50 protein-coding genes (1 of these 50 running past the window's edge) are annotated in these 57671 nt (G+C 33.0%); 21 read left to right on the forward strand and 29 right to left on the reverse strand.

Annotation, left to right across the window (positions count from 1 at the left end):
* The 4 genes in view from ACFS5M_RS02040 to ACFS5M_RS02055 are tightly spaced (at most 44 nt apart) and all read right to left on the reverse strand, a layout consistent with a single transcriptional unit that may run on beyond the window.
* Positions 1-589, reverse strand: partial view of a sensor histidine kinase gene (locus tag ACFS5M_RS02040; RefSeq protein ID WP_183485075.1) — the start only. The gene continues 863 nt to the left of window position 1, outside the view; the window shows 589 of its 1452 coding nt (coding positions 1-589); it begins with the start codon at positions 587-589; its stop codon lies off the left edge, out of view.
* 44 nt (positions 590-633) lie between these two features.
* Entirely contained in the window at positions 634-1182 is a 549-nt protein-coding gene (locus ACFS5M_RS02045) for a CopD family protein (RefSeq protein ID WP_183485078.1), read from the reverse strand.
* 4 nt (positions 1183-1186) lie between these two features.
* Complete coding sequence (gene hemH / locus ACFS5M_RS02050; protein ID WP_183485081.1) at positions 1187-2218, reverse strand: ferrochelatase; 1032 nt, start codon at positions 2216-2218, stop codon at positions 1187-1189.
* Positions 2219-2227: 9 nt separating this feature from the next.
* Positions 2228-3124 carry a helix-turn-helix transcriptional regulator gene (locus ACFS5M_RS02055; RefSeq protein WP_183485083.1) on the reverse strand — a complete coding sequence of 299 codons (897 nt, stop codon included), beginning with the start codon at positions 3122-3124 and terminating at the stop codon, positions 2228-2230.
* Between the two features lie 194 nt (positions 3125-3318).
* Here ACFS5M_RS02055 and hemA point away from each other — a divergent pair, with 194 nt between their 5' ends.
* The 12 genes from hemA to ACFS5M_RS02115 all read left to right on the forward strand — a co-directional run bounded on the left by hemA (position 3319) and on the right by ACFS5M_RS02115 (position 16863).
* On the forward strand, positions 3319-4578 hold the full coding sequence (gene hemA, locus ACFS5M_RS02060; protein WP_183485086.1) for a glutamyl-tRNA reductase: 1260 nt from the start codon (positions 3319-3321) through the stop codon (positions 4576-4578).
* Entirely contained in the window at positions 4571-6148 is a 1578-nt protein-coding gene (gene hemC, locus ACFS5M_RS02065) for a hydroxymethylbilane synthase (RefSeq protein ID WP_183485089.1), read from the forward strand. The genes hemA and hemC overlap by 8 nt, the downstream gene beginning before the upstream one ends.
* Before the next feature lie 86 nt (positions 6149-6234).
* Positions 6235-7260: a uroporphyrinogen decarboxylase gene (gene hemE, locus ACFS5M_RS02070; protein WP_183485091.1), complete on the forward strand. Its 1026-nt coding sequence runs from the start codon at positions 6235-6237 to the stop codon at positions 7258-7260.
* A 3-nt stretch (positions 7261-7263) separates the two neighbouring features.
* On the forward strand, positions 7264-7803 hold the full coding sequence (locus tag ACFS5M_RS02075) for a GNAT family N-acetyltransferase (protein WP_183485094.1): 540 nt from the start codon (positions 7264-7266) through the stop codon (positions 7801-7803).
* The gene (gene hemF, locus ACFS5M_RS02080) at positions 7793-8695 is read left to right on the forward strand and encodes an oxygen-dependent coproporphyrinogen oxidase (RefSeq protein WP_183485097.1); all 903 of its coding nucleotides are present in this window, start codon (positions 7793-7795) and stop codon (positions 8693-8695) included. The genes ACFS5M_RS02075 and hemF overlap by 11 nt, the downstream gene beginning before the upstream one ends.
* Positions 8686-9699: a DUF4421 domain-containing protein gene (locus ACFS5M_RS02085; RefSeq protein ID WP_183485100.1), complete on the forward strand. Its 1014-nt coding sequence runs from the start codon at positions 8686-8688 to the stop codon at positions 9697-9699. The genes hemF and ACFS5M_RS02085 overlap by 10 nt, the downstream gene beginning before the upstream one ends.
* Position 9700: 1 nt before the next feature.
* Entirely contained in the window at positions 9701-10690 is a 990-nt protein-coding gene (gene hemB / locus ACFS5M_RS02090) for a porphobilinogen synthase (protein ID WP_183485103.1), read from the forward strand.
* A gap of 91 nt (positions 10691-10781) precedes the next feature.
* The gene (locus tag ACFS5M_RS02095; protein ID WP_183485106.1) at positions 10782-13304 is read left to right on the forward strand and encodes a T9SS type B sorting domain-containing protein; all 2523 of its coding nucleotides are present in this window, start codon (positions 10782-10784) and stop codon (positions 13302-13304) included.
* Positions 13305-13384: 80 nt separating this feature from the next.
* On the forward strand, positions 13385-14470 hold the full coding sequence (locus ACFS5M_RS02100) for a CNNM domain-containing protein (protein ID WP_183485109.1): 1086 nt from the start codon (positions 13385-13387) through the stop codon (positions 14468-14470).
* Between the two features lies 1 nt (position 14471).
* The gene (locus ACFS5M_RS02105; RefSeq protein ID WP_183485112.1) at positions 14472-14945 is read left to right on the forward strand and encodes a methylated-DNA--[protein]-cysteine S-methyltransferase; all 474 of its coding nucleotides are present in this window, start codon (positions 14472-14474) and stop codon (positions 14943-14945) included.
* 63 nt (positions 14946-15008) lie between these two features.
* Positions 15009-16160: a serine hydrolase domain-containing protein gene (locus tag ACFS5M_RS02110; protein WP_183485115.1), complete on the forward strand. Its 1152-nt coding sequence runs from the start codon at positions 15009-15011 to the stop codon at positions 16158-16160.
* Positions 16150-16863 (forward strand): 3'-5' exonuclease, encoded by a 714-nt coding sequence (locus ACFS5M_RS02115; protein ID WP_183485118.1) that lies wholly within the window; start codon positions 16150-16152, stop codon positions 16861-16863. Before ACFS5M_RS02110 ends, ACFS5M_RS02115 begins: the two co-directional genes overlap by 11 nt.
* 195 nt (positions 16864-17058) lie before the next feature.
* On the opposite strand, the gene ACFS5M_RS02120 is transcribed toward ACFS5M_RS02115, so the two are convergent.
* Positions 17059-23205: an immunoglobulin-like domain-containing protein gene (locus tag ACFS5M_RS02120; protein ID WP_183485121.1), complete on the reverse strand. Its 6147-nt coding sequence runs from the start codon at positions 23203-23205 to the stop codon at positions 17059-17061.
* 497 nt (positions 23206-23702) lie between these two features.
* Here ACFS5M_RS02120 and ACFS5M_RS02125 point away from each other — a divergent pair, with 497 nt between their 5' ends.
* Positions 23703-25394 (forward strand): ABC transporter ATP-binding protein, encoded by a 1692-nt coding sequence (locus ACFS5M_RS02125; RefSeq protein ID WP_183485125.1) that lies wholly within the window; start codon positions 23703-23705, stop codon positions 25392-25394.
* A gap of 355 nt (positions 25395-25749) precedes the next feature.
* Here the strand turns inward: ACFS5M_RS02125 and ACFS5M_RS02130 are convergent, their stop codons facing one another.
* The 5 genes from ACFS5M_RS02130 to ACFS5M_RS02150 all read right to left on the reverse strand — a co-directional run bounded on the left by ACFS5M_RS02130 (position 25750) and on the right by ACFS5M_RS02150 (position 31313).
* Entirely contained in the window at positions 25750-26403 is a 654-nt protein-coding gene (locus ACFS5M_RS02130) for a CoA transferase subunit B (protein ID WP_183485128.1), read from the reverse strand.
* Position 26404: 1 nt separating this feature from the next.
* Positions 26405-27106, reverse strand: a complete 702-nt coding sequence (locus ACFS5M_RS02135; RefSeq protein WP_183485131.1) for a CoA transferase subunit A — start codon at positions 27104-27106, stop codon at positions 26405-26407.
* Positions 27107-27240: 134 nt separating this feature from the next.
* Positions 27241-29589, reverse strand: coding sequence for a penicillin-binding protein 1A (locus ACFS5M_RS02140; RefSeq protein ID WP_183485133.1), 2349 nt, complete (start codon positions 29587-29589; stop codon positions 27241-27243).
* A 67-nt stretch (positions 29590-29656) separates the two neighbouring features.
* On the reverse strand, positions 29657-30151 hold the full coding sequence (locus tag ACFS5M_RS02145; RefSeq protein WP_183485136.1) for a gliding motility lipoprotein GldH: 495 nt from the start codon (positions 30149-30151) through the stop codon (positions 29657-29659).
* A complete protein-coding gene (locus ACFS5M_RS02150) occupies positions 30141-31313 on the reverse strand; it encodes a PSP1 domain-containing protein (protein ID WP_183485139.1) in 1173 nt (390 codons plus the stop codon). Before ACFS5M_RS02150 ends, ACFS5M_RS02145 begins: the two co-directional genes overlap by 11 nt.
* A gap of 275 nt (positions 31314-31588) precedes the next feature.
* Between ACFS5M_RS02150 and ACFS5M_RS02155 the strand changes: the two genes are divergently transcribed.
* On the forward strand, positions 31589-32989 hold the full coding sequence (locus ACFS5M_RS02155; protein WP_183485142.1) for a peptidoglycan DD-metalloendopeptidase family protein: 1401 nt from the start codon (positions 31589-31591) through the stop codon (positions 32987-32989).
* A gap of 5 nt (positions 32990-32994) precedes the next feature.
* Here the strand turns inward: ACFS5M_RS02155 and ACFS5M_RS02160 are convergent, their stop codons facing one another.
* Entirely contained in the window at positions 32995-33999 is a 1005-nt protein-coding gene (locus ACFS5M_RS02160; RefSeq protein WP_183485145.1) for a radical SAM protein, read from the reverse strand.
* Positions 34000-35070, reverse strand: coding sequence for an oxygen-dependent tRNA uridine(34) hydroxylase TrhO (gene trhO, locus ACFS5M_RS02165; protein ID WP_183485148.1), 1071 nt, complete (start codon positions 35068-35070; stop codon positions 34000-34002).
* A 440-nt stretch (positions 35071-35510) separates the two neighbouring features.
* Between trhO and recA the strand changes: the two genes are divergently transcribed.
* The 4 genes from recA (at position 35511) to ACFS5M_RS02185 (ending at position 39486) form a co-directional block, all read left to right on the forward strand.
* Positions 35511-36518 carry a recombinase RecA gene (gene recA, locus ACFS5M_RS02170; protein WP_183485151.1) on the forward strand — a complete coding sequence of 336 codons (1008 nt, stop codon included), beginning with the start codon at positions 35511-35513 and terminating at the stop codon, positions 36516-36518.
* A 101-nt stretch (positions 36519-36619) separates the two neighbouring features.
* Positions 36620-37027 carry a hypothetical protein gene (locus ACFS5M_RS02175; protein WP_183485154.1) on the forward strand — a complete coding sequence of 136 codons (408 nt, stop codon included), beginning with the start codon at positions 36620-36622 and terminating at the stop codon, positions 37025-37027.
* A 23-nt stretch (positions 37028-37050) separates the two neighbouring features.
* Positions 37051-37593, forward strand: a complete 543-nt coding sequence (locus tag ACFS5M_RS02180; RefSeq protein WP_183487201.1) for an RNA polymerase sigma factor — start codon at positions 37051-37053, stop codon at positions 37591-37593.
* Positions 37594-39486 carry a hypothetical protein gene (locus ACFS5M_RS02185; protein ID WP_183485157.1) on the forward strand — a complete coding sequence of 631 codons (1893 nt, stop codon included), beginning with the start codon at positions 37594-37596 and terminating at the stop codon, positions 39484-39486.
* Between the two features lie 92 nt (positions 39487-39578).
* On the opposite strand, the gene ACFS5M_RS02190 is transcribed toward ACFS5M_RS02185, so the two are convergent.
* Positions 39579-40316: a lysophospholipid acyltransferase family protein gene (locus ACFS5M_RS02190; protein ID WP_183485160.1), complete on the reverse strand. Its 738-nt coding sequence runs from the start codon at positions 40314-40316 to the stop codon at positions 39579-39581.
* Between the two features lie 103 nt (positions 40317-40419).
* Here ACFS5M_RS02190 and trpS point away from each other — a divergent pair, with 103 nt between their 5' ends.
* A complete protein-coding gene (gene trpS / locus ACFS5M_RS02195; protein WP_183485163.1) occupies positions 40420-41388 on the forward strand; it encodes a tryptophan--tRNA ligase in 969 nt (322 codons plus the stop codon).
* Here the strand turns inward: trpS and dprA are convergent.
* Positions 41385-42488, reverse strand: a complete 1104-nt coding sequence (gene dprA, locus ACFS5M_RS02200; protein WP_183485167.1) for a DNA-processing protein DprA — start codon at positions 42486-42488, stop codon at positions 41385-41387. The two genes, trpS and dprA, sit on opposite strands and share 4 nt — an antisense overlap.
* A gap of 103 nt (positions 42489-42591) precedes the next feature.
* Here dprA and ACFS5M_RS02205 point away from each other — a divergent pair, with 103 nt between their 5' ends.
* Positions 42592-43539, forward strand: coding sequence for an HU-CCDC81 and SPOR domain-containing protein (locus ACFS5M_RS02205; RefSeq protein ID WP_183485170.1), 948 nt, complete (start codon positions 42592-42594; stop codon positions 43537-43539).
* Positions 43540-43640: 101 nt separating this feature from the next.
* Positions 43641-44156, forward strand: coding sequence for an acyl-CoA thioesterase (locus tag ACFS5M_RS02210; protein WP_183485173.1), 516 nt, complete (start codon positions 43641-43643; stop codon positions 44154-44156).
* Between the two features lie 33 nt (positions 44157-44189).
* Here ACFS5M_RS02210 and ACFS5M_RS02215 read toward each other — a convergent pair whose 3' ends face one another.
* The 15 genes from ACFS5M_RS02215 to ACFS5M_RS02285 all read right to left on the reverse strand — a co-directional run bounded on the left by ACFS5M_RS02215 (position 44190) and on the right by ACFS5M_RS02285 (position 57668).
* A complete protein-coding gene (locus tag ACFS5M_RS02215) occupies positions 44190-45416 on the reverse strand; it encodes a murein hydrolase activator EnvC family protein (RefSeq protein WP_183485176.1) in 1227 nt (408 codons plus the stop codon).
* Positions 45416-46144, reverse strand: coding sequence for a DUF4292 domain-containing protein (locus ACFS5M_RS02220; RefSeq protein WP_379897738.1), 729 nt, complete (start codon positions 46142-46144; stop codon positions 45416-45418). Before ACFS5M_RS02220 ends, ACFS5M_RS02215 begins: the two co-directional genes overlap by 1 nt.
* A gap of 42 nt (positions 46145-46186) precedes the next feature.
* Positions 46187-47548, reverse strand: a complete 1362-nt coding sequence (locus ACFS5M_RS02225) for a tetratricopeptide repeat protein (protein WP_183485182.1) — start codon at positions 47546-47548, stop codon at positions 46187-46189.
* Positions 47549-47566: 18 nt separating this feature from the next.
* Positions 47567-48586 (reverse strand): sugar phosphate nucleotidyltransferase, encoded by a 1020-nt coding sequence (locus tag ACFS5M_RS02230; RefSeq protein WP_183485185.1) that lies wholly within the window; start codon positions 48584-48586, stop codon positions 47567-47569.
* 75 nt (positions 48587-48661) lie between these two features.
* The gene (gene dut, locus ACFS5M_RS02235; RefSeq protein WP_183485188.1) at positions 48662-49096 is read right to left on the reverse strand and encodes a dUTP diphosphatase; all 435 of its coding nucleotides are present in this window, start codon (positions 49094-49096) and stop codon (positions 48662-48664) included.
* A gap of 7 nt (positions 49097-49103) precedes the next feature.
* On the reverse strand, positions 49104-49859 hold the full coding sequence (locus tag ACFS5M_RS02240; RefSeq protein WP_183485191.1) for a DUF6090 family protein: 756 nt from the start codon (positions 49857-49859) through the stop codon (positions 49104-49106).
* Between the two features lie 117 nt (positions 49860-49976).
* Positions 49977-51443, reverse strand: a complete 1467-nt coding sequence (locus tag ACFS5M_RS02245) for an oligosaccharide flippase family protein (RefSeq protein ID WP_183485194.1) — start codon at positions 51441-51443, stop codon at positions 49977-49979.
* A gap of 112 nt (positions 51444-51555) precedes the next feature.
* Positions 51556-52416 carry an ATP synthase F1 subunit gamma gene (atpG, locus tag ACFS5M_RS02250; RefSeq protein ID WP_183485197.1) on the reverse strand — a complete coding sequence of 287 codons (861 nt, stop codon included), beginning with the start codon at positions 52414-52416 and terminating at the stop codon, positions 51556-51558.
* Between the two features lie 49 nt (positions 52417-52465).
* Entirely contained in the window at positions 52466-54046 is a 1581-nt protein-coding gene (gene atpA, locus ACFS5M_RS02255) for a F0F1 ATP synthase subunit alpha (protein ID WP_183485200.1), read from the reverse strand.
* Positions 54047-54084: 38 nt separating this feature from the next.
* On the reverse strand, positions 54085-54621 hold the full coding sequence (atpH, locus tag ACFS5M_RS02260) for an ATP synthase F1 subunit delta (protein WP_183485203.1): 537 nt from the start codon (positions 54619-54621) through the stop codon (positions 54085-54087).
* Between the two features lie 6 nt (positions 54622-54627).
* Positions 54628-55122, reverse strand: a complete 495-nt coding sequence (locus ACFS5M_RS02265; protein ID WP_183485206.1) for a F0F1 ATP synthase subunit B — start codon at positions 55120-55122, stop codon at positions 54628-54630.
* An 80-nt stretch (positions 55123-55202) separates the two neighbouring features.
* Positions 55203-55412, reverse strand: a complete 210-nt coding sequence (gene atpE / locus ACFS5M_RS02270) for an ATP synthase F0 subunit C (protein WP_183485209.1) — start codon at positions 55410-55412, stop codon at positions 55203-55205.
* A 20-nt stretch (positions 55413-55432) separates the two neighbouring features.
* Positions 55433-56518: a F0F1 ATP synthase subunit A gene (atpB, locus tag ACFS5M_RS02275; RefSeq protein ID WP_183485212.1), complete on the reverse strand. Its 1086-nt coding sequence runs from the start codon at positions 56516-56518 to the stop codon at positions 55433-55435.
* A gap of 528 nt (positions 56519-57046) precedes the next feature.
* The gene (locus ACFS5M_RS02280) at positions 57047-57289 is read right to left on the reverse strand and encodes an AtpZ/AtpI family protein (protein WP_379897745.1); all 243 of its coding nucleotides are present in this window, start codon (positions 57287-57289) and stop codon (positions 57047-57049) included.
* Positions 57240-57668 carry a bactofilin family protein gene (locus tag ACFS5M_RS02285; protein ID WP_183485221.1) on the reverse strand — a complete coding sequence of 143 codons (429 nt, stop codon included), beginning with the start codon at positions 57666-57668 and terminating at the stop codon, positions 57240-57242. Before ACFS5M_RS02285 ends, ACFS5M_RS02280 begins: the two co-directional genes overlap by 50 nt.
* Positions 57669-57671: the final 3 nt, after the last annotated feature.

A 57671-nucleotide genomic window follows, 5' to 3' on the forward strand; every position in this document is an offset into this window, starting at 1 on the left:
CCATAAGTAACATGAACAAATAGGCAAAGGCAATACGTTCTAGAAACTCATTAAGTTCTTTCGCCAAAAAATCATCATTCTCAAGTAAGGGTAAATTTAAAATGGCAATAGGTTTCGATTTTGAATCTTTTATATATGTATATGAAGATTGATACGTTTCTTCATTTTCCATACGCTTTTCAACATGCCTATGCGCTGCAGTATTTGCTAATGTATTTAAAACTTGAGCAGTTAAACAAGTCTCTAAAGATTCTTGAGTTAAACTTGCGATAGACGTTTTTAAAATCTGCCCTTCTAAGTCATATATATTTATTGGCAAATTATGAGTGGTCGCAATTTTGTAGATTTCATCTTTAAAAATAAAAGGAATTTTATCTGTTTTTACTTCAAAAGTGGTCTCCTGAATCACAAAATTAATATGTCTCTGTATGGCCGCCTCTTTACGCTCTAATCGTTGTTTATGGTAATCTTCCGTTTCCTCTTTATATTGATAAACCGCAACTCCAGTAATTAAGATAGACGCTACAAGCACCAAGAAGATCATGGCAATAAAAATACGAACACGTAAAGACAGCTTTTTTAATTTCATCTGCTCATTTAATGCTTAAATATAACAATAATCACACCAAAAACTTAAGCTTCAGGATTCTTGTTACGAATGTTTTTATATAATTTAAAACCGAGCATTAAAAGAACACCTAAAACAAGAATTCCGATGACGCCAAAAACCCAGTTTAATGCATTTTTTAAAATCACTAAGAATACAACTGCAAATAAAATAAATGTCGCACCTTCGTTCCATATCCTCATAAAGTTAGAGCTTCTTTTTACAATATCGTTTTGCAATTGTTTGTAAAATTGATGTGATTTTAAATGATACAATATTAGTAAGAAAACGAAAACTAGTTTTACATGCATCCAGGGTTCTTCGAGATAAAAGGGTCTGTATATAAGTAAGCCAATTCCAAAACCTATAGCTAAAATTGCAGAAGGCCAAGTAATAATCGTCCATAAACGCTTAGCCATAAGCTTTAATTGTTTCCCTAAGATTTCCTTATCTGGAGAAGGTTTGTGAAAAGCTTCTATTTGGTACACAAATAGTCTTGGAATATAAAACAAACCTGCAAACCATGTTATTACAAAAATGAGGTGTAGCGATTTTATGTAGTCGTAATAATTCATAAATCTATGAAGATAATACGTTTGTTTTCGACCATTTATTTATCCACTTTGACAATAATAAAACCCATTCTTCATCATCATTTAGACACGGAATAGTTGTAAATTGCTTCCCTCCCATTTCGTGAAAAATCTCTTGTCCTTCCATCGCAATTTCTTCAAGCGTTTCTAAACAATCACTTACAAAAGCAGGTGTTACAATTGCCATGTTTTTAATGCCTTTTTTTCCAAGTCTCTCAATGGTTCTGTCTGTGTAGGGCTGTAACCAAGGATCAAACCCTAAACGCGATTGAAAAGATGTAGAATAACTTCCTGATTTTAGTTGTAATTTTTCAGCAACAAGACGTGTGACTTCAAGACATTGATGACGATAACAGAACTCATGAGCTTTACTTGGCGTAGAACAACATTTTCCATCAATTTTGCAATGCGATTTGGTAATATCTCGTTTTCGTATATGTCGCTCAGGAACACCATGATATGAAAACAGAAGGTGCTCAAATTGTACACCTTCTAAATGCTTAGTAATGCTTTGTGATAATACATCAATATAATCGGGTTTATTATAAAATGCAGGAACAGATTCTAAAGTTATGTTAGGAAAATGTTCTTTTTGAATGGCTTCAGCTAATACTAAAATTGTTTCGGTAGTTGCCATGGCAAACTGTGGATACAGCGGAAATAACAAAACTTCGTCAACTCCTTTATCTACTAATTCTTGAAGGCCCTTTTTTATGGTCATGCTACCATAACGCATTGCTAAAGCAACAGGCGATTCGGTTTGCTTTTGAACTTTAGTTTTTAGGCGTTCTGATAAAACGATTAAAGGCGAACCTTCCTTCCACCATATTTTTTTATATGCTGCTGCAGATGCTTTAGGTCTAGTGTTTAAAATGATGCCTTTAACTAATAAATTTCTAGCCCAAAGTGGAACATCAATAACACGTTCATCCATTAAAAATTCACCTAAATACTTTTTTACATCTTGAGGCTCTGGACTTTCAGGAGACCCTAAATTTACAAGTAAAATACCTTTCATATTTCTTTTTTAACTCAACGACATTAAATATTTTTTTGGTGTCGTTCCATACTTCTTTTTAAAAGCTGCAATAAAATGACTAGATGTGCTATAGCCTACTTTTAGTCCAACTTCATTAACATTGTGAGTGCCTGATTCTAATAATTTTCTAGCGACTTCCATTTTATAATCAAATAAAAAACTAAAAACGGAATCGCCATAGATTTGCTTAAACCCTTCTTTTAACTTTTTTAAACTTAAATCGATTTCTTCTGCCAATTCTTGTAAACTTGGTGGTTCAGCCATTCTCGAAATAATTATATCCTTCGCTTTTCTAATTTTAATCACATTTGTTTCATCTACCAAAAATGGGCATTGCTCAATATTAGCATCTTCATTTTTATTAAAATACAAGCTCAAAAGCTCATAGGCTTTTCCTTTAAAGTATAGGTTTTTAATAGATGAATTTAAATTGTAATTAATGAGTTGATTTAACACTATAGACATTGAAGGCGTTATTGTTCCATCTTTATAGTACTTTTTATCCTTATTGTCATCACTTAAAAATGTAATATAATCCGCTTCCTGCGAAAACAAACCATGAAACTTCTTAATAGAAATAAGAATGGAAACTAACCAAGATTTAGAATTTACATCTAAATGAATAGGTAAATCGCGTTGTGGGTTATAAAGCAATAAAGAGGTTTCTTCTTGAATATTTAAAGTATAGCTTCCGTTATTAAACTGAAACATACAAGATCCTTTTAAACAAAAATGAAACTGAATAAATTGACTATCTATCTCACGTTCAAGAGTTACGCTTTTGTCTTTTTCATTTTGAAATGTTAAAACAAAAAACCCATCATCAACCTTTGTTTCATTAAAAGTTCTTCTAGCGACATTTTTTGGAATCGAATTAGATTTCATTTATTGGTATTTATTTAGAATTGTTCTAAACAACAATGCGAAAAAGCATTGATATGACTACAAAAGTATGATAATTATCATATTAATTTTAAAAATAACCTTAAAAAACCACAAACGATACTAAAAGTTCTTTTAGCGTTACTTTTTTAAACATAAGCCATCTATTTTTGTTTGGCAATATCCTAAATCGGTTTATGGAGCAATACAATATTTCTAAAGGCAATTCTTTTTATGCTATTGGTTTAAGCTATAAAAAAGCAGATGCTGAAATTCGTGGACATTTTAGTTTAGACACACAAGCTAAATTAGCAATATTACAGCAGGCTAAACAAGAAGGTATTGAAAGCCTAATTATAACTTCCACTTGTAATAGGACAGAAATTTACGGTTTTGCACAACACCCATTTCAGCTTATTAAATTGCTTTGCGAAAACACAAAAGGCACGATTGAAGAGTTTCAAAAAGTTGCCTTTGTTTATAAAAACAGTGAAGCTATTTCGCATATGTTTCGTGTAGGTTCTGGATTAGACAGTCAGATTTTAGGTGATTTTGAGATTATCGGTCAGCTTAAAAATGCTGCCATGACTTCAAAAAAACACAAGCTCTTAAATCACTTTTTAGAGCGCTTAACTAACCATGTAATCCAAGCTAGTAAACGTATTAAAACTGAAACCGAAATTTCTTCAGGTGCGACTTCTGTGTCTTTTGCTTCAGTACAATATATTTTAAATGAAGTTGAAAAGGTGTCTGAAAAAAATATTCTGCTTTTTGGGACTGGGAAAATTGGTAGAAATACTTGTGAAAATTTAGTCAAGCATACTAAGAATGAACATATCACTTTAATTAATAGAACAAAAAGCACAGCAGAAGAAGTTGCAGGAAAGTTCAATTTAATTGTTAAAGATTACGCGAACTTACAAGAAGAAATTAATACTTCAGATATTTTAATTGTAGCAACAGGAGCACAATTGCCAACGGTTGATAAGCATATCATACAAAGCAAAAAACCTTTGTTAATATTAGATTTATCTATTCCGAAAAATGTAGATGAAAATGTTTCAGAATTAAACCATGTAACGCTGGTTCATTTAGACCATTTGTCACAGATTACTGATGAAACTCTTGAAAATAGAAAATTACATATTCCACTTGCTGAAAAAATTATAGAAGATGTAAAAGCCGAATTTAATGCTTGGTTAGAAACCAGAAAATTTGCGCCAACCATTAAAGCGTTAAAACACAAATTAAATGATTTTAAAGTGGCTGAATTAGACACTCAACGCAAAAAAATTAGTAACTTTAACGAAGAACAAGCAGAAATAATTAGCAACAATATTATTCAAAAAATAACCAATCATTTTGCACATCACTTAAAAGATGATACGATGTCTACAAATGAAAGCCTTGAACTGATAAAAAAGGTTTTTCAACTTGAAACTACAAAACATGTCTAAAACAATTAGAATTGGTACTCGTGATAGCGAACTGGCCTTATATCAAGCAAATATTGTTAAGCAACAACTTGAACATTTAGGACACAAAACCGAGTTGGTTCCAGTAAAATCTACAGGTGATTTACAATTAAATAAACCCATTTACGAACTCGGAATGACTGGTGTTTTTACACGAACTTTAGATATAGCGATGCTAAATCATGATATTGATATTGCTGTTCATAGCTTAAAAGATGTACCAACCTTATTACCAAAAGGCATCATACAAGCAGCAGTTTTAAAACGTGGTAATGTAAGAGACACTTTAGTTTTTAAACAAAATGAAGAGTTTTTAAGTCAAAAAAATGCTGTAATTGCAACTGGGAGTTTACGACGTCGTGCACAATGGTTAAACAGATATCCTACTCATAGTATTGAAAATTTACGTGGAAATGTAAATTCTCGTTTACAAAAACTAGATGATAATGAGCATTGGAATGGTGCTATTTTTGCCGCAGCTGGATTGGGCAGAATTGGTTTACGACCAGAAAATGCCATCAATTTAAACTGGATGATTCCTGCTCCTGCACAAGGTGCTATTATGATAACAGCTTTAGATGAAGATGAAGATATAAAAACCATTTGTGCTGCACTTAATCATGAAGAGACTTCAATTTGCACCACAATTGAACGTGATTTTTTAAATAAATTAGAAGGTGGTTGCACTGCTCCTATTGGTGCTTTAGCTTTTATTAAAGACGAAGAAGTTACTTTTGAAGGTGTCCTTTTAAGTCCTGATGGAAGTAAAAAAATAGAAGTGAAACGTGTTGAAAAATTAGGCAATCATCAGGATATTGCACAATTCTGTGCTGACTATATTATTGAGCGTGGTGGAAAACGCTTAATGGATACTATTAAACAAGGTCATAAAAAGGCAAAAGTCTATTCAACTAAGTCACTAACCGAAGATCAACGCTTATTAATGAACGACAACTTAGGTGTTCAAAGTTCAGATTTTATTCAGATTAGCATCAATAGAATTAAACCTCAGGTAGTTAGGCAACCTATTCAAAATGTCATAATTACTAGTAAGAATTCGGTGGAGGCTTTATTGCAAAACTTTTCAGCGGTAGAATTACAGTTTAAAAATATTTATTGTGTTGGTCGAAGAACAAAGCGATTGGTTGAAAAACGCATAGGAGAAGTTAAACATACCGAACCTAATGCTAAAAAATTAGCAGAATATTTAGTAGAATACATTGAAGGTACTGAGGTGACTTATTTTTGTAGCGATTTACACCTTGATATCTTACCAACTATTTTAACCGAAAACAATATTGCGGTTCATAAAGTTGAGGCTTATCAAACCAAATATGCTGCTGTAAAAATTGATGATTCTGTTGAAGCTGTTATGTTTTATAGTCCATCTACAGTACAAAGTTATAAACAAGAAAATGATGCTGAGGTCATTGCTTTCTGTATTGGTGAAACGACTGCACAAGAAGCGAAAAAACATTTTAAAGATATTCGTGTTGCTAAAGTTCCAACGGTTGAAAGTGTTATTGAATTAGTTAACGAACACTATGTTTAAATTTCGCAATACTGAATTGCTTTAGTAACACATCAAGTATAGTGTACAATATAAAAGATTTCTGCCAACACAGGAATAACAAAATTATGATTAAAAACGACTTATTTTTAAAAGCTTTAAAAGGGGAAACTGTTGAGCGTCCACCTGTATGGATGATGCGTCAAGCTGGACGTTACTTGCCTGAATTTATGGCCATAAAAGAAAAATACGATTTCTTCACACGATGTCAAACACCAGAATTAGCGAGTGAAATTACAGTGCAACCTATCAGAAGATTTGGTATGGATGCTGCTATTTTATTTAGCGACATTTTAGTCATTCCTCAAGCAATGAATATTGAAGTGCAAATGAAACCCAATTTTGGGCCTTATTTACCACATCCTATTCGATCGCAAAAGGAGGTTAATAATGTTATTGTTCCCGATGTTAAAGTAGAACTCGATTATGTCTATCAAGCAATTAAAGCCACTAAAGAAAAACTGAATAATGAAATTCCTTTAATTGGTTTTGCGGGTTCACCTTGGACTATTTTATGTTATTGTGTGCAAGGTCAAGGCAGTAAGAATTTTGACAAAGCCAAAGAATTTTGTTTTACAAACCCTATAGCGGCTCATGAGTTGCTTCAAAAAATAACAGATACAACTATTGCTTATCTTAAAGAAAAAGTTAGTGCTGGAGTTAATGCTGTACAAGTCTTTGATTCTTGGGGAGGCATGTTATCGCCTGTCGATTATCAAGAATTTTCCTGGCAATACATTCAACAAATTATTAATGCATTAAAAGATGAAACTCCTGTAATTGCATTTGGAAAAGGGTGTTGGTTTGCACTTAATGAAATGTCTAAATCTGGTGCTTCTGCTTTAGGTATAGATTGGACTTGCTCTGCCAGAAATGCACGTTATTTAACTGGAGGAAACATTACGCTTCAGGGTAATTTTGATCCCACACGATTATTTTCACCGCCTTCAGAAATAAAGAAGATGGTACAGCACATGATAAATGAGTTTGGGAAAGATAAATACATCGTAAACCTAGGTCATGGCATTTTACCAAATATCCCAATAGATCATGCAAAAGCCTTTATTGACGCAGTAAAAGAATATAAATATTAGATTTTGATTGTACAATTTGACACATATTATATTGATAGAATTCAAGAAAAAGATGCTTGGAAAATTTGTGATTTTATAGTCGCTAATGAAGACCGTTTGAGGCGCTTCTTTCCCAAAACTTTAGAGCAAGGCCTTACTCCTTCTTTAGCTGAGCGTTTTTGTAAAAAGAAAGTGAAACAGTTTGAGCACAAAGAAGAATTTCTATTTACAGTAAAAGCAAAAGAGTCTAATGCTTTGGTTGGACTTATTTATATTAAAGATCTTGATTGGACAAAAAAACTGGGGGAATTCGCCTATTGTATAGGCTATCCTTTTGAAGGAAAAGGCATTACCTCGAAAGCAGTAAACTATTTATCTGAATATGCTTTTAACAATTTAGGTTTTGAAGTCCTTCAAATCATTGCATATAAAGCCAATATTGGTAGTGTGAAAATAGCTAAACATAACGGTTTTAAATGGATTAAAACTTTAGAAAAGGAATTTACTCCAATTGGAGAAAAACCCTTAGACATGGAATTATACATACTCTACAATGAAAAATAAATTTTATCAATATATACAAGATTTACAAGATCACATCACATCTAAATTAGAAATTGTAGATGGGAAAGCGACTTTTCAAGAAGATATTTGGAAACGTCCAGAAGGTGGTGGTGGACGAACACGTGTTATTGAAAATGGTAAAGTATTTGAAAAGGGAGGTGTGAATATTTCTGCTGTGCATGGAAAATTACCCGAATCAATGCAGCAGTATTTTGGTGTAAATGATGCCAACTTTTTTGCTTGTGGTTTGAGTCTGGTTCTGCATCCTAAAAACCCAATGACGCCTACTGTTCACGCAAATTGGCGCTATTTTGAAATGTATAATCAAGATGGAGATATTGTTGATCAATGGTTTGGTGGAGGACAAGATTTAACCCCTTATTATTTGTTTGAAGAAGATGCTATTCATTTCCACCACACTTGCAAAACAGCATGTGATAAACACAACAAAACATTTTACCCTAAGTATAAAAAACGTTGTGATGAATACTTTTACAACTCACACAGAAATGAAGGTCGTGGTATTGGAGGTCTATTCTTTGATTACTGTAAAGCTTCAGAAGACATGAGTATGGAACAATGGTATGGTTTTGTGACAGAAGTTGGAAATAGTTTTCTTGAAGCCTATGTCCCAATCGTTGAAAAACGAAAGAATTTACCCTATTCTAAATCACAAAGAGATTGGCAAGAAATTCGTCGAGGACGCTATGTTGAATTTAATCTTGTTCATGATAAAGGCACACTTTTCGGATTAAAAACCAATGGGAGAATTGAAAGTATTCTCATGAGTTTACCTCCTCATGTACAATGGGTTTATGATCATCATCCGGAACCTGGAAGCGAAGAAGAAAAATTAATAAACACTCTGAAAAAACCTAAAAATTGGGTCTAAAGTTTTTTAAATATCTAACATTTTTCCTTTTAATTGGAAGCGCTTCTTTGGCACAAGATAGTATTCCTGAAGTTGTTTATGACGAAGAAACCGAATTTATTCATAAATTCCCTAATAGAATAACAACTCGCTTGTTTTATGTGAATACATCAAATTCTCTAACCATTAATGGCAGGAACTCGAATTTAACTTTTAAATTAAACCCTAATAAAGAAGATAGGTTTGGTGCGTCTGTATCATTTCGCTCAATTACCATTTCATATTCTTTTGCTCCTGATTTTTTATCTGAAAACAAAGACAATGCCAATTCAAAATTATTCCATTTAGAATTTAGAACCTATTTTGGTAATCATTGGATGCAAACCTTAGAGCTTTTTAACCAAAAAGGATTTTATCTTAAAGATGATGACTCTCAAGCTGAATTTTACTTACCTCAAACAAAATCTTTTAAAATTGGAGGTGGAACTTCTTACATTTTTAACGAAAATTTCTCATTTAGAGCAATAGTGAGTCAAGATGAAAAGCAGGTAAAAAGCACAGGGAGCTTTATTTCACGAATTATTTATTATTATAGCTATCTAAATTTAAGAAGTGACGAAAGTAGTGTTGATAGTGAGCTTCGTTCCTTTGACATTGCTCTTGCACCTTCATATTACTACAATTTCGTGCCTACAAAAAACCTGTTCATCTCTGCTGGTGTATCAGCAGGTATTGGGTTAAATCATTCTAAAAGTGTAGACAATAATAATCTTGAAAAGGATGAAAGTCTAACATCATTACTAACAGAGCTAAATTTTAGAGGATCTATAAATTATGACATTTTAGATTTTTATATTGGATTACATTATAATCATCTTATCTTAAATCATAATACCGATAGATCTTCTTATGTGAATGATGATATTCCTTATTTTCAATTATTTGCAGGCTATCGCTTTAAAACACCTAAAAAATTAGTAAAAAAAGCTGATAACATTAATAAAAAAATAAAACTCAAAAATTGATATGTTCCCTTTAAAACGTAACAGACGATTAAGAACCAATGAGACCATTAGAAGTTTAGTCCGTGAAACTATCATTTCTCCAAATGATTTTTTAGTGCCTCTTTTTGTTGTTGAAGGTCAAGGTATTAAAGAAGAAATCGCTTCTATGCCAAATTATTTTCGTTATAGTCTTGATTTATTAGAACTAGAGGTTAAAGCCCTTTGGGAATTAGGCTTAAAATCGGTTTTGCTTTTTGTAAAAGTTCCAAACCATTTAAAAGACAATAAAGGTACAGAAGCTATAAACCCAGATGGTTTAATGCAACGCGCAATAAAAAAAATAAAGGACGTTTGTCCTGAAATGTTAATCATGACCGATGTTGCACTAGACCCTTACTCCTCTTATGGCCATGATGGCATCGTAGAAAACGGTAAAATAGATAATGATTTTACGGTTGAAATACTTTCTGAAATGAGCGTTTCTCATGCTCAAGCTGGTGCTGATTTTGTCGCGCCAAGTGATATGATGGATGGTCGAATTTTAAGTATTAGAGAAGCTTTAGAAGACGTAGGGTTCACAGATACTGGAATCATGAGTTATTCCGCTAAATACGCTTCAGCTTTTTACGGTCCTTTTCGGGATGCATTAGACTCTGCTCCTGTTGATGCTCAAGACATTCCTAAGGATAAAAAAACTTATCAAATGGATTATGCCAATCGTTTCGAAGCTCTTCGTGAAACCGAAATGGATATTGACGAAGGCGCTGACATCGTCATGGTAAAACCAGGCTTATGCTATTTGGATATTGTTCGGGATTTAAAAAATGAAGTCGATGTTCCTATTGCTGTTTATCAAGTTTCTGGCGAATATGCGATGTTAAAAGCTGCTGCAGAAAAAGGCTGGTTAGATCATGATGCCGTAATGATAGAACAAATAACCGCAATTAAACGTGCTGGCGCTGATATCATTGCAAGTTATTTTGCAAAAGATGTTGTAAAGCTGATTTCTTAGTATTTTAGCGGTTAGTTTCTGCTTTTAGACTGAAATCCCTTACGTTTTTTAAAATAAATTCTTATTATTGTTATACTAACGTTTGAACTAGATGACTAAGATTATTAAACCTTGTATATATTTATTTTTCATTTTATTTTCTATTCAAGAAATGAATGCACAGCTTGAAACACATTTAATTGCTGGTGAAGCTTGGGCTAAAGGGGATTTCGTTGAAATAGGTATTAATGCTAAAGGTGTTTATGGTGCAGAAACTAGTAACAAGCCTGCTAGCTTTCATGATAATAGAGAATCTGATGGTAATGGGATTTTTGGATTCATTGCAAATCCGTTAGCCGATGGTTGGGTAGATTATGATGGTGATTATTTTACCCCTGGATCTCCAGAAGAAGGGTTTTCAATTGAAATTGATGGTGTAAATTATAACAATAATAATTCTGGTGGTTTATTTCAAATTCCAGGGCAAATCATGGATGTTAATGTGATATCTTCTGATTGCTTTGAAGATACAGCACAAATATTTTGGGAAGGAAATATTGAAGGAGTAAATATAAAAAGGTATTACAGTATTACTAAAGAAGGTTTGTTTATTCAAATGACTACTGTAATTAAAAATTTATCTAGTGAAGCGAAATCTAATGTATATTGGATGCATAATGTTGACCCAGATAATAATGTTTCTCTAAGCGGAAATTACTCTACTAATATGGAACTTATTTCTCAAGCAAGCTCTGCTGCTGACGATGTCTGTTTGGTGAAAGCAACCCAAGCTCCTTTACTAACACCACAAGATATGGACGGCTCACATGTGAGTTTGTATGCTAAAGATGAAAACGCTCGTGTCTCTTATGGTGGGTTTGACAACAGAAATGCAAGTGCTGTTTGGAATGGCATTGGATTAAATAGTACTGAAGGTTCTACCACTTTTAATGTTGATGAAGCTATTTCTTATGCCTATTTTATTGGAAATCTAGATATAGACGAAACTGTACAATTCACCTATTATTATATCCTTGAAGATGTTGACGAAAGCTTTATCCCTTTTATTGTAAGTGCTTTTCAAGAAAACCCAACGACATACGAAGGTACTGATGGAATGATTATTTTTACTGGTTTAACTGAAGGCGAATCATACACGATAAGTTATTTTGATGATGGCGTATTAGTCCCAGACACCGTTTATGTAGCAGATGAAAATGGAGAAATCGTTATTACTGGTTTGAACTCAGGAACATACTCAGGTATTACTGTAAGCTTTAGTGGCTGTGTAACTACAGTAGATACAGTATTTGTATTAACCGATCCTCCGCTTCCTGTCTATACCGTTAGCACAGAAGATTTTACTAATTGTGATACCGTAGATGGTGAACTTATCTTTTCTGGTTTAACACCTAGTACTATTTATACTGTAACTTATACTTATGAAGGTACCGTATTTGGTCCTGAAGAATTAGAAGCTGATATTAATGGTGAAATTATTTTTACTGAATTACCTGGTGGTGCTTACACCGATTTTGCTGTTGAGCAATATGAAGGTGTAACGACGAGTGATGAAGTCGTTGAAATTTTTGGACCTTTAACTCCAACTTCGTACCCAATCCCTAATCAATTTTATTGTGATGATGACTTTGATTATATAACGACAATTGATTTAACTTTACTTAATGATTTTATTATTGGCCCTGATGACGCAGCAACGTATCAAATTACTTATCATGCTACTGAAGAAGATGCTAATAATAATGTAGACCTTTCTGCGAGTAATTATGAAACTACTGGAGAAAGCACTTATATGCTTTATGCAAAAAAGACTCATACAGGAAGTGATTGTTATTCGTATGTTCCATTTAACATAACTATAAATCTTCCTTCAGATTTTGATATTTTTGACGACTTTATCTGCTTAAATAGTGATGACACTGTGAATACAGAATATGAATTACCTATTTTAGATACAGGACTTTCAGAAACCACACACAGTTTCGAGTGGTTTTTAGAAGGTGTGCTCATCCCAGGAGAAAATTCAAGTCAACTAACAGCTAATGCGCACGGAAACTATAGTGTGACTGCAACTATAATTGCAACTGGTTGCGATTATACACAAGATGCTATAATCTTTCCTTCTGGTCCTCCACAAGTTTTGGATGTTATTGTAACTACTCCTCCTTTCTCAGAGAATCACACTGTAGAAATTACAGCTTCTGGTCATGGTAATTATGTTTATGCTGTAAATAATGGCCCTTGGCAAGACTCTCCTGTTTTTACAAATCTTCCTTATGGAGTTAATGTGTTTCAAATTATTGATACTAATGGTTGTGGCATTGTTAAAGTTGAAAAACTACTCATAGATTTTATGAAATTCTTTACGCCAAATAACGATGGCGTTAAAGATTATTGGCAAATTGTTGGTATTCATGATTTATTAGAACCAGAAATTCATATTTTCGATAGGCATGGTAAATTATTAAAACAACTAAGCCCAACAAGTACAGGCTGGGATGGCACTTATAATAATAATCCTCTACCTACTTCAGATTATTGGTTTAGACTCACCTTTAAAGATATCGATAATAATGAACATGAATTTGTCGAGCATTTTTCTTTAATTCGTTAGTAAATAAGTCCATCGTTAAGTTTTAGATTTCATTTATTGTTAATTTGATTTTGTAAATTAGCCCTAAATTATATTTCTATATGACCGCACTAATTTTTTGGGCAACAATCTCTATTTTCTTTTCCTTTTTATGTTCTATACTAGAAGCAGTGCTTTTAAGTGTTACGCCAACATTTATTAATGTAAAAAAACAGGAAGGCAAAGAATATGCAACGACTTTAGAAGAACTAAAAAAAGATGTTGATAAGCCGCTAATTGCTATTTTAACACTAAACACTATTGCTCATACTTTAGGCGCAATGATGGTTGGTATCGAAGCTGAAAAACTACCTTTTAAAATAGAATTTTTTGGTATAAATACTGTTGGTATTGTTTCAGCAATAATGACCTTACTTATATTAATTGCTTCAGAGATTATTCCAAAAACAATTGGTGCTACGTACTGGAAAAATTTAGCGAATTTTACTTCAAAAGCATTAACTGTTTTAATATTCCCGCTTAAATGGACAGGGATTCTATGGCTTTTACAATTAACAACAAAACTTATTGGAGGCACTGGTCACGGAAGCGTTTTAAGTCGTGAAGGGTTTTTAGTTATGGCTGACATGGCTCATGAAGAAGGTGTCTTTCAAGAAAACGAAAGTACAATTATTAAAAACTTACTAACCTTTAAAGAAATCCTAGCAAAAGATGTGATGACACCTCGAACAGTTATGAAGGCTGAAGAAGAAAACACCACAGTTGAAGACTTCTTTAATAAAAACCTCAATCTTCGTTTCTCTAGGGTACCAATATATTCTAACGATCCTGATAATATTAAAGGACTTGTTTTAAAAGGTGAAATATTTAAAGAAATGGCTTTAGATAATGGTTCAAAAAAATTAGCCGAACTTAAAAGAAACATTATCATTGTAAATCGTGATATGCCAATTCCTGAACTTTTTGAAAAACTGGTTGAAAGTAGAAATCATATGGCTTTAGTAGTCGATGAATATGGCTCGGTTAGTGGTTTAGTAACTATGGAAGATGTAATTGAAACCTTATTGGGCCTTGAAATTATGGATGAAAGCGATAGCGTTTCCGACCTTCAACTTATGGCTAGAAAAAGTTGGGAAACTAGAGCTAAAAAGTTAGGGATTTTTGATGACGAAAAGAACGTAGAATAAAATGGACGAGTGCATCATTAATTCTCCTTTAGGTTACACTAAAATAGTAGGCGATTTAAATGGTATTACTCGTATTTCTGTTTTAAATACTGAAGAAAAAATAACAGACATCATCCCAGAAGCCTTAGAAGACTGTGTCCAACAACTCAATGAATATTTTGAAGGTGTTCGGCAACAATTCAATTTTAAAATAAATCCAAAAGGCACCGATTTTCAAAAGCGCGTTTGGCAAGAACTACTCCACATACCGTTTGGTAAAACCACGACATACCTTGATTTATCTAAACAACTAGGCGATGTCAAAGCGATTCGTGCAGTTGCCAATGCTAATGGAAAAAACCCCATTTGGATTGTTGTGCCATGTCATCGTGTTATTGGTAGTGATGGTTCACTTACAGGTTATGCAGGAGGATTACACCGAAAACAATGGCTGCTTGAGCATGAAAGTCCGTATAAACAACAAACCTTATTTTAAAAAAACATCTCTAAATTTTTAGATTTAGAGAATATATTCTATATTTAATACTTATTAATTACTATGAAAATTCTGAAAAAGCTTCTAAAATGGATTGTATATATAATTGGCTCAATTATTATTTTACTGTATATTTTTGATTACGACTATATATTAAAAGGAATTAGAGTGGTTTATTTTACTGGCCACACAACTGCATTTATAGATGATTATCCTTATTTTGAGAATGATATTATCGAAAAAGGGAATACTCCTAGTCCTTGGCCAAATCATAAAGATTATAATACCAGTAACGAAACTGATAAACTCGCTTCAACAAACAAAGATCTTGGCACTATAGCTTATGTTATTATAAAAAATGACAGTATTTGGTTTGAAAAATACTATGATGGCTTTAATGCGACATCAAAAACTAATTCATTTTCTATGGCAAAAAGCATAACGTCTGCATTGTTAGGAAAGGCAATAATGGAAGGCCATATTAAGAGTTTAGACCAACCTGTTAGTGATTTTTATCCTGAATATAGTTATGCAAAAACGACGGTTGGCGATTTATCCTCAATGGCTTCTGGATTGGATTGGGTTGAACATTACACAAGTCCATTTTCTGTAACAGCGCGAGCGAATTATGATGATGATTTAGCTGAAACTATTTTAAATCAAAAAGTAGTAAAAACCCCTGGAAAAGAATTTGAATATTTAAGTGGTAGTACAGCTTTGCTAGGAATGGTTATTCAAAAAGCAACAAAGAAACCATTAGCTCAATACCTTTCTGAAAGTTTCTGGAAACCATTAGGCGCTACTGAAGATGCTTTATGGCAATTAGACGATGCTGAAAATAGATTAGCAAAAGCGTTTACTAGTATCTCAAGTAATGCAAAAGATTTTGCGCGTTTTGGAAAACTATACAAAGACCATGGAAAATGGAATGGGAAACAACTTTTAGATTCTGCTTTTGTTGCCAAGTCTATAACACCACGGTTTTCAGAAAACCCAATATATGGCTATGGTTTCTGGTTGAAAACCATTAATGATAAACGTTTTTTTATGATGCGTGGTCATCTCGGACAATATGTAATCGTTGAACCTGAAGATAATGTCATAATTGTTAGACTTGGTCATTCTAAAGGCCCAGGAAACCCTATTGCTACTTTTACTTCTGATATCTCTACATATATTGAAGAAGCTTATAACATGTTAAACTATGATCTCTAAACTACATCTAGAAAACATCTTATTTTTAGATATTGAAACGGTTCCTGAAACACAGTATTTTTCTGATTTAGATGAAACCAAGCAAAATTTATGGGAACTTAAATCACAATATCAGCGTAAAGACGATTACACTGCTGAAGCATTTTATGATCGTGCTGGTATTTGGGCAGAATTTGGGAAAATTATCTGTATTTCTGTTGGTTATTTTAAAAATCAAGGTGATGTAAGAACATTTCGAGTCACTTCTTTTTATGGTGAAGAAATTAAAATTCTAAAAGACTTTAAAAATTTATTGATTACTCATTTTAGTCAGACGAAACATTTGCTTTGTGCTCATAATGGAAAAGAATTTGATTTTCCGTATATCGCTAGACGCATGATTATTCACAACATTGAATTGCCTTATAAACTAAACCTCTTTGGAAAAAAGCCTTGGGAAGTTCCTCATTTAGATACTTTAGAGTTATGGAAATTTGGCGACTATAAAACATTTACATCTTTAAAATTACTCACAAATGTTTTAGGCATTCCTTCGCCAAAAGATGATATAGATGGTAGTGAAGTTTATCGTGTGTATTATGAAGACAATGATATTGATCGTATTATTACCTACTGTGAAAAAGACGCTATTGCTGTGGCTCAAATATTTTTAAGACTTCGAGGCGACGAACTCCTTCATGATAATGAGATTATTCACATATAAGTTTGCAAAAAAGATTGAACGACCTGTTTGAGCTCTTTTTATTATGGCTTCCTGCAAAAGCAGGAAAGACAGAATCAAAAAGCGAGTAGTGAAAGCTTGGTACAACGTAACATTGGTGACGTTGTATTTGCCCAAATAAAAAAAGTCCAGAGCTTTCACTCTGGACTTTATCATTAAAAATAGTTGGTTAGTTGGCTATTGTTTAATGAATTTTTTAGTCATTATCTCTTCACCATCATTGATTTCGATAAAGTACATTCCAGCTTCAAGTTGACTAACATTCACTTGACCTTCAGAATTTCCACTACGCACGGTTTGACCAATCATGTTTATGATTTTGTATGAGAATTCATCACCTTCAAGTAATTCAACATTAAGAATGTTTCCTTTTACTGGATTAGGATAGAATTTAAAATCCCCTTCAAAAGCAACCTCAGAATTTAATGTTCCTACTTCAATAAGGTTATTAATGTCTCCTCTACCTGTTGTGGTTCCAGTAATAATTACCTGATCTATATAAATGAAATCTGAGTTATTACTCGCATCACATCTAAATCTGAAGCCAGAATTAGCTGCAAAATTGTATTGAGCAGGTGTTAAAGTTACCGTCGCATTATAGAACGAGTTGTTATTAATGTCTGTACCAGCGACCCAAGATTGAGCAGTGACATAACTAGAACCATTATAGAATTGCAGCCAGAAATCTTCACCGTTTTCCATACTAGATACATAGAAATAAAAATCTACTATAACTTGAGAATAAGGTGTGACATCAACATTTGACAAGGTCATTGTAGATGAGTTTGAGTTATCTCTAAGTCTTATTGAATAACTTCCTTCGTAAGAATTAGCTCCAGAATATCTAGCAGCATCACTTCCTCCATCAATCCAGCCATCCCAGCCAGTTTCAAAATAACCTTCATGTAAAGTTACATTAGAGGTTGAACATGGTGCACAAGAACCTCCGCAATCAACACCTGTTTCGTTTCCGTTTTGAATACCATCATTACATGTTGGAGCTACAGGTTCAGATAAATTAATATTATCAATAGCAATATCTGCTTGCCAAGTGCTTCCTACGAATCTATTAAATCTTAATTGCACAGATCCTCCTGCATAAGCACTTAAGTCGACACTTGCACTTAACCACGTATTACCTTTGTTCCCTGATTCATTCCAGATGCTTGTCCAATTTGCACCATCATCTGTACTCACTTCTAAGTCAATAGTTCCCATATCTGCTGCACCATACATATGGTAATCAAAACTAAATTCAGGAGTAGACATACCGCTTAAATCAAAACAAGGTGAGTTTAATATTGCACGTCTGCTTGGGTAATTAGGGCTAGACGCCTCAACGAATACATAATAAGTCCCTTGAGATGCACTTGATGGTCCCGTGTTGCTTGAAGGTGTTCCGTTAGCATCTACAGTCCAATCGATATCATCACTTGTAGATTGTGTCCATGCCCCTAAGGTGTTTTCAAATCCTTCGCTATAAGGGAAAGACGAAATTCCTCCTGAACATCCAGTTGAAGGCTCATTAACATTCACTGTTCTCGTTACTTCAACAGCATTATTTCCTGCGGCATCACTTACATTATATGTTATTACATAAGCGCCTACAGTATTCGCATCAACAGTATCGCCACCTATAACGATATCACCAGAAATATCACCATCTAAATTATCGATAGCCGTTGCGCCTAATTCTGTATAAGTGTCGCCAACAATAAGATTAATTGTTGATGCACCATTTAAAGTAATCACTGGTGGTGTAGTGTCTGGATTAACATTCACTGTTCTTGTCACCTCAGCGGCAGCATTTCCAGCGGCATCACTTACATTATAAGTCACAACGTAAGTACCTACTGAGTTTGTGTCAACTGTATCACCTCCAATAACAATAGCGCTAGAAATATCACCATCAACATTATCTGTAGCATTTGCACCAAGTTCTGTATAGCTGTCTCCAACGTTTAAGTTAAGTGTTGATGCGCCATTTAAAGTAATTACTGGTGCCGTAGTATCTGGCCCAGCACCTTCAATAATCACTGTGTAATCTTCAACTTCTCCATATTGGAAAGTTTCACAAGATGTTGGTATTCCATTATACTTCATTGATACACGCATTCTTGTAGAATTTTCAACAGCTGAGCTTGGAATAGTAAAGCTTCCACTTACTGGTGTACTTTGAGTTGCTGACTGAGTCCATACTTGCTCGCCTGCATCTCCAAAATCACCATCTCTATTATAATCAATCCATACTGAATATCCTTCACTATAAACTGTGCCTGTCCATGTTGGTGTTACTGTAATTGTATATTGAGTATCTTTGGTTAATGTGGTAGATATACTTGTAAAATCAGTATAGAACTGTCCGCCAGAAGCATTATCAATTGTATTTAATTGTACTCTTCCTATAAACTCATCATTTATATTTGTACTCGCAGAATCACAATAATTTAACTGTACAGTTGTAACGTTTACTGTTCTTACCACTTCTGTAGCTGCATTTCCAGCAGCATCAGAAACGTTATAAGTAACACTATAAGATCCAGCAATAGCAGTATTAACTGTTCCAGCAATAACAATACTAGATGTTAGATCGCCATCAATATTATCTGTAGCAGTTGCGCCTTGTTCTGTATAAGTATCACCAACATTTAAATTAATTGTTGATGCTCCATTCAAAGTAATCACAGGAGCAATTGTGTCTGCACTAACGATAACTGTTCTTGTGACTTGATTAGCAGCATTACCTGAAAAATCACTAACATTATAATTTACAAAATAAGTTCCTGCAGAAGCAGTATTTACAGTTCCTGAAATTACAATATTAGATGTTAAATCTCCATCCACATTATCTGTAGCTGTTGCACCTTGTTCTGTATAAGTGTCTCCAATATTTAAGTTTATTGTAGACGCTCCATTTAATACAATCACTGGAGCTGTTGTATCTGCACTAACAATTATTGTTCTTGTAACTTGATTGGCAGCATTACCTGAGGAATCACTTACATTGTAATTTACAAAATAGGTTCCTGCTGAAGCAGTATTTACTGTTCCTGAGATTACAATACTAGACGTAAGGTTTCCATCTACATTATCTGTAGCGGTTGCGCCTTGTTCTGTATAAGTATCTCCAATATTTAAGTTTATCGTAGACGCTCCATTTAATACAATCACTGGAGCAATTGTATCAGGATTAACAGTAACCGTTCTTGTAACCTCTGCAGCTTGATTTCCAGCAGCATCACTTACGTTATAAGTTATTACATAAACTCCTACTGCACTTGTATTTACAATATCACCACCAACAACAATGCTAGATGTTAAATCTCCATCTATATTATCTGTAGCCGTTGCGCCTTGGTCTGAATAAGAATCTCCTAATTGTAAACTAATATTCGAAGAACCTATAAGGCTAATAACAGGTGCGGTTGTATCAGGAATTACATTTACAGTTCGAATCACTTCAGCGGCAGCATTTCCAGCGGCATCACTTACATTATAAGTTACAACGTATGTGCCACCTAAACTTGTATTAACGGTATCACCACCAACAACAATGCTAGATGTTAGATTTCCATCAATATTATCTGTAGCAGTTGCGCCAAGTTCTGTATAAGTTTCTCCAACATTTAAATTTAGTGTAGAAGCACCATTTAGTGTAATAACAGGAGCTTCAATATCAGGTCCAGAACCTTCAATAATCACTGTATAATCTTCAACTTCTCCATATTGGAAAGTTTCACAAGATGTTGGTATTCCATTATACTTCATTGATACACGCATTCTTGTCGCATTTTCAACAGCTGAACTTGGAATAGTAAAGCTTCCACTTACTGGTGTACTTTGAGTTGCTGACTGAGTCCATACTTGCTCGCCTGCATCTCCAAAATCACCATCTCTATTATAATCAATCCATACTGAATATCCTTCACTATAAACTGTGCCTGTCCATGTTGGTGTTACTGTAATTGTATATTGAGTATCTTTGGTTAATGTGGTAGATATACTTGTAAAATCAGTATAGAACTGTCCGCCAGAAGCATTATCAATTGTATTTAATTGCACTCTTCCTATAAACTCATCATTTATATTTGTACTTGCTGAAGCGCAATAATTTAACTGCACATCAGTTGTGGTAAAATTAATAGTACTGCTATATGCAGATGTCGAATTATCAGGACACGCACTTCTTACTTGAGCTTCATATTGAGTTAAAGTACTCAATCCTGACAATGCTGTTGACACACCATTAACTTGTATAGTAACCCAAGATCCAGCTCCTACTTCCCTATATTGTAAGTCGTAAGATGCTCCAGCTACTGCATTCCATCCTAAAGTAGCGGTATTTGCACCTACGCCAGAAGCAGACAATCCAGAAGGTGTTGTAGCATTACATACAACAGTTCCTGCGATTTCAAAATTTGAATTTGAAATATCAAAGAATATATGATTAGACCCTCTAACCATTATACGACATTGAGTTCCTTGATTATTAGGCACAATAATATCGTGAGAACCATCATTTGCAACATTTGAAGCTAAGGCTATTGGATAAGTATCACCTCCATCGGTTGAAAGAAAAATATCAACATTAGCTGCATTTACTCCATTAGAAGTTGTACCAGCGACATCCCATGTTACGGTCTGTGTTGTACCAGCATTCCATGTTACATTTGTATTTGGTGAATTAACGACAAAAGGTCCAGCTGTACCATTAACCGTTACAACCATATCGTCGCTACTATTTGTAGCACCACCAGCTCTATTGTCTCTAGCAGTTAATCTAAAATTCAAACTACGTGCTACATTAGGAACAGCTTCCCATTGCCAAGAGGTTGCACCAGTTTTAATAGTTTCTAGCCTAGGGAAATAGCGGTAATTATCTGTCGTCGGCTCATAAGCTCTAAATGCAACACCTGTTGTGGCTGTAGTGCTTGGGTAAGTTGTAGATGCATTATTCTCATCCATTTGTTCCCAACTATAAGTTAATACATCATCTGGATTTGCATCAGTAGCAGAACCTTCTAAAATAAAGGCTGTTCCTTTTGGGATAGTATAATTAGGTCCAGCATTAACTACAGGTACTGCATTCCCTAAATTAGTATTGGTTTGACAACTTGTACTTTTAACATAATCCGTTACTTGCTCAATAGAAACGGCGTGAAAATTAGGATGAACATTGGCTTGAACATCAGTTGCACCAGTAATACCAGCATAACTCATAATTGTTGAGCCACTTCCCGGTTCAACTTGCACATTAGTTCCTTCATTTCCATTAAATGTCCATGTGTGATTCGCTCCAAATTGGTGTCCCATTTCATGAGCAACATAATCAACATCAAAGAAATCTCCATCAGGAACAGTAGCTGAAGTCCACCCACTTCCTTTTTGGTTATTCACACAAACACAGCCTATGCAACCCGCATTTCCATTGTTTTGGAGGCTAGCAAATAAATGACCAATATCATAATTGGCTTCGCCTATTACACTAGTTAATGTGGATTGTAAAGCACTATTATATCCAGAAGTTGTATTTCCATAAGGATCACTTCCAGAATTGGTATAAATAACATCGTCTGTATTACCAATTAGTTCCATAGTGACATTAAAGTCTGTTTCAAAAATCCCATTCACTCTGGTCATGGTATTATTAATAGCTGCTAATGCTAATGCCTTAGTTCCACCATGATAAGCAGTGTATTCTCCAGTTGTTGAAACCGCTAAGCGATAAGTACGCAATATTGAATCGTCTGCATTTCTTAATCCTGTTCCTGTATTAAGAGCTCTGTTTACTGTTTCTGTAACTGAACATTCGAAATCATTAGTAAAATCTGTTTTATCTGCTCTTTTGAATACCACATATTGTGATAAATCATCTGAATAAACCTCTATAAAAGAAGCAGGTTGGTTGGCAGAAATCACCATACTCTGAAATCCTAAAGGAGAGATACTAAATCTAATAATTGATGCTGGGTTATCAATTCCTTGTCCAGCGTATGACCTAATATCTGGGTATCTTGCTTGAAGTTCTGGGCTTAATACTGAAGCCTCTATAATTCTAAAGCTTTCAAATTTACCTTCAGAATTAGGAAAAGATAAAATAACATTAGATGGTCTTGAATTTTGCATCCTAGCTGGAGCATTAGCCAAGGCTGCTTTAAGGTTATCAAGATTTAAGCTGTAAATATTTGTTTGGGGTAAGTTCTGTTTATTAGATTTAATACTAATATTTTTACTAATTGATTGCTTTTGCCAAAGTTGGTTAGTTTGTGAAAAAGCAAGGGTTGTACTCATAAAAAATATGAGTAATCCTAGTTTTATTCTCATGTGTTAAGGGTTTAAGGTGTTAATTATTAAAAGGTTTATTTACTTAAGTGATTAATTAAATTAAGTGGTTTTTTAAACTAAAAAAATATCAGATGTTTTTTAATGAAATACATTCTATTCTAAAAAGAAGCTCCATTTTACAATTTGTTCGTAAAAATTTCACTTGTTAAAATCATAAAAATCCCAGAGTTTTCACTCTGGGGTTTTAACAATAAATTAATTTTTAGGGATTGAATTATCTATTGTCTGATAAAATTTTTAATCGCTTTTAAAAGTAGATTCATTAAAACAAATAATTAACACTAAAAACGGGTTTTTTGTATCAAATTAATAATATTTTAATAAATACTTTATTTAAAGCCTGTCGAAATTAATATTTTTTTAATGAAATAATAATTTAAATTTATTTTTTCGATGAAATACATTCAACACTAAAAAAAGCAATGGTTTTTTACGGTTTTTCCGTAATTATTAAGATGATTTTTTTACATTTAGCTATGCCAAAAAAGGACATACTTTCAGTTAAAAATCTTTCCATTTCCTTCTTTAAAGAAAAAGAAGAAAAAGAAATCATTCATAATATTTCATACTGTTTATACACTAACGAAATACTAGGTGTTGTAGGTGAATCAGGCTCTGGGAAGTCTGTATCATCATTAGCTATAATAGGGTTACTACCAAAGAACATTTCAAGAATAACTAATGGTAGTATTACTTTTAAAAATGAAGACTTAACGCAATTAAATGAAAAAGAACTTCAAAAGATAAGAGGCAAAAAGGTTTCAATGATTTTTCAAGAGCCTATGAGTTCTTTAAATCCTTCTATGACCTGCGGGAAACAGGTTGAGGAAATTATTTTAAACCATACATCTTTATCAAAAAAAGATGCAAAAGCACGTGTCATTTCTCTTTTTATAGACGTAAAACTACCTCTTCCAGAAACAACTTATAATAAATATCCTCATGAGATTTCTGGTGGACAAATGCAACGTGTTATGATTGCAATGGCTATTGCTTGTGAACCTGAAATATTAATTGCAGATGAACCCACGACTGCACTAGATGTTACCGTTCAAAAAGATATTATAATACTTTTAAAAGAATTACAGGCCAAGACAAAAATGAGTATTATTTTTATCACACATGATTTGTCATTAATTTCTGAGATTGCTCATCGTGTTTTAGTGATGTATCAAGGACATATTGTAGAGCAAGGAAGCGTATCTTCAATTTTTAAACAACCAACACATGATTATACAAAAGCTCTTATAAATTCGAGGCCTTCGTTAGATATGCGTTTAAGAAAACTACCAACAATTCAAGATTTTTTACAGAAAACCATATCAACTAAAATCATTTCAAAATCTGATAGAGAAAAACACCATAAATTTATATATAGTAAGCCACCTTTATTAGAAATCATTAATCTTGAAAAAGAGTATTTCAATTCATCTGGTTGGTTTAATAAGCTACAAAGTTTTAAAGCAGTAAATAATGTGAGTTTTAAATTATATGAAGGAGAAACTTTAGGATTGGTTGGTGAATCTGGCTGCGGAAAATCAACTCTGGGCAAAGCCATTTTACAATTAGATAAAGCAACTGCTGGTAAGATTTTATATAAAGGTAAAGATATTACTGAAATATCTTCAAGTCAAATGCGAAGTTTACGTAAGGATATTCAAATTATTTTCCAAGACCCTTACGCATCTCTTAATCCAAGATTAACCGTTGGAGAAGCTATTTTAGAACCCATGATAGTGCATAAACTTTTTAAAACTAATACTGAACGCAAAGAAAAAGTAATGGCAATTTTAAATCGAGTTGGTTTAGATGAAGCTAGTTTTAATAAGTATCCTCATGAATTTTCTGGTGGACAAAGACAACGTATTGGTATTGCCAGAACTATAGCTTTACAGCCAAAATTAATTATTTGTGATGAATCTGTTTCTGCTTTAGATATTTCTGTTCAAGCTCAAGTTCTCAATTTATTAAATGAATTGAAAATAGATTTTGGGTTTACTTACATATTCATATCACATGATTTAGCTGTAGTAAAATATATGTCTGACCAACTATTGGTAATGAATGCTGGTCAGATTGAAGAGTTGGATGATGCAGATGTCATCTACTCTAATCCTAAAAAAGCATATACTAAAAAATTAATTGATGCGATCCCAAAAGGATTATAGCATAAATATCTTCTTAGTTAAATAAAATAGACTTTTAAGAAATTTTTTAGTGTCTTCAATTTTTTTAAAGATATAACTTTCCTCAAAAGAATTGACTTCGTTAAAAACAGGAGGCTCATTCATAAGTAAAAGTTTATGGTAGATTTGGGTTATATATTATTTGGTAAATTTGGGGACTACGAATATGAAATATTATTTTAAATAAATCAGCTAAAAAGTAATTATATTCGATGAAATGCAAAAAATTTTAACATTTATCGCGTTTTTGTAGTCTTATTCTTGTATTTAGAAAAGTTAAATTATAGAAATAGCCCTTATGAATTTTTAAAATATGACTAATAAACCTATTTGATTTTTATAAGTTCATTTCTGGAATATCGCCTTCAACGATTAAATGACCTTCTGTTGCATTTTTAATATCTTCAACAGAAACTCCTGGAGCGCGTTCTAGTAGTTTAAAGCCATTAGGTGTGACTTCTAAAACCGCAAGATTGGTTACAATTTTTTTAACGCATCCTACTCCCGTTAATGGTAAGCTACATCTTTTAAGAAGTTTTGATTCTCCTGCCCTGTTAGTATGCATCATAGCAACAATGATATTTTCAGCACTCGCTACTAAATCCATAGCGCCTCCCATACCTTTTACCATTTTACCTGGAATTTTCCAATTTGCGATATCTCCATTTTCAGCCACTTCCATAGCACCAAGAATAGTAAGGTCTACATGTTGGCCTCTAATCATAGAAAAACTCATAGCAGAATCAAAGAAACTTGCTCCAGGCAGTGTCGTTATAGTTTGTTTTCCTGCATTAATAATATCTGCATCTTCTTCGCCTTCAAAAGGAAAAGGGCCCATTCCTAAGACTCCATTTTCACTTTGAAATTCAACTTCAATATCGTTTCTTACATAGTTTGCAACCAAGGTTGGAATACCAATTCCTAAGTTAACATAATATCCATCTTGTACTTCTTTAGCAATACGTTTTGCAATTCCGTTTTTATCTAACATATTAATCTCTTTGTCTTACTGTGCGTTGTTCTATTCTTTTCTCATAATGTGCACCCTGAAAAATGCGCTGTACAAATATCCCAGGAATATGAATTTGGTTTGGGTCTAGTGTACCAACAGGCACTAATTCTTCAACCTCAGCTACAGTAATTTTAGCAGCACCACACATATTAGGGTTAAAATTTCTTGCTGTTCCTTTAAAAATTAAATTTCCAGCAGCATCTCCTTTCCAAGCTTTCACAAAAGCAAAATCGGCTTTAAAAGCATGTTCTAACACATACATTTTACCATTAAACTCTCTCGTTTCTTTACCTTCTGCGACTTCTGTTCCAAAACCAGCTGGTGTGTAAACTGCTGGAAATCCTGCTTGTGCTGCTCTACATCTTTCGGCCAAAGTTCCTTGTGGAATTAATTCAACATCTAACTCCCCAGATAACATTTGGCGTTCAAACTCTTCGTTTTCACCAACATAAGAAGACACCATTTTTTTGATTTGTCTTTGATGTAATAATAAGCCTAAACCAAAATCATCTACTCCTGCATTATTAGAAATACAGGTTAGCCCTTTAATATTCATATTCACCAATTCAGCTATTGAGTTTTCGGCAATTCCTGAAAGCCCAAAGCCTCCAAACATAAAAGTCATATTATCTTGTACTCCTTGTAAAGCGTCTTGAACAGAATCTACTTTTTTACTAATCATTTTTTATTGTTTTTCGTGACTGAAAAATACGAAATAAAAAAGCCATTCTAAAAAGAATGGCTTTGAAATTACATGTGACTTTTGTGATTTGTTTATTTATAAAAAGTTAAAGCTTTTTTTACTTTTTTAAAAAACTAAAAATCTAATTCTTCAGGAGTATCTTCTTCTGGAAGACTTGAATTTGAATCTTGATCTGGTGTGTATTTAGAACAATCTACTTCAATAGATAAGTCTTTTGGTTTCTTAAATTCTCCTTTAGAAATATTTAAGGTTTCATCTTCATAACAGCTACGCATATACATACCCCAAATTGGTAATGCCATTGCGCCTCCTTGTCCATATGTTATAGATGCAAAATGAGCTGCTCTATCTTCTGCGCCAACCCAGACACCAGTTACTAAGTTTGGAACCATTCCCATAAACCAACCATCACTTTGATTTTGAGTAGTTCCTGTTTTTCCTGCAATAGGGTTTTTAAATTCGTAAGGGTACCCTGTAACTATTTCTCTGTAATCTGCTCTATAAGCATCTGCACCTTTTGTTCTTAATCTAACTCCTGAACCAGATTGAGTTACTCCTTCCATAAGGTTTACAGTTACATAGGCAACTTCTTCGCTTAATACATCGCGAGACTCTGGAGTAAATTGATATAATATTGTACCATTTTTGTCCTCAATATGTGTGACCATTACTGGTTTAGTATATACGCCTTGATTCGCAAATGTAGAATACGCGCCAACCATTTCATAAACGCTAACATCTGGAGTCCCTAAAGCAATAGAAGGAACTGGAAGTATTTCTGATTCAACGCCTAATTTCTTAACTAAATCTACAACAGGTTGCGGACCAACCTTATCCATTAAACGGGCAGTAATCGTATTTACAGAATTAGCTAATGCATTTTTAAGTGTTTTAGTGCCTCCATATTTATTGTCCGAATTCCTTGGTGTCCAAGGCTCTGGATTTCCATATTTATTGGCTTCAATAGTGATTTGTGTATTTGGCAATTCATCACAAGGTGAAAGATGTAATTGATCAATAGCTGTTGCATAAACAAACGGCTTAAATGTTGAACCCACTTGACGTTTTGCTTGTTTCACATGGTCATATTGAAAATGCTTATAATTCATTCCTCCAACCCAAGCTTTTACATGACCTGTTTGCGGATCCATACTCATCATACCTGTTCGCAAAAACGATTTATAATAGCGCATAGAATCCATTGGTTTCATGATTGTGTCTATTTCATGTGCTTTACCATCTTTCCATGCAAACACGGTCATTTTTGTTGGCTTATCAAAAGAATCAATAATATCTTTATCTTTCTTTTTTAAATCATATTTCATGTGACGCCAACGTTCGCTTTGTTTCATTCCTCGATTCATTAAAGCTTCAATTTCATCTTTATCAAGCTCTAAAAAAGGTGCGGTTGGATTTCTTTTTGGTGTGTTTTGGTGAAAAAATTCAGCTTGTAATCTTGGCATGTGTTTCGCTACAGCGTCTTCAGCATATAATTGCATACGAGAATCTATAGTTGTGTACACTTTTAAACCATCGCTATTAATGTTATATTTTGTACCATCTGGCTTTCTATTCTTTTTATCATTCGTCCAATCTTTCATAAAAGCACGCAGATATTCTCTAAAATAGGTTGCTGTACCTTCCCTATGAGATTCAGGAGAATAGCGTAACCCTAAATCAAGTTTTTGAAGAGAATCTTTAAGTTTTTCATTTATATAACCATATTTTTCCATTTGAGCCAAAACCACATTTCTTCTGTTTTTTACTCCAATAGGGTTGCGCTCAGGTCTTGGATTGTATAAAGATGAATTTTTAAACATCCCGACCAACATGGCAGACTCTTTTAAATCTAGTGCCATTGGTTCTTTTCCAAAATAAATTCTAGATGCAGAACGAATACCATCAGCATTATTTCCAAAATCATAGATATTAAAATACTGAGCAATTATCTCTTCTTTTGTGTATTGACGCTCAAGTTTTATGGCTATAATCCACTCTTTAGCTTTTTGTGTAATTCTACCTAAGGTGTTTTTTGAGCCCTCGCCGTGAAACAATTGTTTCGCTAATTGTTGTGAAATGGTACTTGCTCCTCCACCTTTTCCGAGTTTCACTATTGCTCTTAGAGTACCTCGAGCATCTATTCCAGAATGCGAATGGAAACGAGCATCTTCAGTTGCAATTAAAGCATCTACTAAATGTTGAGGGAGTTCTTCATAACCTACAGGTGTTCTATTGTCATTAAAATAAAATTTTCCTAATGTAACTCCATCTGAAGAAATGATTTCTGTAGCTAAATTGGTTTTAGGATTTTCTAGGATAGTATGATCAGGTAGTTCTCCAAAAACACCCCAAGATGCTAATAAAAAAAGAAGGATTACAGCTAAAAAACCACCAATGAATAACTTCCAAAATAAACGAATATACTTTGTAAAGTCTTGTGTGTTATTTACTTTTTTTGCCATGTACTATAGTTCTTAAATACTTTTCGATACCATTCTAACTTTTAATTAGAACCACTCAAAGTGATATTTATTTAGTGTTTTGTAATTTCTCTACTCTAAAACCAACATCTGTTATGCCTTTAAGCTCTTTTACACCATTAACTTTACCGCTTTCACGCATAGCATGTTGAATATTGACTGTATATTCACCAGATTCATTAAAAGTAAAATTTTCTTTATACCATAGTTTGTTTTCTTTAATACTAGAATATCCAGTGCCTAAAAACTCACCATTAGGTTTTGCCATTTTATATAATAATGTGTCCTTAATCGTTTTGCCATGTGGAAAATTTAACTCCACAATTAAATACAAGTTACTGTATCTGTATTCATTATTGTTTCTCAAGTTAACAAACAAATTATAAGCGTTTAAAGTATCTGGTGGTTGTACTTTAAATTCGATTACTGAGTCTTTACCCCAAGAATTTTGTATGCTTTGATATTGATCAAAAAGGCCATTAGAGTCGCATGATGTCAACAGAAAAAAAGAAAAGAAAAATAATAACCAAATACTATTTCGCATTGTTTTTTTTGTTTTGAGGTTTCTTTCTTCTTTTATTCCTTCTATTATTTTTACGTTTAGTATTGCCTTTTGGACTATCAAAGCGTGTTAAACTATCTTGACCAACAACGTTTTCAAACTCTGTTTTAGTATCTTCTATTAGGTCTTGCGCATATTCTTCAAGGCTCGCTATTTTTTCTTTTTTCTTGTTAAGAGCAATAATTTCATTGGCTTGATCTTTAGTAATCTTATGCCAATTCATCCATTCGCCTTCATAAGCATACCATAAGTGTCCTTTAAAAATATCCGTTTTTTGACAAACTGCTGTACCTTTCTTTGTGTATAATTTAATTTCAGGCTTTGGTATTTCTCTTAAAGCATCTAAATAGCTGTCTAATTCATAATTTAAACAACATTTAAGTTTTCCGCATTGTCCTGCTAATTTTTGTGGATTTAAAGATAATTGCTGATAACGCGCAGCAGATGTACTAACAGAACGGAAATCTGTTAACCATGTAGAACAACACAACTCACGACCACATGACCCTATACCTCCAAGTCTTGCAGCTTCTTGACGAAACCCAACTTGTTTCATTTCAATTCTGGTTCTAAATTCTCTTGCAAAGAGTTTAATTAACTCTCTAAAATCTACGCGTTCTTCGGCGGTATAATAAAACGTAGCCTTACTTGCATCACCTTGAAATTCTATATCAGAAATTTTCATTTGCAATTTTAAGTCTATCGCAAGCTGACGAGCCTTTACTTTCATAGGCTCTTCTTTATCACGAGCACTAGACCAAATATCGATATCTTTTTGTGATGCTTTTCTATAAATTTTCATGAAGTCTTCAGTGTCTTCAGAAATCTTTTTCCGCTTCATTTGTACTCTTACTAATTCTCCTGTAAGCGTCACCATTCCTACATCATGTCCAGATTGTGCTTGAGTTGCAACAACATCTCCAATAGCAAGTGTTAAATTTTCGGTATTTTTATAGTAGTCTTTCCTTCCGTTTTTAAAGCGAACTTCTACCCAATTAAATGGTTTTTCGCCATTAGGAAGCGACATGTTGGCTAGCCAATCAAACACAGTATGCTTATTACAGCTATCTGTTCCGCAAGTTCCATTATTTTTACAGCCTTTTGGTTGACCATCTTTTCCTGTTGAGCACGTGCCACAAGCCATAAATTTATATATATTGATTCTTAAACCTAATATAGATTCAAGAAGATGATTAGTAATGAATTCTAAAGTGTAAAGATAAGATTATTTATTAAGTTAAAAACACCTCACTTTAAGCTATATTAAAAAAAATATGTATATTTCAATCATCTTATTATCAATTCATTACATATTTAATCATGCTCTTTTGTCACACAATAAATAGAAATCGAAATGTTTTAAATCATATTTTGAATGAGTTTAGGATGCTATAGAAATTAACTTAATACTTCACTATTATGAAATTAAAATTTACACTTTTAATTGTATGCCTATGTTTTCATCACTTATATGCTCAAGATAAAAATCATGGGTTTGGTGGTGGTGAATACATCTTCAACCAAACAAAAACGCCTTGCTTAACTTCTGAACAAAGAGAACGTATTAAAGGGCAGTTACAGGAACATATAGAATTATTAAAACTTGAAAACAAACTGGCCTATTCTGTATCTGCTAGGAATGGTGGACATGTCTTATTTGATTGGCCAATTCAACAAGCTGCAGGTTTTAATTATAACGACACTTGGGCCATTTCTGGATATGTTGATCATAATTCAAGCTTCCCGAACGCACTAACTGATTATAACTGCGGTACGATTACCTACGATACAGCTTCTGGGTATAATCATCAAGGGGTTGATGTCTATTTGTGGCCTTTTAGTTGGAAACAAATGGATGACATGCAGACCGAAATTACTGCAGCTGCGGCTGGGCAAATTATTGCTAAAGGTGATGGCCAATTTGATAGAAGTTGTGATTTTAACAGTAATGTATGGAATGCTGTCTATATTCAACACAGCGATGGTAGTATTGCATGGTATGGACATATGAAAAATGGCTCTGTAACTACAAAAGATGTTGGTGAAATGGTAGTTCAAGGTGAGGTACTGGGAACTGTTGGTAGCTCAGGGAATTCAACTGGACCTCATTTACATTTTGAAGTTTATACTGATGACAGTTATACACAATTAATCGATCCTTATTATGGCAGTTGTAATAGCTTAAACGGAGACTCATGGTGGCAGTCTCAACTACCTTATAGCAATCCTAATATTAATGCTGCGCTAACCCATTCAGATAATCCTATTGTTTTTCCTACTTGCCCAACAGCTGAAACCACTTATGAAAGCAATACTTTTGAACTAGGTGATACTATTTATTTAACGGCCTTTTTAAGAGATCAAATTGAAAACACAAGTTTAAATGTTAAAATTATTAGGCCTAATGATTCTTGGTTCTTCAATTCTACTTTTAATACTTCAACGACTAGCTCATCTTGGTACTATTATTGGTTTTTTAATAGTTTTGATATGGAAGGGGAATGGAAATGGGAAGTGACTTATGAAGGACAAACCCTTACTCACTTTTTTACCATAGGTACGTTGAGTATCGATGAGAATGAATTAAATACAATTTCTGTTTATCCCAACCCAACCAAAGATTTTGTAAACATTACATCAAAGCATACGATAGTAAAAGCTAGACTTTTTGATATTCAAGGGAAGACTATTCAAACTATTAGCAATACTACAAGTGGCATAAAAAAAGTGAATTTAGACCAGTTATCTCATGGGATGTACTTCTTAACCCTAGAAGGCGATTCTAATCAGCAGAAGACAATTAAAATCATTAAAGAATAAAATCTCTAATTGAATTCAACCTCATAATTTAATCGATTAGAAAGGGATTTGAGCGCTTTTTCAGATTTAAAGATATTAGAAAATAATTGATTGCCCCAACGGATTTTTTTGGAATAGGAATTAAAGGTTTCTGCTTTCCAATCGAAGCCTTCTTTCCAAAATTTGTTGGGTGAGACATAACAAAATGTATAATCGAAAATTAAGCTAGAATTATTTATTTGGGATTTTTGGGGGATTTCATCTGAAGCTAAAAGCGTGATATTATTGGCTTTACAATTCTGTTTAATTTGCTCAATAATTTTTGGGTAATCTGCTCTTAACGCTTCTAAATCAAAATCATTATACTCTGTATTGCCTATCTTTTGAATAGGTCGAATTTGTAATAAGTCGAAACTCTCCCCATTAAAATGATTAAAGAGTTCTGTGAGTTCATAAAAATTATCTTTATTAAACGTATAATTAATTCTCACCTTAAACTTATACTTACTTTTCAATTTTTGAAAGGCATTAAACGCTTTGTGAAATTTTTCATAACTGGCTTTTTTCATAAAACCCTCATAGCTTTCTTTAGTGACGCCATGCAATGAAATAGTAAATTCATTTAACCCCGCTTTTAAAAGTGCTTCAATATTTTCTTCATGTAATAAATTAGCATTTGTAGTTAACGAAATATAAGGCACTTTGTATTGTTTCCCAAGCGCAACAATTGCTGGTAAATTTTTATACAAAGTGGGCTCAGTACCACAGCCAATCTGTAATTTTAATGCACGACTAAAAATAGTTTTAGCCACTTGATTAAGTTCCTCTGGCTTAAATTGTCCTTTCAAGGTTTTTACATAATCAGCATCGGTAAAATAGCACATCTTACAACGTAAGTTACAGGCCATTACAGGATCTAAATTCACTGCTAAATACCGCTTGTTAAATGTATGAAGTAGCCAAAGTCCGAAGAATTTAATTCTGTGGCTTTTAATCTTTCGATTTAACTGCAATAATTTGTAAATATTCATTTACTTCTTTTTGGCTAAGGTATCAAAAATGTTTCTTAGGTCTTTTTTGTAGGGTAAATGGTCTGCTCTTCCTTTTTTAAAAATATCATTACTATTGCCTTGTCCTTTTCGGAGTTGTTTTTGCTCTTCAAAAGGAAGCGCATGAATCTCTTGACAAGTAGAAGAACAACAATTATTCATCTCTTCTTTACAAGCATCACATTGAATAAATAATAAGTGACAGGCATCGTTTGCACAATTAGTGTGTACATCAAAAGGAGCACCACATTGATGGCATTGTGCTATAACATCATCACTAATTTTCTCTGCTCTTCTATCATCAAACACAAAGTTTTTTCCAATAAATTTATTTTCTAAGCTTTTATCATTTACTTGACGCGTGTATTCGATAATGCCGCCTTCAAGTTGATATACATTTTTAAAGCCTTTATGTTTAAAATAGGCACTTGCTTTTTCACAACGAATTCCTCCAGTACAATACATAACTAGATTTTTATCTTCTTTATGCGCTTTAAGATCGTCTTCAATAATATCTAAAGACTCTCTAAACGTATCTACATCTGGAGTTACTGCATTCTTAAAATGACCTATTTCACTTTCGTAGTGATTTCTCATGTCAACTAAAACCGTATTCTCATCTTCAATCAGTTTGTTGAATTGTTCTGCACCTACGTGAATCCCTTTATTTCGAACATCAAAAGTATCATCATTCAAACCGTCTGCGACAATCTTTTGGCGAACTTTTACTTTCAATTTTAAAAACGACATATTATCTTGCTCAATAGCAATATTTAGTCGAATATCTTTTAAGAAATCTATCGTATCTAAGTGGTTTTTAAAGGTTTCAAATTGATCCGCTGGAAGAGAGAGTTGACCATTAATTCCTTCATGAGCGACATATATTCTACCCAGAACATCTATTGCATTCCAAGTTAAAAACAAGTGGTCTCTAAACTCTTGAGGGTTTTCAATTTTTGCGTACTGATAGAAAGAAAGTGTTAATCGGTCTTTTCCTGCCTTTTCGATTAATGCTGCTCTTTCCTTAGCACTTAAGGTATTGTACAGTTGCATGCTATACTAATTTTAAGGTTAAAGAATAAATTTTTGCAAATATAACACTTTTAAGTGAGTTACGATTTAGTATAAAAAAAAGCACTTTAGACTTTCTAAAGTGCTTTTAATAGACTAACTCGTTATTAATATTTTTTAATTATTTAAAATTTCAAAATATTTTACGAGTTAACCTCCATCGGCTTTACAATTGCTGTTTACAAATACTGCAACTGAAACGCCTAATGCTTTAATAGATTTTTTAAAAAATTTCATAGCTTCTACACCTTTAATGTTAAACTAATCGTTGTTTAAAAGCGAGTTAATAATTCTTTTTCATAGCTAAAATTTCCCCACTTTATATAGTAGATGCAAAAAGTACGAAAAGGTTGCGTCAGAAAATTGTAATATGCTAAAAGAAATGTTATTTTAGCATCTCTTACACGAATAAATTTATACAAATGAGCAACGAAAAAGAAGCGAAATTAAAAGCCCTTAAATTAACATTAGATAAATTAGATAAGGCATATGGAAAAGGAACAGTAATGAAAATGAGTGACCAGGCTATTGTTGATGTAGATGCTATTTCTTCAGGCTCATTAGGCTTAGATATTGCATTAGGCGTAGGTGGTTATCCTAGAGGTCGTGTTATTGAAATATATGGTCCAGAATCTTCTGGTAAAACAACATTAACTTTACACGCTATTGCTGAAGCACAAAAAGCAGGAGGTATTGCTGCTTTTATTGATGCAGAACATGCTTTTGACAGATTTTATGCTGAAAATTTAGGTGTAGATATTGAAAATTTAATCATTTCTCAGCCAGATAATGGTGAACAAGCTCTAGAAATTGCTGATAATTTAATTCGATCTGGAGCCATAGACATTGTTGTTATAGATTCTGTAGCGGCTTTAACGCCTAAAAGTGAAATTGAAGGTGAAATGGGAGATTCTAAAATGGGATTACATGCACGTTTAATGTCTCAGGCTTTACGTAAATTAACAGCTTCTATTAGTAAAACTGGCTCTACTGTAATTTTTATTAACCAGTTAAGAGAAAAAATTGGTGTGATGTTTGGAAACCCTGAAACTACAACTGGAGGAAATGCTCTTAAGTTTTACGCCTCTGTTCGTTTAGACATTCGCCGTTCTACTCAAATTAAAAATACAGATGGTAGCATACAAGGGAATAAAACCAGAGTGAAAGTAGTAAAAAATAAAGTCGCTCCTCCTTTTAAACTTGCTGAGTTTGATATTATGTATGGTGAAGGTGTTTCTAAAGTTGGAGAAATATTAGATATTGCTGTCGAGTATGAAATTATTAAAAAAAGTGGGTCATGGTTTAGCTATGATGACACTAAACTTGGACAAGGTCGAGATGCTGTAAAATCCATTATAAAAGATAATCCAGAACTGCTAGATGAACTGGAAGAAAAAATAAAAAAAGCGCTTAAAGAAGCTAAAGCATAAACTAAAACCCGAAATATTTCGGGTTTTTTTTATTTTTATACGCAACCTTTTAGTGTTTTTTGCATCTACAAAGTACACATGTGTTTTTAAATTATTAAAAAATGAAAAAAATATTATTTATTCTATTCGCTTTAAGCTTGTACTCCTGCAGTTTAGGAGATGACGGTATAAATACACATACTGAGCTGCTTCCTGTTGAAAGCGCCATTCTACCTGAAGAGTTTATCCTAGGTAACTTACATCTCATTAAATTAACCTATTTAAGACCCTCAACATGTCATGCTTATAATGATATATATTATGTTGCAGATTCAAACGAAAGAACTGTAGCTATTGTTACAACTGTATTTGAAAATAATGATTGTGAGGAGATTTCGGCTGAATTAGAAGCAGAATTTAATTTTAGAGCAACAGAACTAGGTTCCTATATTTTTAAATTTTGGCAAGGAACAGATGACACAGGAGAAGATCTTTTTGTGACTTATGAAATTCCTGTTGTAGAAGAATAATGTTTAATTAACACATGTATCATGTGAGTTTAAATCAACTCATACAAAAATGTAGTAATAATGATACCAAAGCACAAAGTGAACTATACCAACTCTTTTCGAGTAAACTGTTTGCGCTTTGCTTAAAGTATTCAAGAAATTACGTAGAAGCAGAAGACAATCTGCAAGATGCGTTTGTGACTATTTTTAATAAAATATCACAATATAATAATAAAGGTTCTTTTGAAGGTTGGCTCAAACGAATTACAATAAATACTGCTTTGCAGTGCTACAGAAACAAAGGTGTTTTTGATATTGTAAATGAAGATTTAATTGAAGATGTTGTTATTGAAATAGAAGATGATGACATTACTATTGATTATCTGTTAGGAATTATTCAAGAATTACCAGACAGATATAGATTAGTTTTTAATCTTTATGTATTGGATGGTTATTCTCATAAAGATATTGCTAGCATGTTAAACATAACCACTGGAACCTCAAAATCTAATCTAGCTCGTGCTAGACAGGTTTTAAAAGATAAAATAGAACATTATAAAACGAGTTTAAACTCGCAAACATTATAAATGAGTAATAAAAAACATATCGATCGCGTTTTTCAAGAAAAACTAAAAGACTTTGAAGCTACACCTAGCCCTAAAGTTTGGAAGAGCATTAAAGGAGAGCTAGAATCAACGAATAAAGATAAAAAAGTGTACCCTATATGGTTACGCATAGCTGGTATTGCAGCCTTGTTGCTAATACTACTTACTGTTGGAAATGCAATAGTTTCGAATACTAGTGATTCTAAAGATCACAAAGTGGTAGATACTGAAAAGCCTGAAAATAATTCAGAAGCAATATCTAATCCTCAAAATTCAAACGCTAATATTTTAACAGAAGACCCTCTTAATTCTACTGAAAATAAAGCTTTAACCGAATCTAATCTATCAGAAATAGATCATGAAACTTTAAATCCGAAAAACAATAAAACTACTTCTACTTCAGAATTTAATAATACTTCTGTTGTTGCATCAAATAAAAATTCGGCTTCTCAAGATTATAACACTACTCATTTAACGTCAAATAAAACACTACAAGACAAAATACAAAGCCCTACTGTTGTAACTCAATCTAATAAAGTGGCTTCTACTTCTAGTCAGAAACCAAATCACGTCAACACAAATAATCCTATTGTAGTTAAAAATTCAAAAGATGTAATAAGAAAGAATCTGAATACGATTAATGACGCTTCAGAAAGTCGTATTGCAGGTCAAAAAAATCTTGAAGACTCAAGTGCTAACGCAATTAAATCTACACCTTCTGAAAGGCTTGCTCAAAATAATTCAGATAAACAACTTAACACCTCAAGTTCTTTACCTGAATATGATGAGAATTCTAAAATAACAACTACAAATAATTCTAATAAGAAAAGAGATTTATATGGTGTTAATGTCCCTTCTGAAAGTACTATTGAAAACCAAGTAAATCCTAAAAACTCTGATGGTAAAATATCCTCTACGACTATTGAGGGAATTGCTCAAAACAACACAGAAAAACAAGACAATTCGTTGCCTGAATTTGACAAAGAAAAAGCGGATGCTGTTCTAAAAAACACTTCAAAAGATGTCATTGCAGAAGCAAATAATACAGAAGATAAAGAAGAAGAAATAACAGCTAGTGATGAAACTCAAGAAGAGTCGCCATCTATTGAAGAAGAAATCGCTAAAGTTGAAGATATTATTGAAAAAGAAGAAGAAAAAGTAGACAGGTGGCAAGTTTATGCAAACGTTGCGCCTGTTTACTATAATACTCTTGGCAAAGGCTCTCACATTGATGATGAATTTGTAGAAAACTCTAAAAGTGGAGAAATTAACATGAGCTATGGTGTTAATGTCAGTTATGCATTAAGTAAAAAATTAAAATTAAGAGCTGGTTTTAACTCATTAGATTTAAGTTATGACACAGATAATGTTATCTTATATGAAAGCGTTGGAAATAACAATAATGGCGCACAACCAAGAAATTTAAATTTAAATACAACAGGGCAATCTTTTTCAGCCATTAGTGCTTCAAATATAGGTGCGCAACAACTTGGTAGTGTTATTGGTGGAAATGTAAATGCAGCTATTAGTCAGCGTTTAGCTTATTATGAAGTCCCTCTAGAACTTGAGTATAATTTAGTAAATCGCAAATTAGGGGTTAACGTTATTGGAGGGTTCAGTACTTTCATTTTAAATGACAATAAAGTTTATTCAGAATTTGATGGCTATAAAACACATGTAGGTGAAGCGAATAATATTAATGATGTTAGTTTTAGTGGAAACTTAGGTTTAGGCCTTGATTATAAATTTTCAAATAAGATTAAGTTAAATGTACAACCAACCTTTAAATATCAGTTTAATGCTTATGAAAATACTTCAGGTAATTTCAGGCCTTATATTGTTGGTATTTATACTGGGTTGAGTTACAAGTTTTAGTTTTTTAGTTGGTTAGATTGATTGTTATTCCGAATACAAATTCAGAAAAGCAATGATGACAAGAAAGCTGCTCTGTGCCAAGAGCGGCTTTTTTATGTATTAAAGGTTTTAAGCTGATTAAGAATAATCGTTCTAGATTGGCTGTTAATTGCTTTAGTATCCTGAATGGTCAACCCTTTAGTATGAATAAACTTATGAATTTTAGCTCTCATCTTTCCTGGACCTCCACTAAAGAAGGTATATGAAAATCGCTTTTTGTTATCTGCAAAAGTTAATGGCACAATTGGTATTTGATGATTTATAGCCAAGCGAAAAGCACCATCTTTAAAATCGGCTAACATGATATCTTCACCAGGAACCATTCCTTCTGGAAAAATACAAATACTCAAGCCTTGTTTAAGCCGTTTTTGTGCTCTCAAAAACACCGCTTTTCTACTGCGTTCACTGGTTCTATCTACTAAAATACATGTGCGTTTATAGAAAAAGCCAAACAGAGGTATCTTTCCTAATTCTTTTTTACCAACAAATACAAATGGATTTTTAACAGCAACTAGCATAAGCATGATATCAGCCATAGAAGTGTGATTAGCAATAAACATATAGCTTTTGTCTAATTCTGGTGTTTCCTCACGCTTAATAATCCATCTAAAACCCATTCCTATTAAAATACATTTGGCCCATAAACGTGCAATCTTAAAAAAGAAAGGATACCATTCTTCTCTTAAAATTGAAATCACAAGAACAGGAAAAAGGACAAGAATTGGTAATGCCACCATAATGTAAAACCAAATACGATAGAAAACCCAAAAAAGAGACTTAAAAAGCTTCATAGTTTTCAAAACTAAATAAATTTATTGAGCTATTCTATTAAAAAAATTACCTTTGTTTTTAAGTTTAACATTAATACCATTTCCGCTGTTGCGGAAAGTAAACATGACAAGAATTTTAACAGGAATACAAAGTACTGGAACTCCGCATTTAGGGAATATTTTAGGCGCCATAATGCCTGCAATCGAAATGGCTAAAAACGATAAAAATGAATCGTTTTTTTTTATTGCTAACTTGCATACTTTAACACAAATAAAAGATGCTGAAACCTTAAGAAAAAACACTTATTCTACAGCTGCAACTTGGTTAGCTTTTGGTTTAGACATCAATACATCTGTGTTTTACAGACAAAGCGACATTCCACAAGTTACAGAGTTATCATGGTATTTGTCTTGTTTTTTTCCATACCAACGTTTGACGTTAGCTCATGGTTTTAAAGATAAAGCAGATCGATTAGACGATGTTAATTCTGGTTTGTTTACCTATCCTATGCTTATGGCTGCTGATATTTTATTGTATGATGCTGATGTTATTCCCGTTGGAAAAGACCAGCTACAACACATAGAAATGACACGTGATGTTGCTTCGCGTTTTCATGCAAAAATGGGAGACACTTTTGTACTTCCTGAAGCTAATCTGAAAAAAGACACCATGTTGATTCCAGGAACAGATGGAGCAAAAATGAGTAAAAGTAGAAAGAACTTTATCAATATCTTTTTAGACGATAAAAAATTGCGCAAACAAATCATGTCTATAGAAACCGATAGTACAGCCTTAGAAGACCCTAAGGATTGGAAAACTTGTAATTGTTTTGCCTTATATAATATCTTGGCTTCTGATGCTGATGTAGAAACCATGAAAGCCAATTACAAAAATGGAGGTTATGGTTATGGTCATGCGAAGCAAGCTTTGTTTGAACTTATTGTTGAGAAATTTGCAGAACCTCGTGAACGCTATACCTATTATATGAATAATTTAAACGAAATAGATAAAGCCCTTGCTATTGGTGCTAAAAAAGCAACTCTAGTTGCTGATGCGGTTTTACAACGTGTACGCGCTAAGGTTGGATATTAAACCACTTCAAACATTTTCCCTGGCAATGGCCTTATAACGCCTTTTAATTCCATGTTTAAAAGCAAACTTGCGACTTTAAACGTTGGTAAATTACATTGTAATGCAACCACATCTAACATGGCCTTGTCTTGTGTTTTAAGGTAGTTATAAATTACTTTTTCATCGCCTTCTAACTCTACAAATAATTGCTTTTGTATGATTGGTGCTTTACCATCTTGTAATTGCCAGTTTAAGATATAAGGCACATCTAAAGGATGAGACAACATGTGCGCCTTTTGGTGTTTTATTAAATTATTGCATCCTACACTCTGGCTGTCTGTGACACGTCCTGGAACGGCAAACACATCTCTATTGTATGAATTCGCAATATCTGCCGTAACTAAACTTCCACCTTTTTCTGCAGATTCAATTACAATAGTGGCTTGACTTAAACCTGCTATAATTCGGTTACGTTTTAAAAAGTTATTCCTATCAAATGTAGCACTACTCCAAAAATCGGTAAAAAAACCGCCATGTTTTTCTACCTCAGCAATATAGCGTTTATGTGCTTTAGGATAAACTTGATCCAATCCATGTGCTAAACAACCAATGGTTTGAAGTTTGTTTTTTATTGCCGATTTCTGCGCTGTAATATCTGTTCCATAAGCAAACCCAGAAACAATAATTGGGTTGTATATAGCAAGCTCTTCAACAAGCTTCTCACAAAAAGCAATACCATTAGTCGTCACTTTTCTTGCGCCTACAATACTTATAATGTGTTGTTGCTTTAGATTGATTTCACCCTTTTGAAATAACAAAATTGGACTATCAATGCAATGTTTTAATTTTTCTGGATAGGAATCATCTTTAAAATAATGACAAATAATAGCTTCAGATTTAATGAATTTGAATTCAGTTTCAGCAGCCTTTAAATGTTGTGATTCAAACAAATCACGAAGTATAAGACTACCAATGCCTCCTATTTTTTTTAAATGATGCTTCTTTTCTTTAAAAACCGCTTCAGCAGAACCACAATGTGCAATCAACTTCTTAGCTGTAATATCTCCTATTTTAGCTACATTTTGCAAGGCTAAAACATAAAGCAACTCATTTTCTGTCATTGTGTAGAATTTATTCTATACTACAAATAAATAAAAAACATTATGTTAATAACTCATATAAAGGATATTTTTTCTGCTTCGAAAAATTTTTAACTTTGTTTTTATGCAACTGGAAACTTACATAAGCGATTTATTATATAGATATGAATGTGTGACTGTGCCTGAATTCGGCTCGTTTTTAACGCAACGTATTTCGGCAAAAGTACACGAATCTACCAATGCTTTTTACCCTCCAAAAAAAGTATTGTCTTTTAATGAACAAATTCAGACAAACGATGGTTTATTAGCGCATTATATTGCTGATGTAGAAAAGATTCCTTTTGAAGTTGCCGTAAAAAAAATTAGAAAGCGCGTCAAGTCTCTTAAGTCTTATTTAACTGAAGGTGAAACACTTACTTTTAATAATATTGGCGACTTATCGTTTAATAATGAAGGTAAAATGTTATTTACGCCTTCATATCATTTAAACTATTTAACAGATGCTTTTGGTTTATCGCAATTAGTTTCCCCAGCGATTTCTCGTGAAGTTTATAAAGAAGAGGTTCAAGCTATTGAAAAGGTTATTCCTATTACTGTAACACCAGAAAAACGAAAAAGCAGACCTTACTTAAAATATGCTGCAATTGCTTTAGTTGCTTTAACATTAGGAGGCTTAGTCTCTTCTAATTATTATATCAATCAAATTGAAGCGCATAATCAATTAGCTCAAGAGGATGCGAATACGCAAATGGAGAGTAAAATTCAAGAAGCTACTTTTGTAATAGACAATCCGCTTCCTGCAGTAACACTTACTGTTGATAAAGTGGAAGTGCCTATTGGGAATTATCATATTATTGCTGGTGCGTTCAGAATTGAAGAAAATTGCGACAAAAAATTACAGCAACTTATAGACCAAGGATTTGATGCAAGAAAAATTGGTGCTAATAAGTATGGTTTACACCAAGTTGTTTATTCAAGTCACACAGACCGATTAGATGCTTTGAAAACTTTACGAAGCATTAAAAGAACACATAATAAAGCTGCTTGGTTATTGGTTAAAGACTTAAATTAATAGCGTCTTACAATTGCACTTTCTTTTTTAACCTTTATTTACTTTTTCTTTATTAGTCTATAAAAGCACCTTACCTTTGCAGCGCATTAAATTATCTTATAATGGCTCTAAAAACTCCTGAACAATCAAAAACTATAATGACCGATTTAGTTTTACCTAGTGAAACAAATCCTATAAACAATTTATTTGGTGGAGAGCTTCTAGCTAGAATGGATCGTGCTGCTAGTATTGCAGCTCGACGTCATTCGAGACGAATAGTAGTTACAGCGTCTGTAAACCATGTCGCATTTAATCATGCTGTACCTTTAGGAAGTGTGGTTACTATTGAAGCTAAAGTTTCTCGCGCTTTTAGAAGTTCTATGGAGATTTATTTAGATGTTTGGATTGAAGATCGTGAATCTGGTGAATGCATTAAGGCTAATGAAGCCATCTACACTTTTGTTGCTGTTAACGAAACAGGACGACCAGTTAAAGTGGAAGACATTCATCCTGAAACCGACTTAGAAAAAGAACGTTTTGAAGGTGCTTTAAGACGTAAACAACTCAGTTTAGTTCTTGCTGGAAAAATGAAACCTCATGATGCTACAGAATTAAAGGCTTTGTTTTTAAACGATTAATGACTTCATTTTTTTGTCACAAAAGGAATCATCTTACATCTTGTAAATCCAAGATGCTGGGTTTTGAGTTTTGGAGTCTTTAAACACACTAAAACTTAAAATGGTTTGTCCATTTGAAGGGTTTGTGAAAACCTCTCCTATTTCTTGTTTAGTGGTGACTTTATCTCCTTTTTTGACATATATTTTCCCTAAGTTAGAATAGGCTGTAAAGTAATTTCCATGACGAATTAAAACCGAAGGGTTTCCGTTTTTAGAAGCAATAATTCTATACACTTCACCATTAAAAACCGCACGTACTTTTCCATTTTTTTCAGTTGCTATTCGTACACCATTACTTTGTATCATAATCGTTTTAACTATAGGACTTGGTTGTCTACCATACTTCAACTTGACCACTCCTTTTTCTACAGGCCATGGTAATTTGCCTTTGCTGGTCTCAAAACTATTAGCTAAGACTTTGTCTTCTGGAGTCATGGCATAGCCAGTAGATTTAGACGTTGTGGTTTTGCCTACCTTAGAAGCTGCTATAGCCTCTTTGATTATACGTTCAATTTCTCGGTCAATTCGATTGGCTTCAGCTTGACGTTCTTTAATTTGAGAGGCATATTTGCTCACATCTTTGCTAATAGCAAGCATTAAAATTTCATGCTGTTTTAACTCCTTTTCAAGTTCAGCTTGAGCAATTTTATTTTCATCTATAAGCTTTTGTTTGTCCTCTTTTTGTTTTAATAATGCTTGATTGATTTCCTGTAATTCAATCGTTTTAGCCTTAATCGATTCGCCTTGTTCTTTTTGATATTCGGCGTATTGATTAATATACTTAATGCGCTTATAGGCTTGTTTAAAATTGGTAGAAGATAAGAGAAACATTACACGACTTTGTTCGCTTTTACTTTTATAAGACGTCACTATCATTTTTGCATAATTATCTTTAAGCGTAGATAGTTCCTCTCTTAATTCTGAAATTTTATCTTGGTTATCGTTAATCTCTCTAGTTAATAAATTGGCTTGTTGATTTGTGACCTTTATTAGATTTCGTCGTACACTGACTTTATAATTTAAATCTTCAATTAATGTTAATTGTGATTTTTGTTTCGATTGACTTTCTTTCTGTAGGTTATTAATTTGTTGTATTTCACGACGTAATTCTTGTCGACGATCTTCTAATTCTTGTTGTTTTTTACTTTGTGAAAACGCAAGGGTTGTGCATAAAAATAATGCAATACAAAGAGGGATTATGTGTGTAAATTTATTTCGCATTATTTAAGTACAATTTCATCATATCCTGATGGTATTTTAAACGGAAAGCTTAAATTCTCATTTAAAGTTATAGATTTAAACTCTATTGTTAATCTCGTTTCATCATAACCTTCTACAGCATTAATGTTTATGTTTTCTGGAAAGATTTGTTTATCGACTTCTTGATAGTTTGTGTAATCTATTTGAAGTATTCTCAATTCTTTAGCTTGTGCTAATTGCTGAGAATTTATTTTATAATGCGAGGCATTAAGTAAATAAAACAACTCAAAGGCCTCAGGTTGTATTTTAGGCTTAAGAACATATTCATTTCCTTGAGTAAGGACTTCGTAATCATTTTTGTTTAAATCATACAAAGCTTCGCCAAGCAATAAGTTTTGTACTTTATTGAAATCTAAATCAGTGCCTAATAAATCGCTTAAATAAGCATAATCGCCATCAAAATAAGTATTGTCTAGCTTATTATAAAAACTCACACGCTCTGGTGTTATTAATGCTTTTATGAAGCCTAACTTACTCATCCAAATCGCTTTATCTTTTTGCATTCTAAAACTTACCGTTGTGCTTTTTGAGCTTGTACCTTCAACATAATCTATTTTAACTCTAGCAGCTAATGTTTTAAAGTTTGGTGTTTTTTTAGCATTCTCTTTTATAAGCTGTTTAGCTGTAAGATTTAAGTTGCTATTTCCAGTCGTTAGGGTTTTAGTTGATTTACAACCAACTAAAAACATAAGACAAAAGGAAACAAAATATATGAGGCGTTTTATTTGCATTTAATTTGTGAGTTCTAATTGTTTAGCTTTATCACTAAACGTTTTTGCTTTAGTTGTATTGTTTAATAAGGTGTGAGAAATACTTAACTGCTTATAAAAATCACTTTCCATTTTTAAGTCGTCGATAACATAATCTAACCCTATTTCTAGAGATAGAATGGCTTTGTTTGGTAGGTTTAATTTATTTTGAGCAACACCATTTATAAGGTAAAATAGAGGTTGAGATGGATATTTATCTATGGCTTCTGAACTCTCTTGAGTTGCTAATTCATAGTCTTCTACATCAATATATAAAAGCAATACATTTCGTAACACACCAAAATTGTCTGGCTCACTTTCTAAAGCCTTTTTATAATACACTAAGGCCTTCTCTTTTTCTCCTTTGGTTAAAAAATACTGAGCAATTTCAATATTAGTCCCAATGTTTTCATCGTCACTAATCTTAGACGTAATTTCAACTAAATCTGATTCATATTCAGGGTTTTCTCCAACAAATTTCACAAAATCTGAAAGCACCATAAGTTTAGCTTCGGGTTGAATTTCATTACTATTTAAAACAATTTGCATAGACTCAACACCTTTTTCGGTGTTATCTTCATCTAAGTAAAATTTATATAAAGCTAAATGCACTAATTGAGAGTTAGGGTTAATTTCTAATAACTTTTTAGCAGTTTCAAAAGCCTTTTCTTTTTCGTTATTTTCACTATATCTGAAAATAAGTGATAAGTAATTTTTTTCATCATCAGGATGCTCGTCTATTCGTTCCTCTAAATTTTGAATTTGCTCCTTCTTTTGACCTGTAGTGTTATAGATTAAATTTCGCACACGATCCCTTGTCTCAGAAGTTCCAAAATCCTCATCCATTTGGTCTAAAATCTTAAGTGCTTCATCATACTTTTTAGTCTTTACATATAAAGTCGCCAAATCTTCTTTATAGTCTGGATGATATTTTATAAGTTGTTTTACGGTTTCAATGGCTTTATCTAATTCATTTTGTTTGGCATAAATATCATAAAGCTCATCTAAATACCATTCATTATCTGGTTTTTTATTAATGGCTATTTTTAAGGCTTTTTCTGCAGCATCATAATTTTTAAGGAGGTTATAATTTTTCCCTAATTCAAAAAACAAAGCAGCATCTGAATCGTCTAGTTTTTGGCATTTAAGCAGTGCTTCTATAGCTCTGTCGTAGTTTTCTATTCCTTTTTGTTTTAAAGCTTCAAAGAAGAGTTCTTGATATTCATCTTCAACATTACCTAAATCATCATCAGGTCGTTTGTTAAAATCGACTTGCGCATAATTAGCCTGCGGAAAGAAGAGCAGTCCGAAGAAAAAAATCAATATAAAAATTTGTTTTTGCATAATTATTTTAGGCAATAATTATTCCAAAACAGAATAATCACCAATGCTAATTTTTGTAAAATCGCCATTATACTTAACATGATTACCAATCATTGCTTCATCTAAATTAGCACTTTTTATAGAGGTGTGGTTCTGTATTAGGCTATTTTTAACGGTTGTATTTTCAAAAACACAATTATTTCCAACAGAAACATTTGGGCCAATCGTAGAATTAATAAGCTTAACGTTTTCACCTATATAACAAGGCTCGATAATTTTTGAGTTTATTAACTCTAGTGAATCTGCAACTAATTGTTCTTCAGCATCTGCTTTTAAAAAGCCTAGCATTCTAGTGTTGGTTTCTAAAGTAACTGTCTTATTTCCACAATCCATCCACTCATCAACGGTTCCCGTTTTAAAAATTCTGCCTTCGGCCATCATTCTTAAAATACCATCATTAATTTGATATTCTCCTCCATTCATAACGTTTTCATCAAGAACTTCTTGTAATTTTTCTTTTAATACTGCAACATCTTTAAAATAATAAATACCTATAACCGCTTGATCACTCACAAAATTTTCAGGTTTTTCAACTAATTCTGTGATGTTATTTTCTGAATTTAATTTTACTACACCATAAGCCTCAGGATTTTCCACTTTTTTGGTCCAAATAACAGCATCGGCTTTGGCATCTAAATCAAAATCCGCACGAATTAATGTGTCTGCATAAGCGATTACTGCTGGGCCAGTAAGTGAAGGCTTAGCGCACATGATTGCATGACCAGTTCCTAAAGGTTGATCTTGTCTATAAATAGATGCTTTTGCACCAAGGCTTTTTGCTAATGCTTTTAAGCTAGAAACAACGTTATCTCCAAACCAAGCTGGATCTCCAAGTACAAATGCAATCTCTTCTATAGGTTGATTTAACACCTTTGCAATATCTTTTACCAAACGATGTACAATAGGCTGTCCAGCAACTGGTATTAATGGTTTAGGCACTGTTAAGCTATGCGGACGAAGGCGTGATCCTCGACCAGCCATTGGTACTATTATTTTCATATTTTAATGTTGATTCGTTTTTATTTTGTTGTTGATTTGTTTTGCTTACACGCTTGTGTTTTTCAAACTTTCTAATCACTTTACACCAGTACTTCCAAAACCCCCTTCACCTCGAGCTGTTTCTGAAAGCGTTTTCACTTCTTCCCATTCTGCACGTTCATGCTTTGCGATAACCAACTGTGCAATGCGTTCTCCGTTCTCGATAATAAAATCTTCATTAGAAAGATTCACTAAAATCACACCTATTTCGCCTCTATAATCTGCATCAATCGTTCCTGGTGCATTAAGAACTGTAATTCCTTTTTTAGCTGCTAGGCCACTTCTAGGACGCACTTGGGCTTCAAGTCCAACAGGTAATTCAATAAACAATCCTGTGCCTACAATGCTTCGTTCTAAAGGTTTTAAGATTCTTGATTCTGATAAGCTAGCACGCAAATCCATTCCTGCTGAAGCTATTGTTTCGTAATGTGGTAAATCGTGGTTGGACTTGTTTATTATTTTAATATTCATTTCTCTTTCAATTATGTTTTTCAATTTCTTTTTCTAATAAATTAATTATGGATACCATTTTTTCTTTTAAAACTGGGCCTTCGGTAAAAATATCTTTCATATAACTATACACATAGATTAATAAGTTTTCAAATTTATCAGATTCTAATAATTTAATCAGATCATTTTTATAGAAGGTCTTTTCATCTTCATTAATTTCAGAATTATTAAAAATCAAATTAAAGTCCATTTTGAGATTATCTATAATAAAAGTATATAAATTAGCCGCTGCAAACCCGTTTGCATTTAATTCCTCTTCTTTGTAATCATTTAATAAATCTTGAAATTCTGATAATTCTTTCTTCAATACATCGTTTGTAATCAATTCTATTTTGCCTGAATTAATAACTGATTTATAAATACTTTGAAAAGGATCATAGGTCCATTGCTGAGTAACACCTCCCATTAAAGTTCTTAAACTATCGAAAGTCAACTCCTTTACATTATTAGTCATTAGGTCATTAATGCTTTTTTTTCTGTAAAGTTGCAATTTATAGATGTCATTAAATCTGACACGATTTTCACTAAATTCTTGATGAAGACTTTTGAGAACTTTAGCCTCCTCTTTCTTTAGTTCACGATTTGTATTCCAATTATTGACCTGTAAAGCCAAGAGAATACCTATCATAACTAAAAATATTTCTCCAATAGCATATTTAAAATAACGCCCTGTCTTGTTTTCATTAAGCAGTTGTTTACGTATTTTATTGAAGAGTTTTATCATGGTCTTAATTTACAGTTTTTCCGCAAGCGGCTATCTCAACCAAATATCCACTGGATATTTGATTTTGCAAACGCAAAATTCTGTCTCGATAATGTATTTTATTGAAGAGTTTTATCATTAATTATTTTTGATTAGCATCTGTTTTAATTCCATTTTTTCTAATTGAAAAACTAGTCCTAAAAATACAATTATTGCTCCAATACCTACAACATAATTCTCTCTAAGTTCTGTATAAAATATTAACATTGAAAAGCTAATGGATACAAATAAATAGAGACCTATTTTTTTTAAGTTATACGGAATTGGGTAATATTTTCTTCCCAAATAAAAAGATATAGCCATCATTAAAGCATAGGCCGAAAGTGTTGCAATTGCTGAGCCTTTGTATCCTATTTTAGGAATTAGTATGTAATTTAATACTAAAGTTGTCACTGCTCCAAATACCGAAATATACGCGCCATATTTCGTGCGATCTGTGATTTTATACCAAACCGAAAGGTTGTGATAAATACCTAAACAAAAATTCGCTAAAAGTATAAGTGGTACAATCCACATGGCTTCATAATAAGCTTCACTTCTAATGATATATGGTTTTATAAAATCTGCAAAAACAACGACTGTTAATAGAATAACAGATCCAAAAGCAACAAAGAAATTCAAAATCTTGGCATAGTTTTTTTGCGGATTGTTAGTGCTCGAATGACTGAAAAAATAAGGTTCAATACCTAAGCGATAGGCTGTAGCAAACAAGGTCATAAACAAGGCGAGTTTATAACACGCAGAATACATTCCTATTTGGTCTTCTGCCACGTCACTAGGTAATAATTCATTTAAAAGAATGCGATCAAACGTTTCATTTACTGAATACGCAATACCTGCAATGAGTACTGGGAATGCATATCGCAGCATTCTTTTCCATAAAGTCGCATCAAAGTTATATTTGATTTTGGTATAAAATGGAAGGAGAAGTAATAATGTAAACCCGCTTGCAATGAGGTTAGAAATAAAGATATAGTTAATCTCAAATTCTGGTTTGTAAATAGATTCAAAAAATGAATTCCCGCTAATCAAATCCTTTAAATACAACAATAAGAACACATTTAAGCCTAAATTAATAGCTACATTCAAAATCTTAAGGACAGCATATCGCATAGGTCGTTCTGTTGCACGTAACCATGCAAAAGGAATAATAACGAGAGCATCTAGTAATAATATTCCGAAAACTAGATTTAAATACTGTAAGTCGATTCCTATTAATTCAGAGATTTGAGTCCTTAATAAAAAGGCAATTCCTAAAAATACTACTGAACTAATTATTAAAGAAACTGCGGATGTACTGACTACTTTTTCTTGATCTTTTTCTTTATTAAAAAACCTGAAAAATGCAGTTTCCATACCATAGGCCAGCACTACATTAAACAATACGAAATAGGCAAATATAAATGAAACGCGGCCATATTCTGCTCTTGAAAGAACAGAAGGGTCTGTATATAGTGGCACTAAAATAAAACTTAACATTCGAGGAAGCACAGTGGCTAGTCCGTAAATAAAAGTTTGTTTAAAAAGTGTTTTTAAAGCGCTCAAAAAGTTGTTTGTTTATAAAGCTAAAAATAAGGTTTTTATAACAAAAAAACCTAACTCGTTAAAGTTAGGTTTATAATTTATATAAAAACAATTACTGTCTTCGCAAAAAGAATTAATTGTTTAAAGCTTCAGCACCACCAACAATTTCTAAGATTTCGTTAGTAATGGCTGCTTGACGTGCTTTATTATATGTTAATTTAAGCTGATCTCTTAATTCTGTTGCATTATCTGTTGCTTTATGCATTGCAGTCATACGAGCACCGTGTTCACTTGCAAAAGAATCTCTAATCCCTTTAAATAATTGTGTCTTTAAAGACTTCGGAATGAGTTGTTCAACGATTTCAATTTTAGAAGGTTCAAAAAGATAATCTGCATTATTATTTGCTTCTCCTTCAACTGGAACAATTGGTAAAAATTGTTCAACCATTACAATTTGAGTGGCTGCGTTTTTAAATTTGTTGTAAACGATTTCAATTTTATCAAATTCGCCTGTTACAAATTTATCCATCAGCATTTCAGCAATTTGAGAAACATTTTCAAAGGTTAAATCTTCGAAAACATCACTTTTATTAGCGATAACTGTTCCGTGTTTAGCTAAAGCATCATTTGCTTTTTTCCCAATAGCAACATAAGATACTTCTTGGTTCGTATAAACGTCGTTTGCTAATCTGTTGACTTCTTTTATGATGTTAGAATTAAATGCGCCACACAAGCCTCTGTTTGATGTAATAGCCACTATTAAAACCTTATTTACATCTCGTTGTGTTGCAAATTTACTTCCAGAATCAGCATCTAATGTTGCACTTAAGCTTTGTAAAAGCTCAGTCAATTTATCTGCATAAGGACGCATAGCAGTAATAGCATCTTGAGCCTTCTTTAACTTTGCAGCTGATACCATTTTCATGGCACTAGTTATCTGCATAGTTGAAGATACTGATGATATTCTGTTACGTATTTCTTTTAAATTTGCCATATGTTCTTTTTGAGATCCTAAACGTTGTTTAGGATGACATTAAAGTTTATTAAGCTCTATATTTTCCTGATATATCTTTCGCTACAGTGGTTAATGTATCTGTAACCTCATCAGTTAATTTACCTGCTTTTAAAGTACTAAGCACATCTGCATGCTTCGCTTTTAAAAACTCAATAAAATCACGCTCAAATTCTTTTACCTTTTCAACAGGCACATCTCTTAATAAGTTTTTAGATCCTGCATAAATAATTGCAATTTGATCTTCAACAGTAAAAGGATCATTTTGTGCTTGCTTTAAAATTTCAACATTACGTTTTCCTTTTTCAATTACATTTAAAGTAACAGCATCTAAATCAGAACCAAACTTCGCAAATGCTTCCAGTTCACGGAATTGTGCCTGGTCTAATTTTAAAGTACCTGATACTTTTTTCATAGATTTAATCTGAGCATTACCTCCAACACGAGATACAGAAATACCTACGTTAATTGCTGGACGCACACCAGAGTTAAATAAATCACCATCTAAGAAAATCTGTCCGTCAGTAATTGAAATTACATTGGTTGGAATATAGGCAGATACGTCACCTGCTTGAGTTTCAATAATTGGTAATGCCGTTAAAGAGCCTCCTCCTTTTACGATAGGTTTTAAAGCATCTGGAAGGTCATTCATCTCTTTAGCAATCGCATCATTATCGATTATTTTTGCCGAACGCTCTAATAATCTTGAGTGAAGATAGAATACATCACCAGGATACGCCTCACGTCCTGGAGGACGACGTAATAATAATGATACCTCACGATAAGCAACCGCTTGTTTTGATAAATCATCAAAAACAATAAGTGCTGGACGACCAGTATCTCTAAAATATTCTCCAATAGATGCTCCAGTAAAAGGTGCATAAACCTGCATTGCTGCAGGGTCTGATGCATTTGCTGCTACTATAGTAGTATAAGCTAAAGCTCCTTTTTCCTCTAAAGTTTTAGCAATTAAGGCTACTGTTGAGGCCTTTTGACCAACAGCAACATATATACAATAAACAGGTTCTCCTGCATCGTAAAATTCTTTTTGATTTAAGATGGTATCAATACAAACCGCTGTTTTACCAGTCTGTCTGTCTCCAATAACTAACTCACGTTGACCACGTCCAACAGGGATCATGGCGTCAATAGACTTAATACCTGTTTGTAATGGTTCAGTTACTGGCTCACGATAAATTACACCAGGCGCTTTACGCTCTAGAGGCATTTCGAAAGTTTCGCCTTGAATTGGACCTTTACCATCAATTGGGTTCCCTAAAGTATCGACAACACGACCAACAATACCCTCTCCTACTTTAATAGAAGCAATACGTCCTGTACGTTTTACTGTAGATCCTTCTTTAACTCCTTTTGAAGCTCCTAACAATACAATACCTACGTTATCTTCTTCAAGATTAAGTACAATACCTTCTAATCCTCCGTCGAATTCTACTAATTCTCCGTATTGAGCATTTGCTAATCCGTAAGCACGTACGATACCATCACCTACAGTTAATACTGTTCCTACTTCGTCTAATGAAGCGCTTGCTTCAAAGCCTGAAAGTTGTTGTTTTAAGATTGCTGAAACTTCAGCTGGTTTTACTTCTGCCATTTCTATTTATTTAAATGATAGATATTAACTATCTATACTTAATTTAATGTAAACTCTCTTTTTAATTTGTTTAGCTTATTTGCTATACTAGCATTATATTGAATATCTCCAACACGCAAGATAAATCCACCTAAAATAGATTCGTCTATAATGCTTTCAATATTTGCTTCTTTTCCAGTAAGTGCTTTTACTTTAGCTAAAACTTTTGATTTTAATTCATCTGTTAAAGGAACTGCTGTAGTAACTTTTGCGACTTGAATTCCGTTTAACTGATCATATAATTGATTATACTTTTGAGCAACTTGTCCTAATAAATTAACACGTTTATTAGTGATTAACGTATCGATTAAGTTTACGCTTAAAGTATTTGTGTTTTTAAATATTTCTAATAGCGCAGACTTTTTAATTGCAGTATTAACGACAGGGCTCTCAAGCATATCGCTTAAGTTTTTGTTATCTGCAATTGTAGTTGCTATTAACGTCATGTCATCATTAACAACATTTGCTAAGTTTTGATCGCTAGCTAAGCTTAAAATTGCTTTTGCGTACCGTATTGCTGCTCTTGATTCTGCCATGAATATTTAGTTTAATGTTGCTTCACTTAACATAGACTCTACTAACTGTAATTGTTTGTCTTTGTTAGATAATTCTTCACGTACTACTTTTTCTGCAATATCAACCGCTAAACCTGCAACATGACTTTTAAGTTCTGCCATTGCTGCTTTTTTCTCATTAACTATTGCATCTTGAGCTTGTTCAATCATTTTATTAGCCTGAACTTGAGCCTCCTCTTTTGCATCAGAAATCATTTTATCTTTGATTTCACGAGCTTCTTTAAGCATAGTTTCTCGTTCTGCGCGAGCTTCTTTTAAAATACGCTCATTATCTGCAGTAAGATTTTCCATCTCTTTACGAGCATTTTCTGCAGAAGCTAATGCTTTTACAATACCATCTTCTCTATCGCTTACTGCTCCAAGTATAGGCTTCCATGCGAATTTTCTTAATATGAAAAGCAAACATAAAAATGTAATTGCTGTCCAAAAAACCAATCCAAAACCAGGTGTAATTAAATCCATTTCTTTTTTGTTTTAAATAACTTAAATTTTAAAAATACAGAAGTAACCAACCGTCACTTCTGTATTTTCTTTTAGGTTTATTATCCTTGTAGTAATGCAACTACAATTCCAAATAACGCTACGGCTTCAACGAAGGCTGCTAAAATTAATGCAGAAGATTGAATCTTTCCGTGCATTTCTGGTTGACGTGCCATAGCTTCCATAGCAGATCCACCAATTTTACCAATACCAACACCAGCTCCAATAGCTGCTAAACCAGCTCCAATAGCTGCAATTCCAGTAATAGTCATAGTTATAAAATTTAAATTAATTAATGATGCTCTTCTTCAGTTGCCATGCCAAAATACAAGGCAGACAATACTGTAAATATATATGCTTGAATTGCTGTAACCACAATTTCAATAATCCCAATGAATAATGAGAATGCTACTGAAACAGGTGCTACTGCAACGGTTTTAAATATAAAAATTAAAGACATTAACGCTAAAATGATAATATGTCCTGCTGTAATATTAGCAAAGAGACGAATCATTAACGAAATAGGCTTTGTAAATAATCCAATGATTTCAATTGGCATTAAAAATATTTTCATTGGCACAGGAACTCCAGGCATCCAGAATACGTGTTTCCAATAATTTGAATTACCACTAAATGAGGTAATTAAAAATGTGAAAAAGGCCAAAGTAAATGTAAAAGCGATATTACCACTTAAGTTTGCCCCATTTAAAATTGGAATCAAACCAAAGATGTTATTAATCCATATAAAGAAAAATATGGTTAATAAATATGGCATATATTTTTTATACTTGCTTTCACCAATCATAGGTTTTGCAATTTCATCTCTAACAAAAACAACTAATGGCTCAACAAAACCTGCTATTCCTGTTGGAACATTGTCTTCAGATTTTCTATAGCGCCTTGCTGCTGATATAAATATTAATAACAAAACTGCAACAGAAACCCACATCATAAAAACGTTACGAGTTATAGAAAAATCTAAAGGTTTTGACGCATTAGTAGGATGGTGTTCAGCATCAAACTCAACAGCACTTGCTCCTGAATTTAATTGGTATATTTTTTCGTGAAATTTAACAAACTTAGCGCCATTTTTTTCAACAATTGTATGACCTGTATCATCATGGTGGAACTCACTAGACATAAATGTTACCAAACCATTATCGGTCCACAATATAATTGGCAAAGGAATAGAAACAGGTTTGTCATTAATATCAATAATATGAAACTCATGGGCATCTTTTACGTGATGCATAATCATATCCTTAGCGTTGAATTCTTTCTCTTGTGAAGGGTCTGAACTTTCTGACGCAAAACCAACAAATGTTGTTGCCAAAAACAATACAGATAATATCGTGCTCTTAAAGGTGTTTAATATCATTGATTTATCGCTTTAAAATACCTTGCTTTAAATTCCGTGCAAATGTACGTACATATTATTAAAAGTCAAACAATAATTTAATGATTATTTTTTAGCGACAGATATTGCAGATATTACAAAGAAAGATTACTGCTTTTGAAGAAATTTTGTTATCGAATACACCTCAAAAAACAAATATAAAAAGTAAGGGATGAAAAAATTAAACACATCTGGCTGCTTATTTACAAAGTCAGACAGTAATAAAGGCAGTAAAAACACAATTGCCAATAACATCTTAACTAAAGTAATAGCCATAAATGTTACAAAAATATCTTTATGCGTTTTTGAAAATTTGTAATTAATAATAGTATATAAAATGGTAGTTATAATTAAATGAAACAGATATACTTGCCATAATGGAAAGAAAAATAGCGTTTCCGTAGCAAAATAAGACAATAAATAGGAGTGCACTCCATATAGAATTATTGTAAAAACAATATTCTGAAATAAAAATGAAATCTGCCTCGATTTAAATGATGGTGACATTTGTTATTCTTTAGAGTTTGCAATTATACGTCTTATTACAAAAACTACAGCTAGAATAACAGAAGTTAATGAAAGAACGACTGTATAGAGGTTGTGTTTATTAGGGAATTTTTCATCAAGTTTAACTCCAGCATAAGTACCTATGCCAATAATTGCAAACATTTGTATCGCTATACTTGAATATTTGGCGTAATTATTAAGCTGATTGCCCTTGTTCTGGTCTTGGTTTTGGCTTTGGTGTTTCACCTTGATTAAATTGTTTAACAGAGCCTTTCATTACACAGGTTACATTAAATGTAGCGCCAGGTTCTACTTCCAGCTTACCTAAAACTACTTCGCCTTCGATATGAGCAGAAGACTTTAAAGTAAGTGTTCCTGATAGCGCTAATTTTCCTGCAAATTTACCTTCAAAATAAGCGTCTGTACCATTTAAGGTTCCTTTAATGATTCCTGATTTACCTACGACAACCTTTCCTGGTGTTTTTAAGTTACCTTCAACCGTTCCATCTATTCTAAGATCGCCTTCACAAGTTAAATCTCCAACTATTTTAGTGCCACTAGCTACAATATTTTGGCTAGAGGAGCCTTCGTAAACCTGTCTGTCTTTTCTATTATCTGAAAACATAGC

Origin of the sequence: Lacinutrix iliipiscaria, assembly GCF_042686125.1 — a bacterium.
GTDB classification, from domain to species: domain Bacteria; phylum Bacteroidota; class Bacteroidia; order Flavobacteriales; family Flavobacteriaceae; genus Oceanihabitans; species Oceanihabitans iliipiscarium.

Coding starts and splice junctions, on each gene's coding strand:
- atpG (WP_183485197.1), bottom strand. CDS start 52,416: ATGGCAAATTTAAAAGAAATACGTAACAGAATATCATCAGTATCTTCA.
- ACFS5M_RS02160 (WP_183485145.1), bottom strand. CDS start 33,999: ATGAATATTTACAAATTATTGCAGTTAAATCGAAAGATTAAAAGCCAC.
- ACFS5M_RS02115 (WP_183485118.1), top strand. CDS start 16,150: ATGATCTCTAAACTACATCTAGAAAACATCTTATTTTTAGATATTGAA.
- atpB (WP_183485212.1), bottom strand. CDS start 56,518: ATGATATTAAACACCTTTAAGAGCACGATATTATCTGTATTGTTTTTG.
- hemF (WP_183485097.1), top strand. CDS start 7,793: ATGAAAAATAAATTTTATCAATATATACAAGATTTACAAGATCACATC.
- dut (WP_183485188.1), bottom strand. CDS start 49,096: ATGAATATTAAAATAATAAACAAGTCCAACCACGATTTACCACATTAC.
- ACFS5M_RS02185 (WP_183485157.1), top strand. CDS start 37,594: ATGAGTAATAAAAAACATATCGATCGCGTTTTTCAAGAAAAACTAAAA.
- dprA (WP_183485167.1), bottom strand. CDS start 42,488: ATGACAGAAAATGAGTTGCTTTATGTTTTAGCCTTGCAAAATGTAGCT.
- ACFS5M_RS02225 (WP_183485182.1), bottom strand. CDS start 47,548: ATGCAAAAACAAATTTTTATATTGATTTTTTTCTTCGGACTGCTCTTC.
- ACFS5M_RS02215 (WP_183485176.1), bottom strand. CDS start 45,416: ATGCGAAATAAATTTACACACATAATCCCTCTTTGTATTGCATTATTT.
- ACFS5M_RS02055 (WP_183485083.1), bottom strand. CDS start 3,124: ATGAAATCTAATTCGATTCCAAAAAATGTCGCTAGAAGAACTTTTAAT.
- ACFS5M_RS02125 (WP_183485125.1), top strand. CDS start 23,703: ATGCCAAAAAAGGACATACTTTCAGTTAAAAATCTTTCCATTTCCTTC.
- ACFS5M_RS02110 (WP_183485115.1), top strand. CDS start 15,009: ATGAAAATTCTGAAAAAGCTTCTAAAATGGATTGTATATATAATTGGC.
- ACFS5M_RS02135 (WP_183485131.1), bottom strand. CDS start 27,106: ATGATTAGTAAAAAAGTAGATTCTGTTCAAGACGCTTTACAAGGAGTA.
- ACFS5M_RS02130 (WP_183485128.1), bottom strand. CDS start 26,403: ATGTTAGATAAAAACGGAATTGCAAAACGTATTGCTAAAGAAGTACAA.
- ACFS5M_RS02265 (WP_183485206.1), bottom strand. CDS start 55,122: ATGGATTTAATTACACCTGGTTTTGGATTGGTTTTTTGGACAGCAATT.
- ACFS5M_RS02210 (WP_183485173.1), top strand. CDS start 43,641: ATGGCTCTAAAAACTCCTGAACAATCAAAAACTATAATGACCGATTTA.
- ACFS5M_RS02150 (WP_183485139.1), bottom strand. CDS start 31,313: ATGGCTTGTGGCACGTGCTCAACAGGAAAAGATGGTCAACCAAAAGGC.
- ACFS5M_RS02240 (WP_183485191.1), bottom strand. CDS start 49,859: ATGATAAAACTCTTCAATAAAATACGTAAACAACTGCTTAATGAAAAC.
- hemC (WP_183485089.1), top strand. CDS start 4,571: ATGTCTAAAACAATTAGAATTGGTACTCGTGATAGCGAACTGGCCTTA.
- ACFS5M_RS02155 (WP_183485142.1), top strand. CDS start 31,589: ATGAAATTAAAATTTACACTTTTAATTGTATGCCTATGTTTTCATCAC.
- ACFS5M_RS02140 (WP_183485133.1), bottom strand. CDS start 29,589: ATGGCAAAAAAAGTAAATAACACACAAGACTTTACAAAGTATATTCGT.
- ACFS5M_RS02175 (WP_183485154.1), top strand. CDS start 36,620: ATGAAAAAAATATTATTTATTCTATTCGCTTTAAGCTTGTACTCCTGC.
- hemB (WP_183485103.1), top strand. CDS start 9,701: ATGTTCCCTTTAAAACGTAACAGACGATTAAGAACCAATGAGACCATT.
- atpE (WP_183485209.1), bottom strand. CDS start 55,412: ATGACTATTACTGGAATTGCAGCTATTGGAGCTGGTTTAGCAGCTATT.
- ACFS5M_RS02120 (WP_183485121.1), bottom strand. CDS start 23,205: ATGAGAATAAAACTAGGATTACTCATATTTTTTATGAGTACAACCCTT.
- atpA (WP_183485200.1), bottom strand. CDS start 54,046: ATGGCAGAAGTAAAACCAGCTGAAGTTTCAGCAATCTTAAAACAACAA.
- ACFS5M_RS02205 (WP_183485170.1), top strand. CDS start 42,592: ATGCAACTGGAAACTTACATAAGCGATTTATTATATAGATATGAATGT.
- ACFS5M_RS02105 (WP_183485112.1), top strand. CDS start 14,472: ATGGACGAGTGCATCATTAATTCTCCTTTAGGTTACACTAAAATAGTA.
- trhO (WP_183485148.1), bottom strand. CDS start 35,070: ATGCAACTGTACAATACCTTAAGTGCTAAGGAAAGAGCAGCATTAATC.
- ACFS5M_RS02190 (WP_183485160.1), bottom strand. CDS start 40,316: ATGAAGCTTTTTAAGTCTCTTTTTTGGGTTTTCTATCGTATTTGGTTT.
- ACFS5M_RS02100 (WP_183485109.1), top strand. CDS start 13,385: ATGACCGCACTAATTTTTTGGGCAACAATCTCTATTTTCTTTTCCTTT.
- ACFS5M_RS02045 (WP_183485078.1), bottom strand. CDS start 1,182: ATGAATTATTACGACTACATAAAATCGCTACACCTCATTTTTGTAATA.
- trpS (WP_183485163.1), top strand. CDS start 40,420: ATGACAAGAATTTTAACAGGAATACAAAGTACTGGAACTCCGCATTTA.
- ACFS5M_RS02285 (WP_183485221.1), bottom strand. CDS start 57,668: ATGTTTTCAGATAATAGAAAAGACAGACAGGTTTACGAAGGCTCCTCT.
- hemE (WP_183485091.1), top strand. CDS start 6,235: ATGATTAAAAACGACTTATTTTTAAAAGCTTTAAAAGGGGAAACTGTT.
- recA (WP_183485151.1), top strand. CDS start 35,511: ATGAGCAACGAAAAAGAAGCGAAATTAAAAGCCCTTAAATTAACATTA.
- ACFS5M_RS02145 (WP_183485136.1), bottom strand. CDS start 30,151: ATGCGAAATAGTATTTGGTTATTATTTTTCTTTTCTTTTTTTCTGTTG.
- hemA (WP_183485086.1), top strand. CDS start 3,319: ATGGAGCAATACAATATTTCTAAAGGCAATTCTTTTTATGCTATTGGT.
- hemH (WP_183485081.1), bottom strand. CDS start 2,218: ATGAAAGGTATTTTACTTGTAAATTTAGGGTCTCCTGAAAGTCCAGAG.
- ACFS5M_RS02220 (WP_379897738.1), bottom strand. CDS start 46,144: ATGTTTTTAGTTGGTTGTAAATCAACTAAAACCCTAACGACTGGAAAT.
- ACFS5M_RS02230 (WP_183485185.1), bottom strand. CDS start 48,586: ATGAAAATAATAGTACCAATGGCTGGTCGAGGATCACGCCTTCGTCCG.
- ACFS5M_RS02095 (WP_183485106.1), top strand. CDS start 10,782: ATGACTAAGATTATTAAACCTTGTATATATTTATTTTTCATTTTATTT.
- atpH (WP_183485203.1), bottom strand. CDS start 54,621: ATGGCAGAATCAAGAGCAGCAATACGGTACGCAAAAGCAATTTTAAGC.